52 protein-coding genes and 1 riboswitch (2 of these 53 running past the window's edge) are annotated in these 56,735 nt (G+C 57.4%); of the genes, 33 read left to right on the top strand and 19 right to left on the bottom strand.

Annotated features, from left to right (window positions below; all coding sequences use genetic code 11):
* The 4 genes from galK to modE all read right to left on the bottom strand — a co-directional run.
* On the bottom strand, positions 1 to 292 hold the 5' end (the start) of the coding sequence (gene galK / locus MWH02_RS05390) for a galactokinase (protein ID WP_271460041.1). The gene continues 857 nt to the left of window position 1, outside the view; 292 of the gene's 1,149 nt are visible here — the first part of the coding sequence; its start codon is at positions 290 to 292; its stop codon lies beyond the left edge, outside the window.
* Positions 293 to 1,336: a galactose-1-phosphate uridylyltransferase gene (galT, locus tag MWH02_RS05385; protein ID WP_222233149.1), complete on the bottom strand. Its 1,044-nt coding sequence runs from the start codon at positions 1,334 to 1,336 to the stop codon at positions 293 to 295. It abuts the gene before it with no gap.
* 291 nt (positions 1,337 to 1,627) lie between these two features.
* A complete protein-coding gene (modF, locus tag MWH02_RS05380; RefSeq protein WP_271460040.1) occupies positions 1,628 to 3,100 on the bottom strand; it encodes a molybdate ABC transporter ATP-binding protein ModF in 1,473 nt (490 codons plus the stop codon).
* 76 nt (positions 3,101 to 3,176) lie between these two features.
* A complete protein-coding gene (gene modE, locus MWH02_RS05375; protein WP_210081565.1) occupies positions 3,177 to 3,959 on the bottom strand; it encodes a molybdenum-dependent transcriptional regulator in 783 nt (260 codons plus the stop codon).
* 118 nt (positions 3,960 to 4,077) lie between these two features.
* On the opposite strand from modE, the gene MWH02_RS05370 reads away from it, so the two are divergent.
* From MWH02_RS05370 to modC, 4 genes are all read left to right on the top strand, one after another.
* Complete coding sequence (locus tag MWH02_RS05370; protein ID WP_007890616.1) at positions 4,078 to 4,236, top strand: AcrZ family multidrug efflux pump-associated protein; 159 nt, start codon at positions 4,078 to 4,080, stop codon at positions 4,234 to 4,236.
* Positions 4,237 to 4,364: 128 nt separating this feature from the next.
* Positions 4,365 to 5,138 (top strand): molybdate ABC transporter substrate-binding protein, encoded by a 774-nt coding sequence (gene modA, locus MWH02_RS05365; RefSeq protein WP_271460039.1) that lies wholly within the window; start codon positions 4,365 to 4,367, stop codon positions 5,136 to 5,138.
* Positions 5,135 to 5,827 (top strand): molybdate ABC transporter permease subunit, encoded by a 693-nt coding sequence (gene modB, locus MWH02_RS05360; protein WP_192236612.1) that lies wholly within the window; start codon positions 5,135 to 5,137, stop codon positions 5,825 to 5,827. The genes modA and modB overlap by 4 nt, the downstream gene beginning before the upstream one ends.
* On the top strand, positions 5,827 to 6,885 hold the full coding sequence (gene modC, locus MWH02_RS05355) for a molybdenum ABC transporter ATP-binding protein ModC (RefSeq protein WP_271460038.1): 1,059 nt from the start codon (positions 5,827 to 5,829) through the stop codon (positions 6,883 to 6,885). Before modB ends, modC begins: the two co-directional genes overlap by 1 nt.
* Before the next feature lie 62 nt (positions 6,886 to 6,947).
* Here the strand turns inward: modC and MWH02_RS05350 are convergent, their stop codons facing one another.
* Positions 6,948 to 7,766 (bottom strand): pyridoxal phosphatase, encoded by an 819-nt coding sequence (locus MWH02_RS05350; protein WP_176971421.1) that lies wholly within the window; start codon positions 7,764 to 7,766, stop codon positions 6,948 to 6,950.
* 148 nt (positions 7,767 to 7,914) lie between these two features.
* Between MWH02_RS05350 and pgl the strand changes: the two genes are divergently transcribed.
* A complete protein-coding gene (gene pgl, locus MWH02_RS05345) occupies positions 7,915 to 8,910 on the top strand; it encodes a 6-phosphogluconolactonase (protein WP_192236609.1) in 996 nt (331 codons plus the stop codon).
* A 60-nt stretch (positions 8,911 to 8,970) separates the two neighbouring features.
* Here the strand turns inward: pgl and MWH02_RS05340 are convergent, their stop codons facing one another.
* On the bottom strand, positions 8,971 to 9,447 hold the full coding sequence (locus tag MWH02_RS05340; protein ID WP_101763187.1) for a kinase inhibitor: 477 nt from the start codon (positions 9,445 to 9,447) through the stop codon (positions 8,971 to 8,973).
* Positions 9,448 to 9,477: 30 nt separating this feature from the next.
* Positions 9,478 to 10,773 (bottom strand): adenosylmethionine--8-amino-7-oxononanoate transaminase, encoded by a 1,296-nt coding sequence (gene bioA, locus MWH02_RS05335; protein WP_271460037.1) that lies wholly within the window; start codon positions 10,771 to 10,773, stop codon positions 9,478 to 9,480.
* A gap of 88 nt (positions 10,774 to 10,861) precedes the next feature.
* Between bioA and bioB the strand changes: the two genes are divergently transcribed.
* The 4 genes from bioB to bioD are packed head-to-tail and all read left to right on the top strand — an operon-like array spanning position 10,862 to position 14,452.
* Positions 10,862 to 11,893, top strand: a complete 1,032-nt coding sequence (bioB, locus tag MWH02_RS05330; RefSeq protein ID WP_271460036.1) for a biotin synthase BioB — start codon at positions 10,862 to 10,864, stop codon at positions 11,891 to 11,893.
* Entirely contained in the window at positions 11,894 to 13,045 is a 1,152-nt protein-coding gene (bioF, locus tag MWH02_RS05325; RefSeq protein WP_271460035.1) for an 8-amino-7-oxononanoate synthase, read from the top strand.
* Positions 13,029 to 13,784, top strand: a complete 756-nt coding sequence (bioC, locus tag MWH02_RS05320; protein ID WP_271460034.1) for a malonyl-ACP O-methyltransferase BioC — start codon at positions 13,029 to 13,031, stop codon at positions 13,782 to 13,784. The genes bioF and bioC overlap by 17 nt, the downstream gene beginning before the upstream one ends.
* Complete coding sequence (bioD, locus tag MWH02_RS05315; protein WP_271460033.1) at positions 13,781 to 14,452, top strand: dethiobiotin synthase; 672 nt, start codon at positions 13,781 to 13,783, stop codon at positions 14,450 to 14,452. Before bioC ends, bioD begins: the two co-directional genes overlap by 4 nt.
* 39 nt (positions 14,453 to 14,491) lie before the next feature.
* On the opposite strand, the gene MWH02_RS05310 is transcribed toward bioD, so the two are convergent.
* A complete protein-coding gene (locus tag MWH02_RS05310) occupies positions 14,492 to 15,208 on the bottom strand; it encodes an ABC transporter ATP-binding protein (protein ID WP_110865765.1) in 717 nt (238 codons plus the stop codon).
* 901 nt (positions 15,209 to 16,109) lie between these two features.
* On the opposite strand from MWH02_RS05310, the gene uvrB reads away from it, so the two are divergent.
* The gene (gene uvrB / locus MWH02_RS05305; protein WP_192236602.1) at positions 16,110 to 18,131 is read left to right on the top strand and encodes an excinuclease ABC subunit UvrB; all 2,022 of its coding nucleotides are present in this window, start codon (positions 16,110 to 16,112) and stop codon (positions 18,129 to 18,131) included.
* Positions 18,132 to 18,246: 115 nt separating this feature from the next.
* On the opposite strand, the gene MWH02_RS05300 is transcribed toward uvrB, so the two are convergent.
* Positions 18,247 to 19,149, bottom strand: a complete 903-nt coding sequence (locus MWH02_RS05300) for a gluconeogenesis factor YvcK family protein (protein WP_271460032.1) — start codon at positions 19,147 to 19,149, stop codon at positions 18,247 to 18,249.
* Positions 19,150 to 19,344: 195 nt separating this feature from the next.
* Positions 19,345 to 19,481: riboswitch (molybdenum cofactor riboswitch) on the top strand.
* Between MWH02_RS05300 and moaA the strand changes: the two genes are divergently transcribed.
* The 7 genes from moaA to MWH02_RS05265 all read left to right on the top strand — a co-directional run bounded on the left by moaA (position 19,470) and on the right by MWH02_RS05265 (position 24,116).
* Positions 19,470 to 20,456 (top strand): GTP 3',8-cyclase MoaA, encoded by a 987-nt coding sequence (gene moaA / locus MWH02_RS05295; protein ID WP_271460031.1) that lies wholly within the window; start codon positions 19,470 to 19,472, stop codon positions 20,454 to 20,456. (Overlaps the previous riboswitch by 12 nt.)
* A 17-nt stretch (positions 20,457 to 20,473) precedes the next feature.
* Positions 20,474 to 20,989, top strand: coding sequence for a molybdenum cofactor biosynthesis protein B (gene moaB / locus MWH02_RS05290; protein ID WP_101763177.1), 516 nt, complete (start codon positions 20,474 to 20,476; stop codon positions 20,987 to 20,989).
* A 2-nt stretch (positions 20,990 to 20,991) separates the two neighbouring features.
* Positions 20,992 to 21,477: a cyclic pyranopterin monophosphate synthase MoaC gene (gene moaC / locus MWH02_RS05285; protein WP_271460030.1), complete on the top strand. Its 486-nt coding sequence runs from the start codon at positions 20,992 to 20,994 to the stop codon at positions 21,475 to 21,477.
* A complete protein-coding gene (moaD, locus tag MWH02_RS05280; RefSeq protein ID WP_271460029.1) occupies positions 21,470 to 21,715 on the top strand; it encodes a molybdopterin synthase sulfur carrier subunit in 246 nt (81 codons plus the stop codon). The genes moaC and moaD overlap by 8 nt, the downstream gene beginning before the upstream one ends.
* A gap of 2 nt (positions 21,716 to 21,717) precedes the next feature.
* Positions 21,718 to 22,170 (top strand): molybdopterin synthase catalytic subunit MoaE, encoded by a 453-nt coding sequence (gene moaE / locus MWH02_RS05275; protein ID WP_271460179.1) that lies wholly within the window; start codon positions 21,718 to 21,720, stop codon positions 22,168 to 22,170.
* 80 nt (positions 22,171 to 22,250) lie between these two features.
* Positions 22,251 to 23,345 carry a DUF1615 domain-containing protein gene (locus MWH02_RS05270; protein WP_271460028.1) on the top strand — a complete coding sequence of 365 codons (1,095 nt, stop codon included), beginning with the start codon at positions 22,251 to 22,253 and terminating at the stop codon, positions 23,343 to 23,345.
* A gap of 63 nt (positions 23,346 to 23,408) precedes the next feature.
* Positions 23,409 to 24,116, top strand: a complete 708-nt coding sequence (locus MWH02_RS05265) for a Bax inhibitor-1/YccA family protein (protein ID WP_101763172.1) — start codon at positions 23,409 to 23,411, stop codon at positions 24,114 to 24,116.
* Positions 24,117 to 24,173: 57 nt separating this feature from the next.
* Here MWH02_RS05265 and MWH02_RS05260 read toward each other — a convergent pair whose 3' ends face one another.
* From MWH02_RS05260 to MWH02_RS05250, 3 genes are read right to left on the bottom strand one after another with little or no spacing between them, the layout of a single operon-like run.
* Positions 24,174 to 25,148: a lysylphosphatidylglycerol synthase domain-containing protein gene (locus MWH02_RS05260; RefSeq protein ID WP_101763171.1), complete on the bottom strand. Its 975-nt coding sequence runs from the start codon at positions 25,146 to 25,148 to the stop codon at positions 24,174 to 24,176.
* On the bottom strand, positions 25,148 to 26,392 hold the full coding sequence (clsB, locus tag MWH02_RS05255) for a cardiolipin synthase ClsB (RefSeq protein ID WP_137385413.1): 1,245 nt from the start codon (positions 26,390 to 26,392) through the stop codon (positions 25,148 to 25,150). Before clsB ends, MWH02_RS05260 begins: the two co-directional genes overlap by 1 nt.
* Positions 26,389 to 27,150, bottom strand: a complete 762-nt coding sequence (locus MWH02_RS05250) for an endonuclease/exonuclease/phosphatase family protein (RefSeq protein ID WP_101763169.1) — start codon at positions 27,148 to 27,150, stop codon at positions 26,389 to 26,391. Before MWH02_RS05250 ends, clsB begins: the two co-directional genes overlap by 4 nt.
* A 177-nt stretch (positions 27,151 to 27,327) precedes the next feature.
* Between MWH02_RS05250 and MWH02_RS05245 the strand changes: the two genes are divergently transcribed.
* The 4 genes from MWH02_RS05245 to MWH02_RS05230 all read left to right on the top strand — a co-directional run bounded on the left by MWH02_RS05245 (position 27,328) and on the right by MWH02_RS05230 (position 31,665).
* Positions 27,328 to 27,720: a YbhQ family protein gene (locus MWH02_RS05245; RefSeq protein WP_101763168.1), complete on the top strand. Its 393-nt coding sequence runs from the start codon at positions 27,328 to 27,330 to the stop codon at positions 27,718 to 27,720.
* 215 nt (positions 27,721 to 27,935) lie between these two features.
* On the top strand, positions 27,936 to 29,324 hold the full coding sequence (gene rhlE, locus MWH02_RS05240; RefSeq protein WP_008102680.1) for an ATP-dependent RNA helicase RhlE: 1,389 nt from the start codon (positions 27,936 to 27,938) through the stop codon (positions 29,322 to 29,324).
* A gap of 4 nt (positions 29,325 to 29,328) precedes the next feature.
* The gene (dusC, locus tag MWH02_RS05235) at positions 29,329 to 30,279 is read left to right on the top strand and encodes a tRNA dihydrouridine(16) synthase DusC (protein ID WP_271460027.1); all 951 of its coding nucleotides are present in this window, start codon (positions 29,329 to 29,331) and stop codon (positions 30,277 to 30,279) included.
* Between the two features lie 177 nt (positions 30,280 to 30,456).
* Entirely contained in the window at positions 30,457 to 31,665 is a 1,209-nt protein-coding gene (locus MWH02_RS05230; RefSeq protein ID WP_101763166.1) for an MFS transporter, read from the top strand.
* Between the two features lie 44 nt (positions 31,666 to 31,709).
* Here the strand turns inward: MWH02_RS05230 and MWH02_RS05225 are convergent, their stop codons facing one another.
* Complete coding sequence (locus MWH02_RS05225) at positions 31,710 to 33,320, bottom strand: inorganic phosphate transporter (RefSeq protein WP_271460026.1); 1,611 nt, start codon at positions 33,318 to 33,320, stop codon at positions 31,710 to 31,712.
* A 162-nt stretch (positions 33,321 to 33,482) separates the two neighbouring features.
* On the opposite strand from MWH02_RS05225, the gene MWH02_RS05220 reads away from it, so the two are divergent.
* Positions 33,483 to 34,508 (top strand): transporter, encoded by a 1,026-nt coding sequence (locus MWH02_RS05220; protein WP_271460025.1) that lies wholly within the window; start codon positions 33,483 to 33,485, stop codon positions 34,506 to 34,508.
* Positions 34,509 to 34,591: 83 nt separating this feature from the next.
* Here the strand turns inward: MWH02_RS05220 and MWH02_RS05215 are convergent, their stop codons facing one another.
* Together MWH02_RS05215 and MWH02_RS05210 are read right to left on the bottom strand one after the other, a co-directional pair.
* A complete protein-coding gene (locus MWH02_RS05215) occupies positions 34,592 to 35,644 on the bottom strand; it encodes a L,D-transpeptidase family protein (protein WP_101763163.1) in 1,053 nt (350 codons plus the stop codon).
* Positions 35,645 to 35,840: 196 nt separating this feature from the next.
* Complete coding sequence (locus MWH02_RS05210) at positions 35,841 to 37,655, bottom strand: glycoside hydrolase family 15 protein (protein WP_101763162.1); 1,815 nt, start codon at positions 37,653 to 37,655, stop codon at positions 35,841 to 35,843.
* Positions 37,656 to 37,772: 117 nt separating this feature from the next.
* Here MWH02_RS05210 and MWH02_RS05205 point away from each other — a divergent pair, with 117 nt between their 5' ends.
* Positions 37,773 to 38,549: an SDR family oxidoreductase gene (locus MWH02_RS05205; RefSeq protein WP_110865774.1), complete on the top strand. Its 777-nt coding sequence runs from the start codon at positions 37,773 to 37,775 to the stop codon at positions 38,547 to 38,549.
* Here the strand turns inward: MWH02_RS05205 and MWH02_RS05200 are convergent, their stop codons facing one another.
* Positions 38,550 to 39,125 carry a DedA family protein gene (locus MWH02_RS05200; protein WP_271460024.1) on the bottom strand — a complete coding sequence of 192 codons (576 nt, stop codon included), beginning with the start codon at positions 39,123 to 39,125 and terminating at the stop codon, positions 38,550 to 38,552. It lies immediately after the preceding gene.
* A gap of 166 nt (positions 39,126 to 39,291) precedes the next feature.
* On the opposite strand from MWH02_RS05200, the gene MWH02_RS05195 reads away from it, so the two are divergent.
* The 3 genes from MWH02_RS05195 (at position 39,292) to MWH02_RS05185 (ending at position 43,830) form a co-directional block, all read left to right on the top strand.
* The gene (locus MWH02_RS05195) at positions 39,292 to 39,879 is read left to right on the top strand and encodes a Yip1 family protein (protein ID WP_101763159.1); all 588 of its coding nucleotides are present in this window, start codon (positions 39,292 to 39,294) and stop codon (positions 39,877 to 39,879) included.
* A gap of 325 nt (positions 39,880 to 40,204) precedes the next feature.
* Positions 40,205 to 41,134 carry a D-alanyl-D-alanine endopeptidase gene (gene pbpG / locus MWH02_RS05190; RefSeq protein ID WP_137385419.1) on the top strand — a complete coding sequence of 310 codons (930 nt, stop codon included), beginning with the start codon at positions 40,205 to 40,207 and terminating at the stop codon, positions 41,132 to 41,134.
* A 254-nt stretch (positions 41,135 to 41,388) separates the two neighbouring features.
* Positions 41,389 to 43,830 (top strand): DUF3772 domain-containing protein, encoded by a 2,442-nt coding sequence (locus MWH02_RS05185; protein WP_101763157.1) that lies wholly within the window; start codon positions 41,389 to 41,391, stop codon positions 43,828 to 43,830.
* A 133-nt stretch (positions 43,831 to 43,963) separates the two neighbouring features.
* Here MWH02_RS05185 and dld read toward each other — a convergent pair whose 3' ends face one another.
* Complete coding sequence (gene dld / locus MWH02_RS05180) at positions 43,964 to 45,673, bottom strand: D-lactate dehydrogenase (protein ID WP_271460023.1); 1,710 nt, start codon at positions 45,671 to 45,673, stop codon at positions 43,964 to 43,966.
* A 154-nt stretch (positions 45,674 to 45,827) separates the two neighbouring features.
* On the opposite strand from dld, the gene bglX reads away from it, so the two are divergent.
* On the top strand, positions 45,828 to 48,125 hold the full coding sequence (bglX, locus tag MWH02_RS05175; RefSeq protein ID WP_271460022.1) for a beta-glucosidase BglX: 2,298 nt from the start codon (positions 45,828 to 45,830) through the stop codon (positions 48,123 to 48,125).
* Between the two features lie 115 nt (positions 48,126 to 48,240).
* Entirely contained in the window at positions 48,241 to 49,104 is an 864-nt protein-coding gene (locus MWH02_RS05170; RefSeq protein ID WP_192414235.1) for an oxygenase MpaB family protein, read from the top strand.
* Positions 49,105 to 49,107: 3 nt separating this feature from the next.
* Here MWH02_RS05170 and MWH02_RS05165 read toward each other — a convergent pair whose 3' ends face one another.
* Positions 49,108 to 49,401, bottom strand: coding sequence for a hypothetical protein (locus tag MWH02_RS05165; protein WP_271460021.1), 294 nt, complete (start codon positions 49,399 to 49,401; stop codon positions 49,108 to 49,110).
* Positions 49,402 to 49,626: 225 nt separating this feature from the next.
* Between MWH02_RS05165 and MWH02_RS05160 the strand changes: the two genes are divergently transcribed.
* The 3 genes from MWH02_RS05160 (at position 49,627) to idi (ending at position 53,532) form a co-directional block, all read left to right on the top strand.
* Positions 49,627 to 50,739 carry a suppressor of fused domain protein gene (locus tag MWH02_RS05160; RefSeq protein ID WP_271460020.1) on the top strand — a complete coding sequence of 371 codons (1,113 nt, stop codon included), beginning with the start codon at positions 49,627 to 49,629 and terminating at the stop codon, positions 50,737 to 50,739.
* A 152-nt stretch (positions 50,740 to 50,891) separates the two neighbouring features.
* Entirely contained in the window at positions 50,892 to 52,787 is a 1,896-nt protein-coding gene (locus MWH02_RS05155; protein WP_271460019.1) for a methyl-accepting chemotaxis protein, read from the top strand.
* Positions 52,788 to 52,998: 211 nt separating this feature from the next.
* Positions 52,999 to 53,532, top strand: coding sequence for an isopentenyl-diphosphate Delta-isomerase (gene idi / locus MWH02_RS05150; RefSeq protein ID WP_271460018.1), 534 nt, complete (start codon positions 52,999 to 53,001; stop codon positions 53,530 to 53,532).
* 39 nt (positions 53,533 to 53,571) lie between these two features.
* Here the strand turns inward: idi and MWH02_RS05145 are convergent, their stop codons facing one another.
* Complete coding sequence (locus tag MWH02_RS05145) at positions 53,572 to 55,038, bottom strand: MFS transporter (protein WP_271460017.1); 1,467 nt, start codon at positions 55,036 to 55,038, stop codon at positions 53,572 to 53,574.
* 215 nt (positions 55,039 to 55,253) lie between these two features.
* Here MWH02_RS05145 and osmF point away from each other — a divergent pair, with 215 nt between their 5' ends.
* Both osmF and MWH02_RS05135 read left to right on the top strand, forming a co-directional pair.
* On the top strand, positions 55,254 to 56,162 hold the full coding sequence (osmF, locus tag MWH02_RS05140) for a glycine betaine ABC transporter substrate-binding protein OsmF (protein ID WP_101763148.1): 909 nt from the start codon (positions 55,254 to 55,256) through the stop codon (positions 56,160 to 56,162).
* Between the two features lie 3 nt (positions 56,163 to 56,165).
* On the top strand, positions 56,166 to 56,735 hold the start of the coding sequence (locus tag MWH02_RS05135; RefSeq protein WP_271460016.1) for an ABC transporter permease. Its footprint extends 597 nt past the window's final position; only the first 570 of its 1,167 coding nucleotides appear in the window; it begins with the start codon at positions 56,166 to 56,168; its stop codon lies beyond the right edge, outside the window.

Here is a 56,735-nt window from a genome sequence, read left to right as displayed (position 1 = left end):
CGCGCACGTAGTTGGCCCACATTGGCTCTTTTAGCGGCTCAATCGGCGCATCCAGCGAGAAGCTGTCCTGCTGATTGTCGTAATCGACGGCAATCACGCGCACCTGGCGATCGTCGCGTTTGGCGCAGGCAATCACGGTTTGATAATCGATGGCGCACGGCAGCACAAAGCCATCGTTGTAGTCGGTGTGTTCGCCAATCAGATTGACGCGGCCCGGTGCCTGAATGCTGTGTGTCGCCTGATAGCCGAAAGTGTCAGCGAAAACCTGTTGAGTAATGGATTTTAATGACATTTATTGCGCCTCGCGGAAATGGACATCGCTGACAGAACGCAGACGTTCAGCTGCCTGTTCCGCCGTTAAATCACGTTGGGTTTCGGCCAGCATTTCATAGCCAACCATAAATTTGCGTACCGTGGCTGAACGCAGCAGCGGCGGATAGAAGTGTGCGTGCAGCTGCCAGTGATCGTTGGCTTCGCCGTTGAACGGCGCGCCGTGCCAGCCCATCGAATAGGGGAAAGAGCACTGGAACAGGTTGTCGTAGCGGCTGGTGAGCTGCTTTAGCGCCAGCGCCAAATCGGTGCGCTGCGGCTCGGAGAGATCGGTGATGCGTTTCACATGGGCTTTCGGCAGCAGCAAGGTTTCAAACGGCCACGCCGCCCACCACGGCACCACGGCCAGCCAGTGTTCGGTTTCCACCACCGTACGGCTGCCATCGCTCAACTCGCGCGCAGCGTAATCGACCAGCAGCGGCGTGCCTTTCTCGGCAAAATAGTGACGTTGGTTGTCATCTTCTTTCTGCGCTTCGTTTGGCAGGAAGCTGTTGGCCCAAATCTGGCCATGCGGATGCGGGTTGGAGCAGCCCATCGCCGCACCTTTGTTTTCAAACACCTGCACCCAAGGATAGTGCTGGCCGAGATCGGCAGTCTGTTCCTGCCAGGTCCGCACGATATCTTCCAGCCCGCTCAGCGGCAGTTCCGGCAGCGTTTTGCTGTGATCCGGCGAGAAGCAGATCACCCGGCTGGTACCGCGCGCGCTTTCGCAGCGCATCAACAGATCGTCGCTTTGCGGTGCGTCTGGCGTGTTAGTCATCAGCGCGGCAAAGTCATTGGTGAACACGTAAGTGCTTTTATAGTTGGGGTTTTTGTCACCGGTAATGCGGGTGTTTCCAGCACAAAGGAAGCAGTCAGGATCGTGCGCTGGCAGTTGCTCCAGTGCCGGGGTTTCCTGCGCACCTTGCCACGGGCGCTTAGCGCGATGGGGTGAGACCAGCACCCATTGATCGATCAATGGGTTATAACGGCGATGCGGGTGATCGACCGGGTTAAATTTTTCCATGATGAGTCCTGGTAAACGGCAAACAGATAAAAATGATTTTGATCAAAGTAGCACAAAGACCAGCGTGAAAGCGTGATCCAGTCTGGATAAATGGTATCGTTTACACAAGGTGACGATTCTCATTTTGTGGGGTTGTTGCGTGTGTTTGTTGAATTACCAGGCGATGAAATGGTAACGCTTACATTGCCTTCATACTCCGAACTGCTGCTGCTTGCCGCAGCTCGAATTATTTTGGCAATGGCGCTATGCACGTTAGATGTTTGTAGGATTGCCACTTATGGCAACCGCTATTTAACGCAGCGACTCTTGCAGGAAACCGTAACCCTGTTCCTGCGCGACAAAACTCAGGCGATGGGTGATGCACTGCGGCGCATCTTCGGCGTGGTGGGAGACAAACAGCAGTTGCGTACGGCCTTCGCCAATCAGCACATCAACAAAGCGGCGCACTAGCTGGCGGTTAATCGGATCAAGCCCTTGCAACGGTTCATCGAGAATGAGTAGCGTGGGATGTTTCACCAGCGCGCGCGCAATTAGCACCAGCCGCTGCTGGCCCCACGACAAACTGTGGAACGGCGCATCCGCCAGCTGATTATCCATACCGAGCAGCGCCAGCCACTGACGCGCCAGCGCTTTTTGCCGATCGGACACCGCCTGATACAGACCAATCGAATCGAAGAAGCCGGAGAGCACCACGGTGCGCACATTACAGCTGACGCGATAATCGAGGTGCAGGCTGCTGCTGACGTAACCGATGTGCTGCTTGATGTCCCAGATGGTTTCACCGCTGCCGCGTCGGATGCCAAACAGCGTCAAATCGTTGCTGTAACCCTGCGGATGATCGCCGGTTACCAAACTGAGCAGGGTGGATTTACCCGCGCCGTTCGGCCCCACAATCTGCCAGTGTTCACCGGGTTTAACTTGCCAGTTCAGGCCATCAATCACCGCTTTGTCGTTGTACGACACCACGCCGTTGCGCAGCATCACGCGCGGCGCATCTTCGGCCAGCTGCGGCAGTTGATCGGGTTGATCCGCCTGCGGCAGCGCCATGCCAGCAAGCTTCTCGCTGTGCGCCAGCTGCGCCACCAGCGCTTCGGCCAGAATCGCGCCCCGTTCGCCCACGTGGGTTAACGTGCATTCGGCCAACACGCCGACCTTCTCGACAAAATCGGGAATATCATCAAAGCGATTGAGCACCAGCACTACGCTAAAACCGCTTCGATGCAGATCGTTGAGGGTTTGCGCCAGGCTGGCGCGCGACGCCACATCCAGCCCATCGAAAGGTTCATCGAGGATCAGCAGATCCGGCTGCGCCATTAGCGCCTGGCACAACAGCGTTTTGCGCGTCTCGCCGGTTGAGAGATATTTGAAGCGACGATCGAGCAGATAAGTGATGCCAAACTGCTGCGCCAGCGCCTGACAACGCGCCGCATCTTGCACTTCATCCTGAATGATCTGTGCGGCGGTGCGACCGGTATCGTCTTCGCCTTCACTCAGTAGATCGGTGTTATTACGTTCCCACTCATCGCTGACCAGTTTCTGTAGCTGCTCCAGCGACAGGCGCGTACGACGCTGAAAATCCTGCTGCACGCTGCCTTTACCGGGCTGCAACTCGCCGGAAAGGGCGCGCGCCAGCGATGACTTGCCGCTGCCGTTGGCGCCGACAAACGCCCAGCTTTCGCCGCTGTTGAGGGTTAAATCGTTAAGGGACAGTGCTCGGGTGTCGCTAAGGTGAAACGTACCTTGCGAAATTTGCAATGAAGCCATGATCTATTCCGTTTTATGCATCGTGTTGTCCAGTTTTAGCCAGCGATGCAGGCGAAGTCAAATCATGGCGTGGATTTCAGAGCAGTGTGGCGATGATGGCGTGTTCGGCATTAAAACTGGCGGTGACGCTGGCGCCAACCTGCAGATTCTGCTGTTTCACCGCCTCATTGGTGACGGTCGCGCACAGCGTTTCGCCACTCGGCAACGCCATCAATACTTCGCTAAGCTGATCGCCGGGCTCAATTGCGCTGATCTGCGCAGCCAGTTGATTGTCGCTGCTGGCGGCGGCGTGACTGACGTGAATCCACGGTGCTTTAATCAGCACCAGCACCTCTTTGCCGCTGTCGAGCTGCAAGCGTTCGGCACTGCGTGCGGTGATCGCCACCTGCAGGCGCGTTACGCCATCGGCGAGCAGCACCTCAATGTGTTGCTGCACCTGCTGATGATCGCTGGCCAGCACCGTACCAAACAGCTGATTGCGCGCGCTGGTTTGCAGCGAGAAACGCGCAATCGCCGCCAGCAAACTGTCGAGCGGCAAGCTGTCGTTTTGCAGCACATCGAAGGCCTTTTGTTGAATCTGCTCCATCAACTGGAATAGCTGAATCAGCCGCTCGCCATAACGCGTCAGCTGCGCGCCGCCGCCGCCTTTGCCGCCGGTGGCGCGATCCACCAGCGTTTGGTCGGCCAGCTGATTCATCTCATTGATCGCATCCCAGGCACTTTTATAACTGATGCCCGCCAGTTTCGCGCCCTGGCTGATGGAGCCGGTTTGCTGCACGCGTTTCAGTAATTCGATGCGACGCGGATCGGCAAACAGCTTTTGCTGAAGACGAATATGGAGAGAAAGTTCTGCCTGCATGTCAGCTCCTTAGGTTAATCCGCTCAGTTTACTGCTTAAAAGTAAAAGCACGAAAAGGGCAGTGCGTTTTTTTCGCTAACCGTTACAATCACTTTTTTATTTTCTGCGTGAGGTTTCCATGCTGGAACTGTTAAAAAGCCTGGCTGTGGCTATCATCATGGTGCCGATTGTGATGGCGATTATGCTCGGTTTGATTTACGGCCTGGGTGAAGTTTTCAACGTCATCTCAAAATTTGGCCGCCGCGACGATCGTCCTGCCAACAGCTCACAACACTAATTTCTCAACGCCCGCTTCCTGCGGGCGTTTTGTTTCTGAACTTCCGTAAAATCCTGCCGATATAAAGCTCATGACGCATTTGCGCGTACGTTGTATTATCAAATATATAACGTAACAAGGAGCAACAAATGCGAACCATCAAGTACCGTTGGGCTGCTGCAACCGTTTTAAGCGTTTCATTGGCCGGTCATGCCGCGGCCGCGGAGAAAATCACCGTGTTTGCAGCAGCATCGCTGACCAATGCGCTGCAGGACATTGCGACGCAGTACCAGAAGAAAAGTGGTGTAGAAGTGGTATCCTCTTTTGCCTCTTCTTCGGTGCTGGCGCGCCAGATCGATCAGGGCGCACCGGCCGATCTGTTCATCTCTGCCGATCAGCAGTGGATGGACGATGTGGTGGCAAAAAACAGCGTGGTGAGCAGCACGCGCTATACGCTGCTTGGCAACGATTTAGTGCTGATTGCACCGAAAAGCGACGCGGCTAAAGCGGTCACCCTTGATAGCAAAACCGACTGGAAAAGCCTGCTGAAAGGCGAGCGTCTGGCGGTGGGCGATCCGGATCACGTGCCGGCCGGCATTTATGCCAAAGAAGCATTACAAAAACTCGGCGCGTGGGACGCTTTATCCCCGCAGCTGGCGCCAGCCAACAACGTGCGCGCCGCGCTGGCACTGGTTGAGCGTAACGAAACGCCGTACGGCATCGTGTATGGTTCGGACGCGGTGGCCAGCCAAAAAGTGCAGGTCGTAGGACGATTCCCGGAAGATAGCCACAAGCCAGTGGAATATCCGATGGCGATTGTCAAAGAACATCAGAACGCAACGGTGAACGCCTTCTACAACTATTTGCAGGGGCCGGATGCCGCTGCCGTGTTTAAACAGTATGGATTCACGCCGAAGAAATGATATTGAGCGATCCCGAATGGCAGGCCGTTTTTCTCAGCCTGAAAGTGTCCTGTGTAGCTGTGATATGCAGCTTGCCGTTTGGCATCCTGATGGCCTGGATTCTGGCGCGCTGCCGCTTTCCGGGCAAAACCCTGTTGGACAGCATCGTCCACCTGCCGCTGGTGCTGCCACCGGTGGTGGTCGGCTATCTGCTGCTGATCGCCTTAGGCCGGCGCGGTTTTATTGGCGAATGGCTGTATGACTGGTTCGGTTTCACCTTTGCCTTTAGCTGGCGCGGCGCGGTGATCGCTTCGGCGGTGATGGCGTTTCCGCTGATGGTGCGTGCAATTCGTCTTGCGCTGGAAGCGGTGGATACCAAACTGGAGCTGGCCGCACGCACGCTGGGTGCCGGGCGCTGGCGCGTATTTTTCACCATCACGCTTCCGCTCACCTTGCCGGGCATTATTGTTGGCACGGTGCTGGCCTTTGCCCGTTCGCTGGGTGAATTTGGTGCCACCATCACATTTGTCTCCAACATTCCCGGCGAGACGCGCACCATTCCGTCGGCGATGTTTACCCTGATTGAAACGCCGGGCGCGGAAGGCACCGCCGCGCGCCTCTGTGCGGTGGCGATTGCGCTGGCGCTGATGTCGTTAGTGGCATCGGAAATGCTGGCGCGCTGGGGCCGTAAACGGCTGGGAGCGGCATAATGCTCAATCTGCAACTTTCTCAGCAGTTGGGCGAGCACCTGCTTGACGTTAACCTCAATATTCCCGCCAGCGGCATTACCGCCATTTTCGGCGTGTCGGGCGCGGGCAAAACCTCGTTAATTAACGCGATTGGCGGATTAACCCAGCCGCAGAGCGGGCGCATCGAGTTAAACGATCGCCTGCTGTTCGATTCGGCCACGCGAGTCAATCTGCCGCCGGAAAAGCGCCGCATCGGCTATGTGTTTCAGGATGCGCGGCTATTTCCGCACTATCGCGTGCGCGGCAATCTGCAATATGGCATGGCGGCCTCAATGAAGCCGCAGTTCAACGCGCTGGTGGCGCTGCTGGGTTTAGAATCGCTACTGACGCGTTTTCCTGCGTCGCTTTCGGGCGGTGAAAAACAGCGCGTGGCGATTGGCCGCGCGTTGCTAACAGCACCCGATATTCTGCTGATGGATGAACCGCTGGCGTCGCTCGATCTGCCGCGCAAACGTGAGCTGATGCCCTATCTGCAAAAGCTGGCGAAGCAGGTCGATATTCCCATTCTTTACGTATCGCACAGCCTCGATGAAATCCTGCAGCTGGCGGATAACGTGCTGGTGCTGGATGCCGGCCAGGTGAAAGCCTTTGGTCCGCTGGAAAAAGTGTGGAGCAGTTCGGCGATGCGTCCGTGGCTGCCGCTCGCCGAGCGCACCAGCGTGCTGCGCGTGCAGGTGCTGGAGCAGCATCCTGATTACCCAATGACCGCGCTGTCGCTTGGCGATCAGCATATTTGGGTGAGCCGGGTGAATCAGCCGCTGAAAACGCCGCTGCGTATTCGCATCGCCTCAGCCGATGTGTCGCTGGCATTGCAGCCGCCGCATAACACCTCGATCCGCAATATATTGCCGGCGCAGGTGGTTGAACTGCTGGAGATTGACGATCAGGTGGAAGTGAAGCTGCGCATTGGCATCAGCGAACTGTGGGCGCGCATTTCGCCGTGGGCGCGCGATGAGCTGGGCATCCGACCGGATCAGTGGCTGTATGCGCAGATCAAGAGCGTGTCGATAGCAGCGTAAATGGATTCATTGCGCGGTGTGAGAAAAATCCGCGCCATGAATTGCGCCGCTACATCTTACGGTTACAGAACCTCTTGATAGATCACTTCGGCGATGCCCGGCTCCAGATTGGTGCCAATCACCTTTTTGGCGCGCGCTTTGATGGCGTCATCGGCATTGCCCATCGCCACGCCTAATCCCACCTGTTCCAGCATGCTGAGATCGTTGTAGTTGTCGCCAAACGCCAGCACGTCTTGCATGCTAAAGCCCTGACTCTCAACCCACTGCGCCAGACGCTTGCCTTTGCTGTTGCCGCCTTTGGCGATATCCACCTGATCGTGCCACGACCATTCACATGCCAGACCAAGTTCGGCTTCGGTGCGTTCGGCAAACTGCTGCAGCGCGCGCGTGTCGGGATGCGACAGCGCGAATTTCCAGATCGAATCAGCCTCAATCGCCGCCTGCGCCAGGCTTGGCACCTGCAGGAACAGCGGACGCTGCGCTTCCGGCAACGATTGCGCCCAGTTAAGCGTACGCGTCACATGGCCGGTTGGCGTTTGGTACAGCATCGCATCATCGACATACAGCAGACCGTGAATGTTCTCTTCATCCAGCATCTCAATCACCCGAGCAGCTTTGCTTTTATCCAGCGGATCGGCGGCCAGCACCTGTTTTGCGGGATAATCATACAAATAGGTGCCATTACAGCAAATTGCGGGTGTATCCAGTTTAAGTGCCTGATAAAAAGGGTGGATAGCGCAGTGGTGGCGACCGGTAACGATCAACACTTTCACGCCCGCCTGTTGCGCGCGGGCCAGCGCTTCGATGGATTCTGGCAAGATGGTTTTGTTCGGGGTCAGCAGGGTGCCGTCGAGGTCAAGGGCGATTACGCGGTAGCTCATTACACTTTCCGTCCGGGAGTTGGCAAAGCATTGAGTCTACACCCGGCAGCGGCCCTGAGACAAAAAACAGGGCACAAATGAATCCAGCGCGACAAAATGAAACGCGCTACAGTTATCCCTTTCATCAGGCAGCGAATAAGGAAAACGCATGAAACAAGTCGTGTATACCGCCAGTCCCGAGAGCCAGCAGATTCATGCCTGGCAGTTGCAGGAAGATGGCGCACTGACGTTATTGCAGGTAACAGATGTTGCCGGCCAGGTGCAGCCGATGGTGGTGAGCCCGAAGAAAGATTTTCTCTATGTCGGTGTGCGTCCGAATTTTCGCGTGCTGGCGTTTCGCATTGCGGCCGACGGCACGCTGAGCCTCGCCGGTGAAGCACCGCTGCCGGGCAGCCCAACCCACATCTCCACCGATCGTCAGGGCAATTATCTGTTCTGCGGTTCGTACAACGATGCCTGCGTCAGCATCAGCCCGATTGGCAGCGATGGTTTGCCGCAAGCGCCAGTTCAGGTGATCAGCGGGTTAGACGGTTGCCACTCCGCCAATATCGATCTGAATAACCAAACGCTGTTTGTACCGGCACTGAAGCAGGACCGCATCTGCCTGTATCAACTGAACGCAGACGGCACTCTGGCTCCGCGCGAACAAGCGCAGGTCACCACCGTTGAAGGTGCCGGTCCGCGTCACATGGCCTTCCATCCGAACGGCGCATATGGCTACGTGGTGAACGAGCTGGATAGCACGGTGGATGTATGGGCGCTGAACAATGTGCACGGCCAGGTTGAGCGCGTGCAGAGCCTTGATATGATGCCGAAAGATTTCAGCGACACGCGCTGGGCGGCGGACATCCACATCACGCCGGATGGCCGTTTCCTCTATGCCTGCGACCGTACCAGCAGCACCATTACGGTATTCAGCATCAGTGAAGATGGCTCGGTGCTGGCGATTGAAGGCTACCAGCCAACTGAAACCCAGCCGCGCGGCTTCAATATTGATCACAGCGGTCAATACCTGGTAGCGGCGGGACAGAAATCGCATCACATCGAAGTGTATAAGATTCAGGAACGCGGTCTGCTTAATCCGCTGGCGCGTTACGCGGTAGGACAAGGCCCAATGTGGGTGGTTATCCACCAATTGGGATAAATAAAATGCCTGCCTGATCAAACAGGCAGGCATATTTCCTAACAGCGCGATTCTGTGCTGTTACGCGTACTTCACCGTAATCGACGCACTGGCCAGCGCATGGAAATGCACATTAAAGCCAACCATCGCGCCGCTCGCGCCTTCATCCACGTCAATTTTATCCGTATCCAGCGCATGCACCGTAAAGATGTAGCGATGGGATTCGCCCTGCGGTGGCGCTGCGCCGCCGTAGCCGGTTTGGCCAAAATCGGTACGCGTCTGAATGGCGCTCTCCGGCAAGTCCGCCACGCCGGAACCGGCACCCTGCGGCAACACGGTAACGTCAGCCGGAATGTTCGCTACCACCCAATGCCACCAGCCGGAACCGGTAGGCGCGTCAGGATCGTAGCAGGTGACAACAAAGCTTTTGGTGCCTGCCGGTACATCATCCCACGCCAGATGCGGTGACAGATTGTCGCCCTGGTAACCCATGCCATTGAAAACGTGTCGCTCTGGCATCTTATCGCCGTCGTTAAAATCCTGGCTAACTACGCGCATGATCGCTCCTTTTATGGTTGTGCAGAACCCTCAATCATGGTGGAAATGCGCCGCAACATCCAGTGCCGCACCGACCGCTTGCGTCAGTTTCGTCAGTTCGGCGGCAGAAATCAGATAAGGTGGCATCAGGTAGAGCAAGCGCCCAAATGGACGAATCCACACGCCGCGTTCAACGAAGAAGTGCTGCAGCGCCGCCATGTTCACGGCCTGATGGGTTTCGATCACGCCAATCGCACCCAGCACGCGCGCATCGGCCACCGCGTGATGACGGCGCAGCGGCAGCAGCTCGGTGCGCAGCTGCTGTTCGATGTGCGCCACCTGCGTTGTCCAGCCGCCTTCATTGATCATCTTCAGACTTTCCACCGCCACCGCGCAGGCCAGCGGATTGCCCATAAATGTAGGGCCGTGCATAAAGCAACCCGCTGCGCTGCGGCTGATGGTGTCGGCGACTTCACGCGTGGTCAGCGTGGCGGAGAGCGTCATGGTGCCGCCGGTCAGCGCTTTGCCCAAGCAGAGAATGTCCGGCGTGATACCCGCATGGTCGCAGGCAAACAGCTTGCCGCTGCGACCAAATCCGGTGGCGATCTCATCGGCAATCAGCAGCAAACCGTAGCGATCGCACAGCTCGCGCACCTGCTGCAGATAGCGCGGATGGTAGAAACGCATCCCGCCAGCGCCTTGCACAATCGGCTCCAGAATCACCGCCGCAATCTCCCGATGGTGGATTTCCACCAGCTGCGCAAAATCGGCGAAATCGGCCTCGTTCCACGCGTCATCGAAAGCGCACTGCGGCGCGTTGGCGAACAGATGTTCCGGCAGATAGCCGCGCCACAGGCTGTGCATCGAATTTTCCGGATCGCACACCGACATCGCGGCAAAGGTATCACCGTGATAGCCGCGCTTCAGCGTGAGGAATTTCTGTCGCGTTTGGTTGCGTCCCAGCCAGTATTGCAGCGCCATTTTCATCGACACTTCGACGGCGATCGAACCCGAATCGGCGAGGAACACGCACTCCAGCGCATCAGGCGTCATGGCAACCAGCTGGCGGCTCAGTTCCACCGCCGTCGGATGGGTGATGCCGCCAAACATCACATGCGACATCTGCGTCATTTGCTGCTGCAGCGCCTGATTGAGACGCGGATGGTTGTAGCCGTGTATCGCCGCCCACCACGACGACATGCCGTCCACCAGTTCACGTCCATCGGCCAACTGCAGCTGGCAGCCGTGCGCCGCCACAACCGGATAACAGGGCAGGGGATCGCGCATCGACGTGTAGGGATGCCAGATATGCTGACGGTCAAAGTTGAGGTCATCCTGAGTGAACATGTGAGTTGTAAACCATTTTAAAAAGATTTAGTTTACAAGTATAACCACGTTAATCGTCGGGATGAACCCCCTTTTTCTGGAGTAAGCAATGGCAAACCGCTGGACACTGACACAAGCTCAGGCACTTTTCGATAAACCTTTCCTTGAGTTGATGTTTGAAGCGCAGCAAGTGCATCGTCAACATTTCGATCCACGCCAGGTGCAGGTCAGCACGCTGCTATCAATCAAAACCGGCGCCTGTCCGGAAGACTGTAAATACTGTCCGCAGAGCGCGCGCTACAAAACCGGGCTGGAATCGGAACGTCTGATGGAAGTGGACGCGGTGCTGGAGTCGGCGCGCAAAGCCAAAGCGGCGGGATCGAGCCGTTTCTGTATGGGCGCCGCGTGGAAAAACCCGCACGAGCGCGACATGCCTTACCTTCAGCAGATGGTGCAAGGCGTGAAAGCGATGGGCATGGAAACCTGCATGACGCTTGGCAAGCTGGATGGCGACCAGGCGCAGCGCCTCGCCGAAGCGGGACTGGATTTCTACAACCACAACCTCGACACCTCGCCAGAGTTTTACGGCAACATCATCACCACGCGCAGCTATCAGGAACGTCTGGATACGCTGGATAAAGTGCGCGGCGCGGGCATCAAAGTGTGTTCCGGCGGCATCGTGGGTCTGGGTGAAACGGTGAAAGATCGTGCGGGCTTGCTGGTGCAGCTGGCGAATCTGCCGACGCCGCCCGAAAGCGTACCGATCAACATGCTGGTAAAGGTCAAAGGCACGCCGCTGGCCGATAACGACGATGTTGAACCCTTCGATTTTATTCGCACCATCGCGGTGGCGCGCATCATGATGCCCTCGTCGCATGTGCGTCTTTCTGCCGGACGCGAGCAGATGAGCGAGCAAACGCAGGCAATGTGCTTTATGGCCGGCGCTAACTCGATCTTCTACGGCTGCAAGCTGCTTACCACGCCAAATCCGGAAGAGGATAAGGATCTGATTCTGTTCCGCAAACTGGGCCTGAATCCGGAGCACACCGCGACAACGGCGGGTGACAATGAGCAGCAGCATCAGCTCAGCGAGCAGCTGCTGCACGCGGATACCGAGCAGTTCTACAACGCGGCGGTGTAAATGGGCTGGTCACAACGTATCGACGAGGCGCTGACGGCGCGGCGTGCCGCGGATGGCTGGCGTTTACGGCGTCGCGTTGAGCACAACAGCGTGCGGGAAATTACGCTGGAGGGTCAGCGTTATCGTCACTTCTCCAGCAACGACTATCTTGGCTTGAGCCAGCATCCGGCGGTAATTGCCGCGTGGCAGCAGGGCGCGGCCGAGACGGGTGCTGGCGCGGGTGCATCCGGGCATGTGACCGGCTACAGCCGCCACCATGCGCAGCTCGAAGCGGAGCTGGCGGACTGGCTGGGCTATTCGCGCGCGCTGCTGTTTATTTCGGGGTTTGCCGCCAATCAGGCGGTGATCCATCTGCTGGCGGAAAAGCAGGATCGCATCTTCGCCGATAAGCTGGCGCACGCTTCACTGCTGGATGCCGCCAGCCACAGCCCGGCGAGCCTGCGCCGTTTTGCCCATAATCAGCCGGAAAGCCTGGCGAAGCTGCTGGCAACGCCGTCGCAAGGCGGCACGCTGGTGGTGACCGAAGGCGTGTTCAGCATGGACGGCGACAGCGCTCCGCTAACACAGATCGCCGCAGAGACGCGGCGCGGCAACGGCTGGCTGCTGGTGGATGATGCGCACGGTATCGGCATGACCGGCGCGCAAGGGCGCGGCAGCTGCTGGCATCAGCAGGTCAAACCGGAACTGCTGATCGTTACCTTCGGCAAAGGGTTTGGCGTCAGCGGCGCGGCGCTGCTGTGCGATGACGCCACCGCTGATTACGTCGAGCAGTTTTCCCGCCATCTGATCTACTCCACCGCGATGCCACCGGCGCAGTGCTATGCGCTGCTGGCGGCACTGAGGCAGATTCAGCAAGGTGATGCGCTGCGCGAAAAACTGCACAGCCACATTGCGCGTTTCCGCGCCGCTGCGGCGGATTTGCCGTGGCAGCTGGTCGATTCTGCGAGCGCCATCCAGCCGCTGATCGTTGGCGAAAACAGCGCGGCTATGGCGTTGTCGCAGCGGCTGGCGCAGGCCGGCTGTTGGGTCAGTGCGATTCGGCCACCAACCGTGCCGCCGGGCACCGCTCGGCTACGCATCACGCTTACCGCTGCACATCACACCGATGACATTGATCGTCTGCTGGAGGCGCTGTATGACGCTGCAGGTTAACAAACAGGCCGTGGCGCAGGCATTTGGTCGTGCGGCTGCCCATTACGAGCAGCACGCGCAGTTACAGCGGCTGAGCGGCGATGTGCTGCTGGCGCTGGCGCCCGCTGGTTTTGGTCCGCACCTGCTGGATGCCGGGTGCGGTACCGGCTGGTATAGCCGCTACTGGCGCGATCGCGGGCGCACGCTGACGGCGCTCGATCTGTCGCCCAACATGCTGCAAACCGCGCGCGATCAGCAATCGGCGCAGCACTATCTGTTGGGCGATATCGATGCGGTGCCGCTGCCGGACGCCAGTGTTGACGGCGTGTGGAGCAATCTGGCGGTGCAGTGGAGCAGCGACTTGCATACTGCGCTGCAGCAGTTTTTGCGCGTCACGCGGCCGGGCGGCACGGTGCTGTTTTCCACGCTGCTCGACGGTTCGCTGCACGAAGTGCATCACGCGTGGGCGCAGCTGGATGGTCGCCGGCACGCCAACCGTTTCCTCAGCGCTGCCCAGTTTCATGCGGCCACCGCGACGCTGCCGATCGCCGTGCAGCAGCAGGTTATCACGCTGCATTTTCCCAGCGCGCTCAGCGCTATGCGATCGCTGAAAGGCATTGGGGCCACGCACCTGCACGATGGTCGCGGTGCCAGCGTGCTAACGCGTTCCCAACTGGCACAACTTGAGCAGCGCTGGCCGCAGGACGAGTTCGGTTATCGCCTGAGTTATCACCTGATGTATGGAGTTTTAAGCAAATGACACGCTGGTTTATTACCGGAACCGATACCGAAGTGGGCAAAACCGTGGCCAGCGGCGCGCTGCTGCAGGCGGCAAGCGCCGCCGGTTTACGCACCGCAGGCTATAAGCCGGTGGCATCCGGCTGCGAAATCACGCCGCAAGGCATTCGCAACAGCGACGCGCTGGCGTTGCAGCGCTACAGCACCTTGTCGTTAAGCTACGAGCAGGTGAACCCGCTGGCGTTTGTCGAGCCGACCTCGCCGCATATCATTAGCGCGGAAGAGGGCAGGCCGATTAGCTTTACCACGCTGTCAGCGGGCTTGCGCGCGCTGGAGCAGCAGGCAGAATGGGTGTTAGTCGAAGGCGCAGGCGGGTGGTTTACGCCGCTGTCGGAGACGCAAACTTACGCCGATTGGGTGGAAGCCGAGCAGCTGCCGGTGATTCTGGTGGTGGGTGTGAAGTTAGGCTGCATCAATCATGCCATGCTGACCGCCGAAGCGGTTAAAGCGCGCGGATTGCGCCTTGCGGGCTGGATTGCCAATGATATTCAGCCACCCGGCAAACGCCATCAGGAGTATATGGATACGCTGCGTCAGCGCATTGATGCGCCGTTCCTCGGTGAGATTCCGCACCTACGCGACCAGGCGCAGCAGGCCGAGTGCGGGCGTTATTTGACGTTGCCGCAATAAATAACCCAGGTCGCCATTCACGGCGACCTGGCTACATCTTCACCTTGCGGTCAGCCACTTATTCACCGTCAAATCATCCAACTGCGCCACTTTGCCGTGCGCCACATTGCGTCCGCGATGCAGCAGCAGGAAATAATCGGCGACGCGGCGGACAAACGAGACGTGCTGCTCAAGCAGCAAAATGGTTAAACCATACTCACGGTTTAACCGACGAATCAGATTGCCCATCTCCTCTTCCAGCCACGGCGACATCCCTTCCGTCGGCTCATCCAGAATCACCAGCTTGGGTTGCAGCACCAGCGCACGCGCCAGGGCCAAATGTTGTTGCTGTTCCATTGGCAACTCGCCGCTGCGCTGATGGCGCAATGAATAGAGTGCCGGGAACAGGTCGAACACCATTTCCGGAATGGCACGGCTACGATCGTCCTGTGCCGCCATCAGGGCGATCAGCAGGTTATCCTCCACGCTCATTTGCGAGAAAATATGCCGTCCTTGCGGCACATAACCAATGCCGGTGCGCGCGCGCAGTTCGGCCGGTTGCAACAGTAAATCTTCCGGCGGCGCGCCATCTTCCTGCCAGGTCATTGAGCCACTGTTAATTGGCAGGCGGCCCATAATGCAGTTCACCAACGTGGTTTTGCCCATGCCGGGACTGCCCAGCACGCCGGTACAGGTGCCCGGCGGCAGATCGAGATCGACATCCCACAGAATGTGATTTTGACCGTAAAACTGATTCACCGAACGTAAACTCAGCATCTGACATACTCCTTCCAGATTATTAGCCTGAATGCTCCCGCTCTGTGTCGTCTGGCATACAGTCGTGCACGATTGATGGACACCGCTGTCGTCGGCAAGCGCCGATATGGACTCGTCACTCCATAGTGCTAACACTGCAATTCCCAGGCCAGGTTAGGAATTCAGGCGCATCTACGGCGGAAACCTGCCAAATCAGCGGCTAAAAGTTGAGAAACGCTTAACAATTGCCAGCAGTGATAAACCGACTGCACTTTGACGGTGCTGACTGCTTAACGTTTCTGGTGCATTTGATCGTTCGTAAGGCAATAACCGGAGAAATAAATGGCCTTAACGCCTGACTTTTCGCCGGGCACGGGAAGGTAAAGCCGGAAAAAGGGGGGTAATGCGACACGCACGGCGGGAAAAATAAATGCGAAAAAATTTTTTTTCACGCTTAAGAATGGGCGGGAGAAAATTATACACAGCTGATGGGCTCGGGGCTGGATTCACTTATCCACCATTACTGTGGATAACCTTGTGCATTAGCGACTGAAAACCGTGTGGAAGCGAGTAAATTCGCGGCCTTCCTACATTATGATGAGAAACTGGGCTTTTGAGTCAAAGTGAATTAAAACAGCAGGTTAGTTAAAATCAAGCATGCGAATTATCTGCCTTGTCATCGGACTGCAATTTAATGACACTCTATTGACAAATGTTAAAAGCATCCTCCGCCTGGGGATAACATTGCGCAACAACAACTTGCCGCCTGCCGCTTAAATTGCACTGAAGAGAATCGCCGTCAGGTGCCATTATCGTGCAAGGTTACTGTGATTATGTCCAGTGTTTTTTTCTGGCAAATTCGCCATAGCAGAGTAGAATTAGCAGCCTGCCCGCCGACTTCATCTGCTGGAACCGCTAAAACATGAGCAAAGTCTTTAAACTTAACTCCGCTTTCAAGCCTTCAGGGGATCAACCTGAGGCGATTCGCCGTCTCGAAGAGGGACTGGAAGATGGACTCGCGCATCAAACGCTGTTGGGCGTGACCGGCTCAGGTAAAACCTTTACCGTGGCGAATGTGATTGCCGACCTCAACCGCCCGACGATGGTGCTGGCGCCAAATAAAACCCTGGCGGCGCAGCTCTACGGGGAGATGAAGGAGTTCTTCCCGGATAACGCGGTGGAGTTTTTCGTCTCATATTACGATTACTATCAGCCTGAAGCCTATGTGCCGAGTTCTGACACCTTTATCGAAAAAGATGCCTCGGTGAATGAGCACATTGAGCAGATGCGTCTGTCGGCGACCAAAGCGCTGCTGGAGCGCCGTGATGTCATCGTCGTGGCCTCGGTTTCGGCGATCTACGGTTTGGGCGATCCCGATCTCTACCTGAAAATGATGCTGCATCTGACGCGCGGCATGATCATTGATCAGCGCAGCATTTTGCGTCGTCTGGCGGAGCTGCAATACACTCGCAACGATCAGGCCTTCCAGCGCGGCACCTTCCGCGTGCGCGGCGAAGTGATTGATGTGTTCCCGGCGGAATCGGACGACATTGCGCTGCGTATTGAGCTGTTTGATGAAGAAGTTGAGCGGCTGTCGCTGTTTGATCCGCTCACCGGGCAGATTGATTCGGTGATCCCGCGCTTTACCGTCTATCCGAAAACGCACTATGTGACGCCGCGTGAGCGCATTCTTAAGGCGATGGAAGAGATCAAAGATGAGCTGGTGGTGCGCCGCAAAGTGCTGCTGGAGAACAATAAGCTGCTGGAAGAGCAGCGTATTTCCCAGCGGACGCAGTTCGATCTCGAGATGATGAACGAGTTGGGTTACTGCTCCGGCATCGAAAACTACTCGCGCTATCTCTCCGGGCGCGGACCGGGCGAGCCGCCGCCGACCTTGTTCGACTATTTACCGGCGGATGGCTTGCTGGTGGTCGACGAATCGCATGTCACCATTCCGCAGATTGGCGGCATGTATCGTGGTGACCGCGCGCGTAAAGAGACGCTGGTGGAGTACGGTTTCCGCCTGCCGTCGGCGCTGGATAACCGTCCGATGAAGTTTGAAGAGTTTGAAGCAGCCGCTCCGCAAACCATTTACGTGTCGGCCACGCCGGGCAATTACGAGCTGGAAAAATCGGGTGGCGAAGTGATCGATCAGCTGGTGCGTCCAACCGGCCTGCTGGATCCGATTCTGGAAGTACGGCCGGTGGCGACGCAGGTTGACGATTTGCTGTCGGAAATCCGCAAGCGTGTTGAGATTAACGAGCGCGTACTGGTGACTGTGCTGACCAAGCGTATGGCGGAAGATCTTACCGAATACCTGGTGGAGCACGGCGAGAAGGTGCGCTATCTGCACTCGGATATCGATACTGTGGAACGTATGGAGATCATCCGCGATTTACGTCTTGGCGAATTTGATGTGCTGGTTGGCATCAACTTGCTGCGAGAAGGTCTGGATATGCCGGAAGTGTCGCTGGTGGCGATTCTCGATGCCGATAAAGAGGGCTTCCTGCGTTCGGAGCGTTCGCTGATACAGACCATTGGTCGCGCCGCGCGTAACATCAATGGCCGGGCGATTCTCTACGCCGATAAAATCACGCCGTCGATGGAGCGCGCGATGGGCGAAACCGAGCGTCGTCGTGAGAAGCAGCAGAAATACAACGAAGAGAATGGCATTACGCCGCAAGGGCTCAACAAGAAGATCACCGATATTCTTGAGCTCGGCAAAAACGTAGTGAAAACGCGTGGTAAAGGCAAAACCGCCTCACGCACCGCAGCAGAAGCGGAAGCCAACTATATGGCGCTTACGCCGCAAGCGATGCAGAAGAAGATTCACGAGCTGGAAGGGCAGATGCAGCAGCACGCGCAGAATCTGGAGTTTGAAGAGGCTGCCAGCGTGCGCGATCAGTTGCATCAATTGCGCGAGCTGTTTATTGCGGCTTCGTGATGGTGGTATCCAGGTCGCCATAATCGTGATGGTTGTAACCAGGTCGCCATAAATGGCGATCCTACGGGAATTCAGCGTGGTTTTCATAGGGTGCGCATTCATGCGCACCTGGAAATTAAACGGCCTGAATCGCGTGTTCCAGCGCGATGCGCAGCAGCTGGCGGTCATGGCGATATTTGATGTCGGCGGCCTCCAGCGGTTCGCGAATAATTAAACGCTCTTCCACGCCGCGAATATCGGCGGCCGGACTCACCACCACCGCACCAATCACCCGCTTGCCAATCGCTTTCTCCATAATCGCCAACTTGTCGGCCACATTCAGGCTAGCTGCCGCTGGGCTCAGTTCGCGGCCCAGATTGCCGATAAACACCATGGTGGCAGGCGTACGGCGCAGCGCGCGCGCCATCTCTTCCATCAGCAGAATCGGCATCAGGCTGGTGTAGAAGCTGCCGGGGCCAATCAGAATCAAATCCGCTTCGCCAATCGCCTCGATGGCTTCACGGGTTGGCAACACATTCGGATGTAACATCAACTCTTGGGGCGGCTGCTTCATCTCATCAATTGCCGTTTCGCCGTACACCATATTGCCTTCGCCATCCTGCGCCACCAGATCGACCGGCTGTTCCGACATCGGGATCAGAAACGCATCGACCTTGAGCAGATTGCGGATGATGTTGATGGCTTCGAGCGGGCGCACGCTGAGATGATCAAGCGCCTTCAGCATCAGGTTGCCCAGATTATGCCCGGCCAGCTCGCCATTACCGGTGAAGCGATACTCAAACATCGCGGTGGCGACACTCGGTTCGGTGATCAGCTGATTGATGCAATTACGCATATCGCCCCACGCAATGCCGCCTTCCGAGCGGCGAATGCGGCCGGTGGATCCGCCGTTATCGGTGGTGGTGACGATGCCGGTCAGGCGCGAACCTAACGGTGCCAGCGCCGACATCACGCGGCCCAAACCGTGTCCGCCACCTAATGCCACTACGCGATCCAAATCTGCCAGGGTTCGATTCATGTTTCTCCTTTGTCACTGACGTCCTCGCGTTGAGGCGTAGTTGAACTGATGTGCATCAATATCTGTGGTGCATTTTACCGTATCCTGTCGCGAAAATGCGGTGAAAAAACGTTATGCATCAAGATATATAGCGAAAATCACTCATGGATGCTAACCGTTAATCGCGCTACCATTCGTTTTAACCGTGTTGTCCATAATGACAACAAACTCCCAAGCCTGGTTTCCTAAGTCGTTATCGATATGGAAGCCAGGCCGCAGCCTTGAGCTGCCAGGGTGCAGAAAGAAATGACTGCATCTCCCGACTTTGGAAAGGTGTTCAGGTGCCACAATTTATAGATGCCTATGCGCGCAGCTTTTACTATCTGCGCCTGTCGGTCACGGATGTGTGTAACTTCCGTTGTACCTACTGTTTGCCGAACGGCTATAAGCCGAACGGTACGCACAATAAAAGTTTTCTCTCGCTGGATGAGATTCGTCGCGTGACGCGTGCCTTTGCGGCGGCGGGCACGGAAAAAGTGCGCCTGACGGGCGGCGAACCCTCCATGCGGCGTGATTTCACCGACATCATCGCTGCAGTGCGTGAAAACGCCGCCATTCGCCAGATCGCGATGACCACCAACGGTTATCGCATGGCGCGTGACGTAGGTGCCTGGCGCGCTGCCGGTCTCACCCATATCAACGTCAGCGTCGATAGCCTCGACGCACGCCAGTTTCACGCCATTACTGGCCAGGACAAATTTGCCGAGGTGATGGCGGGAATCGACGCCGCCTTTGATGCCGGTTTCGAGAAAGTGAAAGTCAACAGCGTGCTGATGCGCGATGTGAACAGCCACAGTCTCAGTACCTACCTTGAGTGGCTGCGCCTGCGACCGATTCAACTGCGCTTTATCGAACTGATGGAAACCGGCGAAGGCAGCGATCTGTTCCGCCGTCATCACATCTCCGGTGAAGTGATCCGCGACCAGCTGATCCTGCAAGGCTGGCAACGCCAGCCGCGCGGCCGCAGCGACGGTCCGGCGCAGGTGTTCCGACATCCCGATTATCAGGGCGAAGTCGGCCTGATCATGCCGTACGAGAAAGATTTCTGTGCCAGCTGCAACCGCCTGCGCGTCTCGGCGCTGGGCAATCTGCATCTGTGCCTGTTTGGTGACGGCGGCGTGTCGCTGCGCGATCTGCTGGCCTCTGACGATCAGCAAGACGAGTTGCAGGCGCGCATTGCGCACAGCCTTGGACAGAAAAAGCAGACGCATTTCCTGCATCAGGGCAACACCGGCATCACGCAAAATCTCTCCTTTATTGGTGGCTAAACACAGGAGTTACGGCCATGGGTAAACCTTCCGGCGAATTTGTCGCCTTAAATGTGGCGGTGATGACCGTCTCGGATAGCCGCGATGCCAGCAATGACACATCGGGCGATTATCTGCGTGAAGCGCTGGCGGAAGCCGGGCATCAGGTGGTTGATCGCGCGATTGTGCCAGATAACCGCTATCGCATTCGCGCCACGGTATCGCGCTGGATTGCCAGCGACGATGTGCAAGTGGTGATCGTTAACGGCGGCACCGGTTTCAATAGCAAAAACAGCACGCCAGAAGCGTTGCTGCCGCTGCTGGACCGCGAAATCGAAGGCTTTGGCGAGCTGTTCCGCATGATCTCCTATGAAGAGATCGGCAGCTCGACGCTGCAGTCGCGCGCGGTGGCTGGATTAGCCAATCAGACGCTGATTTTTGCCGTGCCGGGATCAACCAACGCCTGCCGCAGCGCCTGGGAACGCATTATCGAAGATCAGCTGGATGCGCGTACGCGTCCGTGTAATTTCGTCTCACATTTGAAGAAGTTGTAAGCATGTCATCGTTAACTCATATCAATGCCGCTGGCGAAGCCCACATGGTAGATGTCTCTGGCAAAACCGAAACGGTGCGCGAAGCGCAGGCCGAAGCACTGGTGCTGATGAGCGCCGAAACGCTGCAGATGATTATTGAAGGCAGCCATCACAAAGGCGACGTGTTCGCCACCGCACGCATCGCCGGTATTCAGGCGGCGAAACGCACCTGGGAACTGATTCCGCTCTGTCATCCGCTGATGCTGAGCAAAGTGGAGGTTACCTTGCTGGCGGAACCGCAGCATAATCGCGTGCGCGTCACCTCACTCTGTCGTCTCACCGGCAAAACCGGCGTTGAGATGGAAGCGTTGACGGCGGCGTCCGTTGCAGCGCTCACCATCTATGACATGTGCAAAGCGGTGCAAAAAGACATCGTCATCGACCAGCTGCGTTTGCTGACTAAAAGCGGCGGCAAATCCGGCGACTTCAAGGCGGTGAGCCATGATTAAGGTGCTGTTTTTTGCTCAAGTGCGGGAATTAACCGGCACCGCTTCACTGGATTTGCAGCTTGACTACGCCGATGTCGCCACGCTGCGCGCGGCGTTAGCAGAGAAGGGCGATCGCTGGGCGCTGGCGCTGGAATCCGGCAAGCTGCTGGCGGCGGTAAATCAAACGCTGGTGCCGATGAGTCATCCGCTGCGTGCGGGTGATGAAGTGGCCTTTTTCCCGCCGGTCACGGGAGGCTGATGATGGAAACGCGGATTCGTGTGGGTTCAGAGCCGTTCAACGTCGGCGAAGAGTACGAAAAACTCGCCACCCATGACAGCGATGGCGCGGTCGTCACCTTCACCGGCAAAGTGCGCAATCACAATCTCGGTGCCAGCGTGGCGGCCTTGACGCTGGAGCACTATCCCGGCATGACGGAAAAAGCGCTGGAGGAGATCGTGGAAGACGCGCGTCAGCGCTGGGCGCTGCAGCAGGTCACGGTGATCCATCGCGTTGGCGAACTGTTTCCTGGCGATGAGATCGTGTTTGTTGGCGTCAGCAGCGCGCATCGCGGCAGCGCATTCGCCGCCACCGAATTCATCATGGATTACCTGAAAACCCGCGCGCCGTTCTGGAAGCGTGAAGCCACCGCCGCAGGCGATCGCTGGGTTGATGCCCGAGATAGCGATCATCAGGCCGCTGAGCGCTGGAGCTAGCGCGCAAAATCCTCCGGCTCCGATAGCGGCAGGCCACTGAAAACGTTAAGGTACGGTTTTTGTTGGCGTCAGGGAGCAGGATGAACACGAGCAAGATGATGAAAGGCGCAGCTTTGCTGGCTGCGCTGGTGCTGGCCGGTTGTAGCACGAAAAAAGAGCCGCAGGCGCCCGCGCGTCAGCCCGCCGATGTAAAAAGCCAAATCCAGCAGTTGTTGCCCAGCGACGTTAAACAGAAATCCGCCTGGGCCGACGATATCTATACCGCGTTCCGCGTGCAGCAAATTGATGCCAGCGTCAGCAACCTCTGCGCGGTGATTGCCGTTACCGATCAGGAGTCTAACTTCAGCGCCGATGCGGTGGTGCCGGGCTTACCGAAAATCGCCTGGGGCGAGATTGATCGCCGCGCCGCCAAAGTGCATGTGCCGGCATTTCTGGTGCGCACCGCACTGCTGATCAAATCACCGAATGGCGAAAGCTATGCCGCACGTCTGGATAAGGTGCGCAGCGAGAAAGAGCTGAGCGCCATTTTTGATGATTTCATCGATATGGTGCCGATGGGGCAAAAGCTGTTTGGCAACCTCAACCCAATTCATACCGGCGGGCCGATGCAGGTCAGCATTGCGTTTGCGGAAGCGCACGCCAAAGGCTATCCGTATGCGGTTGACGGCTCGATTCGTCGTGAAGTCTTCACTCGTCGCGGTGGTATCTACTTCGGCACGCTGCATCTGCTTGGCTACCCGGCCGATTACAGCCAGCCGCTGTATCGCTTCGCCGACTTCAACGCCGGTTGGTACGCCAGCCGCAACGCCGCATTTCAGGCGGCCATCGCGCGCGCCAGCGGCATCAAGCTGGCACTGGACGGCGACCTCATCGCCTATGGCAGCGATCAGGCCGGTTCCACCGAACTGGCGGTGCGCAGCCTGAGCAAGCAGCTGGATATGAGCAATCGTGAAATCCGCCGCGATCTGGAGAAGGGCGACACTGAAGATTTTGCCAAAAGCACGTTGTGGAAGCAGACCTTTATCCTCGCCGATAAGATGGCCGGAAAACGTCTGCCGCGCGAAATGCTGCCGGGCATCAAGCTGGAGAGCCCGAAAATCACCCGCAATCTCACTACCGCGTGGTTTGCTCAGCGCGTAAATGGCCGCTATCAACAGTGCTTGACGCGCCGTTGACGCAAACGGGTGTACACTCCACACTTACAGAGTTTGTTAACGTAACCGCTAATGAGGCGCTTCATGGATCGATATCCACGTAATGATTCAATTGTGCAGCAGGCATCCACCTCGCTGCAGACCTACATGGCGCAGGTGTATGGCTGGATGACCTGCGGCTTGCTGCTCACCGCGTTTGTTTCGTGGTTTGCTGCCCGCACACCTGCAGTAATGGAACTGGTGTTTGCTAACCGCATCACTTTCTTTGGCTTGATCATCGCGCAGTTAGCGCTGGTGTTTGTGTTGTCTGGCATGGTGCATCGCCTGAGCGGCGCGGTCGCCACCGCACTGTTTATGCTCTATTCGGCGCTAACCGGATTAACCATGGCGAGTATTTTCCTCGTTTACACCTACTCATCCATCGCCAGCACCTTCTTCGTGACGGCCGGGATGTTCGGTGCCATGAGCTTCTACGGTTACACCACTAAGCGCGACCTGAGCCGTTTTGGCAGCCTGCTGTTTATGGCGCTGATCGGTATTTTGCTGGCGTCACTGGTGAACTTCTGGCTGAAAAGCCCGGCGCTGATGTGGGCTATTACCTATATCGGCGTGGTGGTGTTTGTTGGCTTAACCGCCTATGACACGCAGAGGCTGAAGGCGATTGGCGAGAATATCAACGTCAATGACAAAGAGAACCTGCGTCGCGCCTCAATCATGGGTGCGTTAACGCTGTATCTCGACTTCATCAACCTGTTCCTGATGCTGCTGCGCATCTTCGGCAACCGCCGCTAAACCCCGCACCAGACTGTCCCCTTTCCCGCCTGCGGGAGAGGGGAACTCCGCACAAACTCACCGCGATACCGATTTCTCCATCTTCTGCTCATTCTTCTGCCGTAAATGCTTCGCGCGGCTCTCCAGCCACAAATAGAGCACCAGCGCCACCAACAGCGGCAGAATAAAATAGAGCACGCGGTAAGCCAGCAGCGCTGCAATAATGGTGCCGTGCGAGGCGTGTTGCCCACTGAGCAGCGCCAAAAATACCGCTTCCAGCACGCCAATCCCGGCCGGGATGTGAATGATCACACCGGCGATACTGCTGATCAGCAACACGCCTAACACAATCGGATAATCCACCTGACGCGCCAGCAGCAGCCAGATAATCATGCCCATCACCATCCAGTTGGCGCAGGAGACCGCAAACTGGAACAGCGCCATGCGCAGCGAAGGCAACTGCAGATGCTGGCCTTTAACCGTCCAGCGGCGCTTCTTCGCGAAGGCGCAAGCCCACAAATAGACCGCCACCATCACCAGCAGCACCGCGCCAATGATGCGCAGCGTGGTTTCACCAATGAACCAACCGGAGGGAATCGGCACCATGCCCGCCGCAAACACCACGCCGGCCAGCAGAATATAGCCGAGCCAGTTGGTGGCGATGCTCAGCGAGAAAATGCGCGTAATGGTGTTGCCCGGCAAACCCAGTCGTGAGTAGAGCCGATAGCGCATCGCCACGCCGCCAACCCAGGTGCTGAGCGTCAGGTTGAAGGCATAACAGATAAACGACACCAGCATCACCTGGCGCTTCGCCAGCTTATGGCCGCAGTAGGCTCGTCCAATCAGGTCGTACAAGCCATAGGTCAGATAACTCACCACCACCAGTGCAGCAGCGCTTAGCACCACATAGCGGTTATAGCCGACGATCACCGTATAGACGTCTTCCCAGTTCACCTTGCGCGCATACACCACCAGCAGCACAATCACCGCAATAAAAAACAGCCAGGTGAGGATTTTCTTCGCCAGTTGCCAGCGCGGATTCTTTTTCGACATTAGGATTTTGCTCCTGAATTATCGGCTTCAACCCGATCCTGAGTTTCCATTTCGGGTTGTACGGGGGGAGCAACTTGCGACAAGTGTGGCGTGTGCGCAGGCAACCATCCGGCAATAGCCGGGAAGTGACGTAAAAAGTGGAACACAATTACGCCCTTGGTGAGCTGCCACCAGTTGCGCGGCGGCAGCTTGTCATCCTCCACGCGCACGCAGTCCTGCTGAATCAGCAGTTCCAGATTGTCGCGCAGCGTCTGGTTGAAAGCGCGATCGTGCACCATCAAATTGGCTTCCAGATTGAGAGATAAACTCAGCGGATCGAGGTTGCTGGAGCCGACGGTGGACCACTGCTGATCCTGCACCGCAATTTTGCCGTGCAGCGGGCGGCGGCAATATTCATACACTTCCACACCGCCATCGACCAGATAGTTGTACAGCAACTCGGCACCGACTTTGACGATCGGCATATCGGGCTCGCCCTGCACAATCAGCCTGACGCGCACGCCGCGCTGTGCCGCGCTGCGCATTTCGCGCAGCAGACGATAGCCGGGAAAGAAGTAGGCGTTGGCAATAATCACATCCTTCTGGGCCTTGCGCAGCATGGCGAGATAGTGCTGTTCGATGTCGTCGCGGTGTTCGTCGTTATCGCGGTAGACAAACAACACCTGCGCTTCACCGGGCATGGCGTTGACCGCCGGGCGATGGGAACGCGCACCCCACCAGCGCCGCGTGTGCTGTTCGCTGCCCATTTGTTGCTGCACGTATTGGGCAATATCCAGCACCACCGGGCCTTTCACCTCCACGGCATAATCCTGTTTGGCCTCTGCACCGAAATCGATGTTATGTTCAGCGGAGAAGTTGATGCCGCCGACAAAGGCGATCTGTTCATCGATCACCACAATCTTGCGGTGCAGGCGACGAAACACATTGGTGCGCATGCCGAGCACTAGCGGACGCGGATCGTAATAGATAAAGCGCACGCCCGCGGCCGTCAGGCTATCCACAAATCGGTCGGAGAGGTCTGGCGAGCCGTAGCCATCGACCATCACCTCGACTTTGACCCCGCGCTGCGCCGCCTTGAGCAGCTGTTCGTGCAGATCGTTGCCGACTTCGTCCTCAAACAGGATGAAGGTTTCCAGCAGTAGCGTGCGCTCGGCGCGTTGGATCGCGCCTGATACGCGCGGGAAAAACTGGTCACCATTTTCTAACAGACGGAGCTGATTACCGTCGCGCCAATTGAAACTCATAGGAAAATCTCCACCGCTAACGGCGCATGATCGGACAGGTGAGACCAGGGTTTAACCGGCAGCGCCCACGGCTTACTCACCGTAGCGTTGCGGATGTAGATACGATCTAGTCGTAACAGCGGAAAACGCGCCGGGAAGGTGCGGGCAGGGCGGCCGGTTTTGATGCTGAACACTTCCTCTAAGCCCACCGCGCGTTTGAGAAAGCGATTGGCGCTGACCTGCCAGTCATTAAAATCACCGGCCACCACCAAAGGCGCATCGGGCGGCAGCGTATCGATAAAGTCGCACATCATCTTCATCTGCGCCTGGCGATGTTTCTCCTTCAGACCGAGATGTACGCAGAACACATGCAGCGGTTCCGCCCGATCCGGCAGGCGGATTTGGCAGTGCAACATGCCGCGTTTTTCACTTCCGGCGACGGAAATATCGCGGTTTTCATATTCAACGATGGGAAAGCGTGACAATATCGCGTTCCCATGATGTCCCTCGGGATAAACCGCGTTACGGCCATAGGCAAAATCGTTCCACATGGTATCGGCCAGAAATTCGTAATGGGAGGTTTCCGGCCAGTTTTCAATGTGCAGCGAATGGATGGCGTGGGTACCCATTACCTCTTGCAGGAAGACGATATCCGCCGACGTGGCGCGAACAGCGTCACGCAATTCCGGCAGGATAAAGCGGCGATTAAAGCTGGTAAAACCCTTGTGGGTATTGATCGTCAGGACTTTAAATGAAAATCCTTGCGTATTTTGTGGCATACTTCGACGCGCTCCTTTTCATCATCAACAGCACAAAGTGTAGTCTTTGTCACAAATGGATGGTGTTAAGGGCAGAAAATTAGGGCGTAATCCGAAATTTGCTTTACATTGAGGACGTTCGTCTGGCCTCCAGCCAGATACACTTGGGCGACCTGTTGGGTCTGCCAGGAGAAGAGAATGAAATGGTCTAATCGTGTTCAGATTGTTACCGGACAAACTTGTTTGCACATTGCAATGCACCTGCTGGTGATTGCCGCACTGGTTTGGGGCTGGAAACATAGGGCGCTGGTTGAAGTGAGCAGTACCCTGGTGGCAGCTTATGCGGTGGTATTCATTACCATGCTGGTCATGCAGCGTAGTGCCCGTTTACGTAGAATGGGTGATTCCCTTGAAGAGGTGACCACCACTTACTACTTTGGTGCAGCGATGTTAACGCTGTTCCTGATCTCCCGCTTTATCCACAACAACCTGCTGATTGGTCTCCTCGGCGTGGTGATGTTGGTGGGACCGGCGCTGGTTTCACTGCTGGCGAAAGAGCCGGTTCAGCGCATCGAGAAGAAGCGCAGTTGATCGATTAGGGACCGCAACCCTGCGGACCTGACAAAAAGGAGCCCAATGCGGCTCCTTTTTTTATGGATGCTGTCTGCGCGGAAAGCTGCTAAACTCGCGCCCTTACGCATGGTAGTTTGTGCCCTTTTCACACGTGAGCCCCGCGCTTGCGTCATATCCCTCCTGAAAACTACATCGCCTACGGCGGTCAGGACGGTTCGGAGTAATACACCTGCATGTCATTTGACTCTCTCGGCTTAAGTGCCGATATTTTGCGTGCGGTAGCAGAACAAGGCTACCAAGAGCCGACGCCGATTCAGCGTCAGGCCATTCCTGTGGTGCTGGCTGGTCGTGACCTGCTGGCGAGCGCCCAAACCGGCACCGGTAAAACCGCCGGCTTTACGCTGCCGTTGCTGCAGCGTCTGACTGCAAAACCGTCCACGGCGCGTGGCCGCCGTCCGGTGCGTGCGTTGATCCTGACCCCGACCCGCGAACTGGCGGCTCAGGTTGGCGAGAACGTGCGTGAGTACAGCCAATATCTCGATATCCGTTCGCTGGTGGTATTTGGCGGCGTGAGCATCAACCCGCAGATGATGAAACTGCGCGGCGGCGTTGACGTGCTGGTGGCGACACCGGGCCGTCTGCTCGATCTGGCGCACCAGAACGCGGTTGATCTGTCACAGGTTGAAATCCTCGTGCTGGATGAAGCGGATCGTATGCTCGATATGGGCTTCATCCACGACATCCGTCGCGTGCTGGCGCGTCTGCCTGCTAAGCGTCAGAACCTGCTGTTCTCTGCCACCTTCTCTGACGAGATCAAAACGCTGGCGGAAAAACTGCTGACCAACCCAGAACAGGTTGAAGTTGCGCGTCGTAACACCGCCTCTGAGCAAGTTTCACAGCAAGTGCATTTCGTGGATAAGAAGCGCAAGCGGGAACTGCTGTCGCTGATGATTGGTCGTGATAACTGGCAGCAAGTGCTGGTATTCACCCGTACCAAACACGGCGCCAATCATCTGGCTGAGCAGCTGAACAAAGATGGCATCACCGCCGCCGCGATCCACGGCAACAAGAGCCAGGGCGCGCGTACCCGTGCATTGGCTGACTTCAAATCCGGCGGCATTCGCGTGCTGGTCGCGACCGACATCGCGGCGCGTGGTCTGGATATCGAAGAGCTGCCACACGTAGTGAACTACGAGCTGCCAAACGTGGCGGAAGATTACGTGCACCGTATCGGTCGTACCGGCCGTGCGGCTGCTACCGGCGCGGCACTGTCGCTGGTGTGTGTTGATGAACACAAACTGCTGCGTGACATTGAGCGTCTGCTGAAGCGTGAAATCCCGCGCATCGAGCTGCCTGGTTTCGAAGTCGATCCCAGCATCAAAGCCGAGCCAATCCAGAACGGTCGTCAGCAGCAGGGCGGCGGTCGCGGTCAAGGTGGACGTGGTCAAGGCCAGGGTCGCGGTCAGGGCGGCAACGTTTCTCGCCCGCACAGCGGCAATGCGCCACGTCCGCAGGGTGAAGCGCGTTCCGCGCGTCGTCCAGCGCAGGGCGCAAGCCAGGCTGCGCCAGCCGCTAACAGCGGTCGTCGTCGTCCGGCGCCGAAGAAAACCGGGAACGCCTAACGTCATGAGGGTGTTGCTGGCGCCGATGGAGGGCGTGCTTGATTCGCTGGTGCGTGAGCTGCTCTCCGGGGTGAATGATTATGACTTGTGCGTGACCGAGTTTTTGCGCGTGGTCGATCAGCTGCTGCCGGTAAAATCCTTCTATCGTTTGTGTCCTGAGCTGCATAATCACAGCCGCACGCCGTCAGGCACGCGCGTTCGCATGCAGCTGCTCGGGCAATACCCCGAGTGGCTGGCCGAGAACGCCGCGCGCGCGGTAGAACTCGGTTCCTGGGGCGTTGATCTCAACTGCGGCTGTCCGTCAAAGCTGGTCAACGGCAGCGGCGGCGGTGCCACCTTGCTGAAAGATCCCGAACTGATCTATCGCGGCGCGAAAGCGATGCGTGAAGCGGTGCCGGATCATCTGCCGGTGACGGTGAAAGTGCGGTTGGGCTGGGATTCTGGCGATCGTCGTTTTGAGATCGCCGATGCGGTGCAGCAAGCCGGTGCCAGCGAGCTGGTGGTGCACGGTCGTACTAAAGAAGACGGTTATCGCGCCGACAGCATTAACTGGCAGGCGATTGGCGAAATCCGCCAGCGTCTGCGCATTCCGGTGATCGCCAACGGTGAGATCTGGAACTGGCAGGACGCGCAGGATTGCATGCGCATTACCGGCTGCGATGCGGTGATGATAGGGCGCGGTGCGCTCAACGTGCCGAATCTGGCGCGCGTGGTGAAGTACAACGAAGCGCCGATGGCGTGGCCCGACGTGGTTGCCTTGTTGCTGAAGTACACTCAGCTGGAAAAGCAGGGCGATACCGGCATGTATCACGTGGCGCGCATCAAGCAGTGGCTTGGCTACCTGCGCAAGGCGTATCACCAAGCCGACGGCTTGTTCAGCGAAGTGCGCACCTTGCGCGTTTCCGCCGATATTGCTGATGCAATTGACCGACATGCAACACGTATCATCGCATAATCACCAATACGCACATTTCGTAGCAGCGCGATTTATTGCGCCATATGAAAGACCGGATGTGTGCTCATTATTTCCTCCAATCTGTTAGTACTTTATAACTAAAAAAGTCGCGATCTCTTAGCAGGCTAAGGTTATAGTTATTGTCCATTTTCATCACCGTTCCCGACGCCACTTTCCATGTCTGACGCCGCTGTACTGAGTAACGCTCAGTTGAATAAACGTATTCTCTCCGTCATTGTTTTCACCTTCTTTTGCTACCTTTCGGTGGGTTTGCCGCTCGCGGTGCTGCCGGGATTCGTACATAACCAGCTTGGATTCAGCTCGTTCATCGCCGGATTAATCATCAGCCTGCAATATTTCGCTACGCTATTAAGCCGCCCGCACTCCGGTCGTCTGGCGGATCGCTTTGGTCCGAAGCGCGTGGTGATGATGGGATTGGTGTTCTGCGGCATGAGCGGCGTGTTATCGATTATCGCCGCGCTGTGCAGCGACATGCCGCTGCTGAGCCTGGCGCTGCTGGCGGCGGGGCGATTGTTCCTCGGCGTAGGTGAAAGCTTTAGTAGCACCGGATCGACGCTGTGGGGCATGAACATTGTCGGTCCGCTGCAAACCGCGCGGGTGATCTCGTGGAACGGCGTAGCCACCTATTTCGCCATGGCGATTGGTGCACCGCTCGGCGTGCTGCTGAATCAGTGGTTTGGCATCAGCGGCTTTGCTGGTTTAGTGGCGATCATGGGCGTTGCCGGATTCTGGATGGCGAGTCGCAAAGCGGGCGTCAGCGTCTCCGCCGGCGTGCGCATTCCGTTTCATCGCGTGGTCAGCCGCGTGTGGATGTTTGGTTTGGCGCTTGGCTTTGGCACCATTGGTTTCGGCGTAATTTCCACCTTTATCACGCTCTATTTCGCCAGCCGCGACTGGAGCGGTGCGGCGTTCGCGCTGACGCTGTTCAGCCTCGGCTTTGTGATTGTGCGCCTCGGTTTTGGTCGCTACATCACGCGTTTCGGTGGCCTGAAAGTGTCGCTGGTGTCATTCGTGCTGGAGTGTGCCGGACTGCTGCTGATTTGGCAGGCCGACAGCATCTGGCTGGTGGATTTGGGCGCGTTCCTCACCGGCGGCGGTTTCTCGCTGGTGTTCCCGGCGCTGGGCGTGGAAGCGGTGAAGCGCGTACAGCAGCAGGATCAGGGTTCGGCACTCGGCACCTATTCGGCGTTTCTCGATTTAGGACTGGGATTAACCGGTCCGGTGGCGGGCTTGCTGATAGGGCATTGGGGCATGCAATCGGTCTATCTGGCGGCGGCGCTGATGGTGCTGGGGGCGTTTGCTATCACGCTGCGTCTGCACCAGCAACACGGCCGGCAGACGGCCGCGCAAGCGCTGAGCGAATAACGCTTCATCGGCAAACCCCCGTGCGCCGCCGTTGTTTACCGCAGTTAAAAGTGGATAAACAGGGCGTAAAGCAGTCCCGAAAGTAACACGGACACCGGCAGCGTCAGCACCCACGCCATCGCCAGATTGCGGATGGTGGCAAGTTGCAGACCTGAACGGTTGGCGGCCATCGTACCGGCGACGCCTGATGAGAGCACATGGGTAGTAGAAACCGGCAGGCCAAACGCGTCGGCCGCGCCGATGGTCGCCATCGCTACCAGCTCCGCGCTGGCACCTTGCGCGTAGGTCAGATGGGTTTTGCCGATGCGTTCGCCCACCGTCACCACAATGCGACGCCAGCCAACCAGGGTGCCGAGGCCCAGCGCTATTGCCACCACCACTTTCACCCACATCGGGATAAAGCGCGTGGCGGCATCCAGCTCTTTCTTCACCGCCGCCAGGTTGCGCGCGGTCTCTTCCGGCAGCGCTACTTTGGCGCTTTGCAGATGCTTAATGGTTTCGGAGGCCAGATACATGTCGTTTCGCGTGTTGGTCACCGCCTGCGCCGGGATATTCTCCACTGCGCCGTAGCGACGAATCTGGTCGCCGATATCGCCCAGCATCATGCCGAGCGCCGGCAACACCTGTGGACGAGTCTGGCTGGTGCGCACGAATTCGGTCAGCACCTCGCGCGGCGCGGGCATGGCGGCGGGCGCCGGTTGCAGCGTCAGCAGCTGCTGTTCCGTCACCTGAGTTAAGGCGGCGACGCGCGGAATCTGCTCCGGCGGCAGCGAGCGGTTCAACGCGTAGGCAATCGGCATGGTGCCGACCAGAATCAGCATGATTAGGCCCATGCCTTTCTGCCCGTCATTCGAGCCGTGCGCGAAAGAGACGCCGGTGCAGGTGAGGATCAGCAAGCCGCGAATCCACACCGGTGGCGGCTGGTTGCCCTTCGGCGCTTCATACAGCTGGCGATTGCGGATAAAGGCTTTCATCACCAGCAGCAGCAGCGCGGCGCAGACGAAGCCAACAATCGGCGATAGCAGCAATGCGTAACCGACTTTAATTGCCTGATCCCAATCCACGCCGCTGGTACCGCTGCGGCCATGCAGCAAGGCGTTCGCCACGCCAACGCCGATAATCGAACCGATCAGCGTATGCGAAGAGGAGGCCGGCAAACCAAAATACCAGGTGCCGAGGTTCCAGATAATCGCCGAGAACAGCAGCGCATAGACCATGGCAAAGCCGTGGCCGCTGCCCGCTTGCAGAATTAACTCCACCGGCAGCAGCGAGATGATGCCGAACGCCACCACGCCGCTGGAGAGCAGCACGCCCAAAAAGTTACAGAAACCGGACCACATCACCGCCACGCCCGGCGACAGTGAATGGGTGTAGATCACCGTGGCGACGGCGTTGGCGGTATCGTGGAAACCGTTCACAAATTCAAAACCGAGCGCAATGATCAGCGCCACGCCGAGCAGCAGGAACGGTATGTAGCTGGTGACCGGCGCGCCGGTCTCTTCAACGTCATTAAACAGGTTGATGCCGGCATACAGCAGGCCAGCAATCAGCAACAGCACGAAGATCAGGCGTGAGGCAGGGCCGTTGCCGCGGTTAAGGTTCGGGCGTCCGCTGTGGGACGAGGAGGTCGATGCAGGTAAACTGTTTTCAGCCATAAAACACCTCAGTGTTAACTCACGATGCTCGAACGGCACCCGTTAATGGCAGTGTGATACGTGGTTTGTATGACAGAATGATGATGGCGCACGCCCGGTGTCATCTTGCTGCAACATCCCTGTCGCACGCTGTGGATCTGACCGCTCGGGAATGACCTGCTAATGCTCCAGCCCGTACTACCGCTCGCCTCGCTGCCGGACTTCAATAACGACGTCGCCGGACTGATTCATGGTTATCTTTTTACGCCCGCGTCGCTGCCACAGCGGCTCAATGCACGCGAAGCGGCCCAGCTATCGCAGCAGCAGCTGCCGGAGTCGACCTTTATCTGGCTGCACATCAACCTTAATCACGCGCGTGCTGAACGCTGGGTTCAGGACCACTTTGGCGTAGACCACGATTTTTTCGACGAGATACATTCTGCTTCGCCGCGCACCCGTTTAGCCCAGCAAAACGATGCGCTGCTGGCGGTACTCAATGACGTCACCTTCAGTAAAGAGGAGCGCAGCACGCAGAACGCCACGTTGTGGATGTGGTGCTGCCCGCGTGTGGTGGTCACCGCGCGTTTTCGCCCGGTTGGCATGATCGAACGCATGCATCAGCAGATGAATGAACTGAAGTTCGCCGAGCCGGATGCGATGCTGCTGTGGCTGCTTGGCGAGCAGGAAGCGCAGCTGGAGCAAGTGGTGCGGCGTTCCAGTCAGGCGGTGGATGCGATTGAAGAGCGCTTGCTGAGTGCGGCGATCAAAACCAATCGCAGTGAGCTGGGACAACTGCGTCGTATGCTGCTGCGCGTGCAGCGTTTGCTGGCACCGGAACCAGCGGCGCTGTTCCGCTTGCTGAATCGTCCGCCCAAATGGCTAAAGCGTGAACCCCTGGGCGAGCTGCGAATTTTCACCGAAGAGTTCAGCGTGGCGCTGAATGATTTGGCGAGTTTGATGGAGCGGATTCGTTTGCTGCAGGAAGAGATTGCCGCACGACTGATGGAGCAGAGCAACCGCACGCTGTTTTTGCTGACGGTGATCACCGTGCTGGCGCTGCCGATCAATATCGTGGCGGGATTTTTTGGCATGAACGTCGGCGGGATTCCGCTGGCGAATAATCCGCACGGCTTTTTGCTGCTGGTGTTGGTAGTGCTGGCGTTTACCCTGGTGGCGGGTTGGCTGGCGTTTCGACGACCGCGTGATTGATTGACGTTGCGCGATGAATCGCGCCGCTACGGTAGGTGCATGTATCTGTAGCGGCGCAATTTGTTGCGCGTCTTAACGCGCGATTACAGGCTGGTGGCCGGCTGCGCTGCTGGCGCTGCGCCGTTGATACCTTGCGGTGTCATTGGCTCTTCTTTCGGCAATGCGTCAGAAGACTCCTGAACCGGCACCGGTGCTGGCTGCACTTCGCCAGCTGGACCGTTGATTTTGATCGGCATACCGTTACGTGCCTGGATAGCGTTGTTGACCGCATCCTGGTTGGTGCTGGCATCGGCAATCACTTTGGTCACAGCGGAAGTCAGGTTGATCGGCACCACTTCGCGTGAATTGAACTGCTCTTCGGTGGTCGACAGCGGATTGTGTACTTCCACGTAGCGCGAACCATCTGGCTCAACGGTGGCTTTCACCGGCTGATCGATGAACTGTACGCGCGTACCAACCGGCACGTTGTCGAACAGCCATTTGATGTCGTCAGCACGCAGACGCACACAGCCGTGGCTTACGCGCAGGCCGATACCGAAGTTGGCGTTGGTGCCGTGAATCGCATACAGGCGGCCGATATAGAGCGCGTGCAGGCCCATCGGGTTATCCGGACCCGCCGGGAACACCGCAGGAATGCTCTCGCCGCGTGCCGCATATTCTGCGTGCATCGCTTTGGTTGGCGTCCAGGTTGGGCCATCTTTCTTACGCTCAACCTTGGTCGTCCAGTTGACCGGCGTATCTTTACCCAGCTCGCCGATACCGATTGGCAGCACGACCACGGTCTTGGTGCCTTTCGGGTAGTAGTAAAGACGCATCTCAGCGCTGTTGATCACGATGCCTTCACGCGGCGCGTCAGGCAGAATCAGCTGCTGTGGGATGATCATTTTAGTGCCAGCTTTTGGCAGATAAACGTCAACGCCCGGATTGGCTTCCAGCATATTGCTGAGGCCCATCTGATACTGTGCAGCAAAGGCTTCCAGCGGAAGTTTGCTGTCATCAGGGACAGTGATTTCAATGTTTTCGCCGATCAGACGGCTGTTAGCCGGCGGCAGCGGATAGACTACTGCAAATGCCGACTGGCTGAACGCCGCCAGTGCGAGGGCGAGTGAAGCGAACGCGCGAATGCTCATTTTCATGTTTTTCAAGTCGTTATGGCCATGTTTCAGGCTTGTCAGTGTGTCGAATCCATCGTGGTCAGTATGACCCGCTGCGCATTATATGTGCATTGGCGCATTGATGGAAATCAGGATTTTTACTGGCTGCACATACTTTACGCAATTCCTTGTCTTTACCCGACAAATCCCTTCGATCCGCAGCCCAAAATGTGAATTTTTACGGCTGCCACAGCGTCACTTCATTACTCAATTTACGATTGAGGAAAAAAGCGGCACTGATTAACGCCAGATGCGTCAACGCCTGCGGCATGTTACCCAACGCTTCGCCGTGTGAGGTGAACTCTTCGGCGTACAAACCAAGCGGATTGGCGTAACTCAGCAGCTTTTCAAACTCAAAATGCGCCTCATGTACGCGACCCGCTCGCGCCAGACACTCCACATACCAGAATGAGCAGGCACCGAAAGATCCTTCTCCGCCGGTTAAAGCATCGGCAGGCGTCTCGTGAATGTTATAGCGTCGGACTAAACCGTCGCTCACCAGATGCGTTTTAATTGCGTCCAGCGTCGAAATCCAGTCGGGATCGGTGGAGCTGACAAAGCGCACCAGCGGCATCAGCAGCATCGAAGCATCCAGGAAATTGCCGCCGCGCGTCGCGGTGAAATGGCCCAGCTCCGGGTTCCAGAAGTTCTGCCAGATATCGTCGCGGATCTCGCTGCGCACCTTATCCCAGCGGTCGTACGGCATCGGCAGCGAACGTTTCAGGCCAAGGCGCAGTGCGCGATCGAGCGCGACCCAACACATCAGGCGTGAATGCAGGAAATGTTCCGGCTCGCCGCGCATCTCCCAGATTCCGGCATCGGGCTGATTCCAGTTCACGCAGACGTAATCGATCATATCGGAGACGTACTTCCAGCCGCGATGCGAAATCGCTTCGCCATATTTGTTGGCGAGATAAATGGCATCCATCAGTTCGCCGTAAATATCGAGCTGCGTCTGGCGCCAGGCATCATTGCCGATGCGCACCGGACGTGAATTGGCGTAGCCGGAAAGATTGAGCAGCTCGGTTTCGTGTAGCTCGGTGCCGCTGTCGAGGCGATACATCACTTGCAGGTGCGGCGTGTCGTCGTGGCTGTGCTCGACGCAGCGGCCGACCCATTTGGTAAAGTCGCGCGCTTCTTCGGTGTAGCCGAGGCGCATCAGCGCGTACATGCTGAATGAGGCATCGCGGATCCACGAGGCGCGATAATCCCAGTTGCGCTCGCCGCCCAACTCTTCGGGTAAGCCGAAAGTAGCGGCGGCGGCGATGGAACCGTGCTGATGCGAAGTGAGTAACTTCAGCGCCAGCGCCGAACGCGTCACCATCTCCTGCCAGCGGCCGCGATAGGAACTGTGGCTGCTCCAGCGTCGCCAGTACTCCAGCGTGTCGTGGAAACAGTGCTCGGTGGCGATGGTGGCCACGTTAGGATCGTCATCGTTACCAAAGACAAATTCAGCGGTTTCCCCGGCTTTCAGAGTGAATTCCGCCACCGCGCTGTGATTCTCGCGCGTCATCACCACCGAAGCGCTGAGGCGCAACGCCGGTTGTCCCGACGCAAGGAAGGCGATACCGCCGGGCCGCAGTTCGGTGGTGGTTTCGGCGCGCGCGTAGTCGTGACGTGGCGCACACAGCAGATGAAAGGTGGCGGTGCCGCGTACCATCTTTACGCGGCGCACGATACGCGGCACTTTGCTCTGCTCATCGCAGATCGGCATGTAATCGGTGATCTCTGCCACGCCGGCGTCATCCAGCCAGCGGGTTTGCAGAATATTGGTATCCGGTAAATAGAGCTGTTGCTGGCGGGCATTTTTCCAGTCCGGCGCGAGGGAGAACAGGCCGGCCTCATCGCTGTCCAGTAGCGCGGCGAAAACCGATGGGCTATCGAGCGCCGGCCAGCAGAGATAATCGATGGTGCCATCGTTAGCAATCAGTGCGCAGGTGCGTAAATCACCAATCACGCCATGGTCGTCTATTCTGCGTTTAATCTCGCTCATCGTGCCCCCTTTGCCGTAGGTAATTGTTAACTATAGACGAAACGGCAGATTCGGCGGCCCCGAGGCACAGAAGGATAACTTCTATACTGTAAAGACACCCTCAATCAGGAGAATGTTATGAGCTTAGGAAAACAGAAAGTCGCTGTGGTTACCGGATCCAGTTCAGGCATTGGCCGCAGCTGTGCGGTGATGCTGGCCGAAGCGGGTTATACGCTGGGCATCACCTGGAGTTCGGATGAAGAGGGCGCCCAGGAAACCGCGCGCATGGTGGAGAGCCGTGGACAGCAGGCGCAGGTGCGGCAGGTTGATCTCTCCGATCCACAAGCCGGCGCACAGCAACTGACGCAGCTGATCAACTCGCTGGGGCGCATTGACGTATTGGTGTGTAATGCCGGCGTGATGACCAAAGCCGACTTTCTCGATGTCACCTTTGAGGATTGGCGCAAAGTGTTCAACGTGGATGTCGATGGCGCGTTTCTTTGCGGGCAGATTGCCGCGCGCCATATGGTTGATCAGGGCGACGGCGGACGCATCATCAATATTACGTCGGTGCATGAACACACGCCGCTGCCGGATGCCACCGCCTATACCGCTGCCAAACATGCGCTCGGCGGCTTGACCAAATCGATGGCGTTGAGTCTTTTACCGCACCACATTCTGGTGAACGCGGTCGCACCGGGCGCAATTGCCACGGCGATGAACGATATGAAAGATGACCAGCAAGGACGACGTATGCCGGAAATCCCGATTGGGCGTCCCGGCGATACGCGTGAAGTGGCGAGTTTAGTGGCATGGCTCTGTTCGGAGTGGGCAACTTATACCACCGGACAATCGTTTATTGTCGACGGTGGTTTTATGTTGGCCAATCCGCAGTTTAAGGGGTACCACTCGTAATCAACCGGCGCGGCGGTGATTCCAGTGGCGAATGATGTAACGCAAGACGATGCCAAAAATCACCGCCGCCGCCAGCCACAACAGCGGCTTGAGGTGCTGATCGATCTTGTGCAGCCACGGCGCGACAATCTGTCCGGCAAAGTAGCCAAGCGAGACAAAGATCAGCGCCCACAGCGCCGCACCAATCACGTTCAGAATGAAGAAACGCAGCGGCTTGAGGCGGCTGGTGCCAATAATGATCGGCCCGACAATGCGGAAGCCGTACATAAAGCGCACGCCAATCACGAACAGGCTCGGGTGTTTTTGAATCAGGCGCTTAGCCTTACCAATTGTTTCCTGATGTTTACTGAAACGGCGCAAAATGCGCGTGCCATAACGGCGTCCCAGCCAGAACAGCAGCTGATCGCCAATAATGCCGCCGACCATCGCCGCCAGCACCACGCCGCTGAAGTGCAATAAGCCTTCATGCGCCGCCACACCGCCCAACAACGTGAACGTTTCCCCTTCGGCAATACAACCAATCAGCAGCGCCAGATAACCGTATTGGGTGATTAATCCATTGATATCGAGATGCAAATTATCCTCCCTGCAAAGTGTGAAATCGCTATTAGTGTATACCAGCGGCTTAATTTGTGTGGCGCCCCGCAAAAACGGCGCCGACGATTATACTTGAGCTAACGCTGCCTCCGTTGATCAGGCCGTTGGCTGTAAGGGCAGCCCATCGCAGCAAAGGAGTAAATGTATGAATCATGTCTGGGGTTTACTGGCGCATCCAGGTCAGGAAATGCGCGATATTAAACAGGAAAATGAGAGCGTTTCGCACCATTACACCCATCATGTTCTGCTAATGGCGGCGATCCCGGTGATCTGCGCCTTTATCGGTACCACGCAGCTGGGCTGGAATCTGGGCGAAGGGCAGTTCGTACAACTCAATCTACTGACCGGTATCGGTCTCGGCATTCTGTTCTATCTGATTATCCTCGGCGGCGTGGCGGTAATGGGCCGCGTGATCCACTGGATGGCGCGTAACTATCCGCAGCGTCCCAGCTTGCAGCGCTGTACGGTGTTTGCCGGCTATGTGGCCACGCCGCTATTCCTCAGCGGGCTGGTGGCGCTCTATCCGCTGGTGTGGCTGTGCGTGCTGGTGGGCGCGATGGCGCTGGTTTACACCGGTTATCTGCTTTACGTCGGCATCCCGGTGTTCCTGAGCATCGACCGTGATGAGAGCTTGCGCTTCTCCGGATCGACATTGGCGATTGGTGTGCTGGTGTTTGAAGTGCTGCTGGCGCTGACGGTGGTTTTGTGGGGTTACGGGCCACGATTGTTCTGAGGAAAGCCTGGTCGGCATCAATGGCGTAATGCCGATCAGGTAAGCGCCGTATCAAATCACCGCACCTTCCGTAGCGGCGCGATTTATCGCGCAATGAATTGCGCCGCTACAAGCTGTGCTTTCGGTAATCAGGGATTTTCATATCTTAATGGACGAGCATCACGTCATCCATGGCGACCTTTTTAACGCCCGGAAACAATCTCAATAAGAAATTTCTCAGGTAAGTGCGTATGATACTGCTGCCAGCCCGCATCCCGTCTGGATTGTTGCGGGCGGCCTGTGTCTCAACACAGCGCAAAACTCCTGACCGGATTTTTTTGACACGATGTCTGCAAAAATGCGTATTTCCTTGCTGTCGCTGGCGCTGTTTGTCGCCGCGCCAGCCGCTATAACGCCCGCGCTCGCTGCGCCGGCGGCACTCGCAAACCTGGCGCCGATTGCCCAACCGCAAATCGCCTCCGGCAGTGCCATGATTGTCGATCTGGAAAACAACAAAGTGCTGTTTTCCAGCCATCCTAACCGCGTACGTCCGATCGCCTCACTCACCAAAGTGATGACGGCGATGGTGGTGTTGGATGCCAAACTGCCGATGGATGAAATGCTGTCGGTGGATATCAGCCATACCGCTGAGATGCGCGGCGTGTTCTCCCGCGTCAAACTGAACAGCGAAATTAGCCGCCGCAACATGCTGCTACTGGCGCTGATGTCCTCGGAAAACCGCGCTGCCGCCAGCCTGGCGCATCACTATCCGGGCGGTTACGATGCGTTTATTCGCGCCATGAACGCCAAAGCACGCTCACTTGGCATGACGCACACGCGCTATGTCGAGCCGACGGGCCTGTCGATTCAGAACGTTTCCAGCGCGGAAGATCTGGTCAAGCTGTTGAAAGCCACGCGACAGTACCCGCTGATTGGCGAACTGAGCACCACCAAAGAAGACACCGCCGTATTCAAACATCCGAGCTACGCGCTGCCGTTCCGTAACACCAATCATCTGGTGTACAAAAACGACTGGCGCATCCAGCTGACCAAAACCGGTTATACCGATGAAGCCGGGCACTGTCTGGTGATGCGCACGGTGATCAACAACCGTCCGGTGGCGCTGGTGGTGCTGGATGCCTTTGGTAAATACACCCATTTTGCCGATGCTAACCGTCTGCGCGACTGGCTGGAAACCGGCAAAGCCGCACCGGTTCCGGCCGCTGCGCTGGCGTATAAGAAGCAGAAGTCAGGTTTGACCGCGAATAATGAATAACTGGATTTAAAGCACGCACATACCGTAGCGGCGCAATCTATTGCCCATTGCAGATTCTGCAGGATGCGCAATAGATTGCGCCGCTACAGATTGTGCGTTGTGTTGTTACGCTCATCTGCAAAAACGCTTATCGTTAGCGCCAAAGTTTTACACCTTCATTCCTATAGTTTCAGTGTCGGCAACGTCTTAAACTAGCCGCCATTCACGATCGCACTTGCGTTTATCGGCTGTTATTACGCTGGAATCTCATTCATATGTTCAAGTTTCGTCATCTGTTTACCCCGTTTTTACTGCTGCTTGTGCTGTTAGCTCCCACGCTGAGCGTGGCCGCAGATACGCCGCCCAACGATCAGGCAGAGGACGCCGCACCCAAGGTGAATGCCTCGGTCGAGCTGCCTAAGATGCAGAAAATTCTCGACAAAATTAAAGGCCAGGTCTCGGGCGATACCAATGAAAGCCAGCTCAACCAGCTTAATGAGATGGCGCTGGAGCTTTCCGGTAATGCCGAAACCCTCGGCCAGGCGTTGATCCCGCAGGGCCAGCAATTGGATGCACAATTGGCGGTTCTTGGCCCGGCACCGAAAGCCGATAGCGGCGTGAAAGAGACGCCTGAAGTGACGCGCAAACGTGCGGCGCTGGAGAGCCAGAAAGCCAAGCTGGACGATCAGATCAAACAAGCCGATGGCATCAAAAACGGTGCGCTGGTGCTGTCATCGCAGATCGTCAACCTGCGTCGTGACCAGCTGAAAAGCCAGCTGGCGCTGAACTCTGGCAGTATCCTTGGCCCGCGCTTCTGGGCGCCGCTGGTTAGCAGTCAGGATCTTGATGGCGAGAAGATCAGCGAGTTCATTACTGAATTGCAGGACACCGCCGCGCTGTCGTGGGAATCTGGCTGGCGTTTCGGCACCGTGGCCTGGCTGTTTGCCGCGATGCTGGTGATGACGCTGGGCCGTCGCTACAGCGAAGAGTTCTTTGCCTGGGTCAGCATTCATAAGATGCCGGAAGGGCGCTTACGTCGCAGCTTCCTCGCCGCCACCACCGCGCTCACCACGCTGGCCGCGGTGGTGATCACCTTTAACTTCATCGCGCTGGCCTTTACGCGCCGTGATGAAGTCTCGGGTGATGTGCAGGATTTTGTTGATCGGCTGGTGCAGCTCAGCGTCTATTGCGGCTTGATTGCCGGTTTAGGCCGCGCGTTCCTCTCCACACGTCGCCCAAGCTGGCGTTTGCCGGCCATCTCCAACGAAGTCGCGCAAGCCCTGAAGCCGTTCCCGCCGTTCACTGCGGCGCTGGTGTTTATTTTCCAGACGGTGGAAGCCTTCAACTACAGCGTCGGCACCAGCCTGAATACCACCATTTTTGCTAACGGCTTGACCGCGCTGCTGATTGGCAGTACCGGACTGGCGATCGGCATGCGCATCAACCGCGTACGCCGCCGCATGGTGCAGGAAGGTCAGCAGCCTGAAGCGCGTTCAACGTTGGTGGGATTGGTGCAGCTGGCGCTGATGCTGACGGCGCTCGGCATCCTGATTTCACTGATCATCGGTTACGTCACGCTGGCGCGCTTCCTTAGCTATGAAGTGATTTGGTGCGGCATTTTGTTTGGTTCGTTCTACTTCCTCAGCCATCTGGTGAATGACGGCTGCGAAAGCCTGTTCTCCACCAGCAATGCCACCGGCAAGCGCCTGCAAACCACGCTGAATATTGATGAGCGTTACCTGCAACAGGCGGCGACGCTGCTCAGCGCGCTGGGTAAAACCGTGCTGATTGCCATTCTGGCGCTGGCACTGCTGAACGGCACCTTTGCCTCATCAACGCCGATTGAGCTGATCCAGAAGGTGATTGAGTTCTGGGGCGGCAAAGGGCTGGAGTCGCTGAACATTGTGCCGGCACACATGGTGAACGCGATTCTCTGTCTGGTGGTGGGCATTTACGTGCTGCGTTCGGTGCGTCGCTGGCTGGATAAAGATTTCCTGCCCAAAACCACCATGGACGTCGGCATGCGTGTGTCGCTGGTGACGCTGTTCAGCAATATCGGTTACGTGCTGATTATCCTGCTGACGCTGTCGATTATGGGCCTGCAGTGGAACAAACTGGCGTGGATTGTGAGCGCCTTGTCGGTCGGTATCGGTTTCGGCTTACAGGAGATTGTGAAGAACTTTATTTCCGGCCTGATTCTGTTAACCGAGCGTCCGGTGAAAGTGGGCGATCTGGTGAGCATCAGCGGCATTGAAGGGGATATCCGTCGTATTAACGTGCGCGCCACCGAAATTCAGCTCGGCGACAAATCGACGGTGATTGTGCCGAACTCGCAATTTATTTCGCAGAACGTGCGTAACGCCACCATGGGTAACGCGCAGGGCGTGGTCACCATCTTGCTGACGTTCCCGCTGGATATCGATCCGGTGCGGGTGCGTGAAATTCTGCTGGAAGTGTATCAGGAGAACGAACGTATTCTGGAGACGCCGGAGCCGTCCGTGTCGTTCAAAGATTTGACGCCAGCGGGTATCGTGTTGAGCGTCACCGGCAACGTTGCCGGTCAACGCCAGATTTCCGGTGCCAAGAGCGATCTGCTGTTCGATATTCTGACGCGTCTGCGCAAAGAGGGCATTATGCTATCGACGCCGCAGACCATGATCATCGAGCGCCGCGCCGTGGCCGCAGCACAAGATCAGCAAAGCGATCCGTTGCCATAATGACGTGATTGCACCACTGTAGCGGCGCGATTTATCGCGCAATTTGACTGCGATGAAAAGGTCAAAACAACGCAATTAATTGCGCCGCTACGGATCGGAAAAGATGGGGCCTAACACACGGCCACATCGTTGTTTATTTTATGACCGCCCAACCTTTCTGCTTACTGGTTTTCCCAATTCCTGGATTAAAACTGTTGGTGGGATCGAGCTGTTGATAAAACGCCTGCAGCTGCGGTTTCGCCTGATACAGATGGCCCACGTTATGCTCGGCCGGATACTCGGCGCCGCGCGCGGCTAAAATCGCCAGCATCTTCTCTTTTAACGCATGCGCATCCACGCCTTTTTTCACGATGTAATCCTGATGGAAGACGTGGCAGAAAAAGTGGCCGTAGTAGAGACGATGGCTCAGATCGTTATCGAACTCGGGCGGCAGGCGTTCAAACCACGCTTCATCATTACGACGCAGCGCGATATCCAGCGCCAGAATGTCTTCCACTTCATCGGCATGCACCGCGTGATAGCGCACCGCAGCACCGGCGGCGGCAAAGCGATGCAGGAACGCGTGCGCACCCTCTTTGGCGTCACAGGCGAAGAACGCGCCGCCGCCTTCGCGGAAATATTCGGTCAGATAGGCCTGCGCTTCGGCGACGCCGTCGCCGGACATCTTCAGCATCAGGTGATGCTCATATTTGTCGCGATACTGCTTCAGGCGTTTAGGCAGATGCGCCGGTAGCCAGCTGCTGACGCGCTGCAATAAACGATCGGTGAGATGCGGTTTCACCCAGTTCAGCTTGCCTAGCCAGGCATCCACGCGGCCTTTCAGGGTGAAAAACAGCGGCATTTTGTCGGTGCCAAGTTTATCAATCATCACGAAAGTATCTTTGCCGTACACCTCGGCGATGTCGAAAATGTCGCGGTGCATATATTCGCCCGCCACCGGCAGATGGGTAAATTCCGCCAGTATATGGCGGCGAATATCGCCCAGTTCCGCCGGATTATTGGTGCCGATGTAGAACACCTGTTGCTGCGGTTCGGTGGGGAAGGTATCCAGACGCACGGCAAACACCGCCAACTTACCGGCGCAGCCGGAGGCTTCAAACAGGCGACGCTCATCGGCGTTAAAGCGCGCTGGCGTCTCTGCATGGATATCGCGCACGCGTTCGGCGTATTCATGATCCGAGGCGTGGCGTTCATCCCAGCGCACATCGCTCTGCTGCCAGCGATCGTCATCCAGCCGACCCAACATCTCTTCCGGCGAATGGCCGAGATCGATGCCGAGATGGTTCACCAGCTTGAGTTTGCCGCTGGCATCAATCTGCGCAAACAGCGCCATTTCGCTGTAGGCCGGACCGCGTTTGATCAGCGAACCGCCCGAGTTATTGCAAATCCCGCCCATTACCGAGGCGCCAATGCAGGAGGAACCGATCACCGAATGCGGCTCGCGGCCAAGCGGCTTCAGCGCTTTTTCCAGCTGATACAGCGTGCTGCCGGGGAAGGCGAGGATCTGTTTGCCGTTGTCGATCAGCTGCAACTTATCCAGACGCAAGGTGCTGATGATCACCACTGGACGATCGTAATCGTTGCCGTTTGGCGTGGAACCTTCGGTCAGGCCGGTGTTGGCGGCCTGCATCAAAATGATCGCATCGGCGCTCACCAGCGCCTGCAACGCACGCCACAGCTCAAGCAGCGAACCGGGGAAAATCACCGCCAGTGCTTCGCCTTCGCCCGAGCGAAAACCTTTACGGTAGCGCGCGGTCTGTTCCGCGTCGGTTAACAGGTTCGACGATCCGACCAGACGACGCAGTTCGGCGAGCAGAGTAGGGTGCGAAGTGTTGTTATTCATTGGCCTATCCTTGTCTTTAACATGGCGCTTTTACTGTAGCATGCGCCAGCGACAGGAGCGCGGTGTGACATGGTGGCTACCTGCTATCCTCATCTTGTGGCAAACTGCCCCGGTTATTTCGATATTGCGCAGTCACTTAAGAGAACCCGACCTGATGAAATGGATTTACTCTGTTAGCCTCGCTGTCTCCTTAGCCATGCAACCCGCTTTCGCGGACGATCTGTTTGGCCCACATCCGATGACTGAACAGGCGCGCGACGCCTTTGTGAATCAGCTGCTCAGCAAAATGACCCTTGATGAAAAAATCGGGCAGATGCGTTTGATCAGCGTAGGACCGGATACGCCAAAATCGGCGATTCGCGACATGATTCAGCACGGTCAGGTCGGGGCAATTTTTAACACCGTGACGCGTCAGGATATCCGCGCCATGCAGGATCAGGTGATGCAGCTCAGCCGCCTGAAAATTCCGCTGTTCTTCGCCTATGACGTGGTGCACGGTCAGCGCACCATTTTCCCGATTCCACTTGGCCTGGCGGCAAGCTGGGATCTGGATGCCATCGCTGAGGTGGGACGCGTCTCTGCTTATGAAGCCGCGGATGACGGCCTCAACATGACGTGGGCGCCGATGGTTGATGTGTCCCGCGAACCTCGTTGGGGACGCGGCTCGGAAGGCTTTGGTGAAGACACCTTCCTCAGCGCGCAAATGGGCAGCAGCATGGTGAAAGCCATGCAGGGCAAAAGCGCGGCGGATCGCTACTCGATCATGACCAGCGTGAAGCACTTCGCGGCCTACGGCGCAGTGGAAGGTGGACGAGATTACAACACCGTCGACATGAGCCCGCAGCGCCTGTTCCAGGATTATCTGCCGCCGTATAAAGCCTCATTGGATGCCGGCAGCGGTGGCGTGATGGTGGCGCTTAACTCATTGAATGGCACGCCGGCTACGGCAGACAGTTGGCTGCTGAAAGACATCCTGCGCGGCGACTGGAAGTTCAAAGGCATCACCATTAGCGATCACGGTGCGATTAAAGAACTGATTAAACACGGCGTAGCCAGCGATCCACAGGATGCGGTGCGCATTGCGATGAAATCAGGCATCGACATGAGCATGAGCGACGAGTACTACAGCAAATATCTGCCGGGCCTGGTGAAGAGCGGCGCGGTGAGCATGGCGGAAGTGGACGATGCCGCGCGCCATGTGCTGAACGTCAAATATGAGATGGGCTTGTTTAACGATCCTTACAGTCATTTAGGGCCGAAAGAGGGCGATCCGCAGGACACCAATGCGGAAAGCCGTTTGCATCGCGCCGAAGCGCGTGACGTGGCGCGTAAAAGCATTGTGCTGCTGAAAAACTGGCGCGAAACGCTGCCGCTGAAGAAAGACGCCACCATTGCGTTGGTGGGTCCGCTAGCGGATAGCCAGCGCGACATCATGGGCAGCTGGTCGGCCGCCGGCGTGGCGAAACAGTCGATTCCGCTGCTGCAAGGCGTGCGCAATGCGATGGCGGGCAAAGGTACGGTGCTGTACGCCAAAGGCGCTAACATCACCGACAACAAAGGCATTCAGGACTTCCTCAATCTGTATGAGCAGGCGGTCAGCGTGGACAAGCGTTCACCGCAGGAGCTGATTGACGAAGCGGTAGCGCAGGCGAAAAAAGCTGATGTGGTGGTGGCTGCCGTGGGTGAAGCGCAGGGCATGGCGCATGAAGCCTCCAGCCGCAGCGATTTGGTGATCCCGGAAAGTCAGCAGAAGCTGCTGGCCGCACTGAAGGCCACCGGCAAACCGCTGGTGATCGTGCTGATGAACGGCCGTCCGCTGACGGTGGTGAAGGAAGATCAGCAAGCCGATGCGATGCTGGAAACCTGGTTTAGCGGTACTGAAGGCGGCAACGCGATCGCCGATGTGCTGTTCGGCGATTACAACCCGTCGGGCAAGCTGCCGGTCTCCTTCCCGCGTTCGGTGGGCCAGATTCCGATTTACTACAACCACTTGCCAACCGGTCGTCCCTACAACTTCGCCAAGCCGAACAAGTACACCTCGCACTACTACGATGCGGTGAACGGTCCGCTTTATCCGTTTGGTTACGGCCTGAGCTACACCAGCTTCACGGTGTCGCCGGTGAAGATGTCGTCACGCACTATGCCGCGTAACGGCTCGGTGGAAGCGTCAGTGACCGTGACCAATAGCGGTAAACGCGATGGTGCAACCGTGGTGCAGCTCTATCTCAACGATCCGGTCGCCAGCATTAGCCGTCCGGTGCAAGAGCTGCGCGGCTTCCAGCGCATCATGCTGAAAGCCGGTGAATCGCAGACCGTGAAGTTTAAGATCGACGTTGATGCGCTGAAATTCTGGAACCAGAAGATGCAGCAGGTTGCCGAGCCAGGCAAATTCAACGTGATGATTGGACTGGATTCAGTGCGCACGCAGGATGCGCAGTTTGATTATCTGTAAGTAAGATTGTTGCGCTCTTTCGCTCGGTCAGCATGAATGCTGACCCTACATGTTATGCTTCGGTGATTTGTAGGGTCGGCATTCATGTCGACCAGGCCAATGAGCGCACAAACCCATGAACATCCGCGAACGCATCCAACAGCAAGTCTTCCGCCTCAACGGCCTGTCACTCAACGAATTCGACATCTCGCAACCGCCTGGCGATCCCGGCTTATTTGGCCCGGACCACGTTATCTGGCGCGTCCATGGCGACTTCCCCTCCATGCTGTGCGGCGGTATCAGCGCCTTGATGCTGCAGATGCTGCATCCGGCGGCGCTGGCGGGCGTGTGGGATCACTCCAATTTCCGGCAGGACATGATGGGCCGCCTGCGTCGCACCAGCCAGTTTATCGCCGTCACCACCTTCGGTAACACCGCCGATGCCAACATCCTCATCGACCGCGTCAAACGGATTCATCTGCGCGTCACCGGTGTCGATAACGCGGGCAAGCCGTATGCCGCCAGCGATCCGCATCTGCTCACCTGGGTACACGTCGCGGAAACCAGCCGTTTTCTGGCGGCGCATCTGCGCTACAAAAATCCGCAGCTCAGCCTGGCCGATCAGGATCGTTACTATCAGGAAGCGGCGTTAGTTGCCGAAGCGCTTGGCGCACAGCGGGTGCCGAAAAGCGTGCAGGCGGTTGAGGCGTATCTACAGATGATGCGGCCCGAGTTGCTCTGTGATGCGCGCACGCTGGAGGTGATGCAGTTGCTGATTAACGCGCCTGCACCTAGCTGGCAGGCGAAACCGGCAATGCGCGTGATGCTGAAAGCGGGAATGGGATTGTTGCCTGACTGGGCACAACAGCAGATTCAGCAGCCGGTTGGGCCGCTGACGCAGTGGCGCGTGGATCGGGAAATGGCGGTGATTGCCGGGCTGCTGCGCTGGTCGATTCAGCGCGGCGCTTATACCCGCGCCATGCAGCGCATGGGCCGCTAAGCGTTACAAATGCAGCTCATCCTCTTTCTGCGTGTAAGTGCGCGGTGTGCGTGCTTCACGTTTTAGTGCCAGCTGACGTTGCTGATAATGGTGCAGCATCATGCCAAGTCCGAGGCCAATCAGCGCCAGCGGCAGCAGGCTGTAATAGATATCAAGCGGTAATAACACCAGCAACGCCACGCCGCTCAGCAACAGCGTCAGCGACGTCATCACCCATGTATAACGAATAAACAGCCACACCAACATCGCGAAAATAACCACGTCACGCAGGTTCAGATCGAGGTTTTGCAGCACCATGATGGCAGCTCCAAAGAGGTGAATGCGCAAACCATATCACGCGAAATGGTAAAAGAATCGCAAATTAATCTGAAGCTTGTCAGCGTGTTAAGCGGCAATTGATAAGCCGCACTCATCTTTCCCTTCTGGCACTTTGAGAGTTTTACCCTTGTGTCACATGGCACGAGTGCCGATCCTGCTCTATTCTCGGGGAAAATGGATTCCTCCAGGTAATATCGAGGCGTTATGACCCACCAACCTCTGATTGCTGAGGTGCCGAATCAGCAACACACACTAACCGCGATCGTCGAGCAGGATGCGCGTACGGCCTATTTTTATATCTGGCCGAATGACCTGTTTCGCAGCCAATACGCGGTGCGCGGCTGCTGGCTGCGTAACCTGCTGCCTGCGCCCGCGCAGGAAGATCGTGAAGCGATGGAGCAGGGCATCGCGCCGCTGCTGAGTGCCGAGTATTGCCGCACGCTGGAAGCCGAGCCGATGCTCGATCCCGCCGGCTTACAGGTGCTGTGGGAGCCCAGCGACGACGGCGCCGCGCTGTGGTATTACGGCCAGCTGCTGGCGGTGATCCCCGGCTGGAGCCTGTATCAGGATAAGCAGGTGAGTTTTTCTGCTGCCTGCATCAAAGAGAATCGCCTGACCGCACCGCTGGGATCGGCCTCCACCAACGATTACTACGCGCGCGCTGAACAGCAGCGTCACTTCTGGCGTGACTGGCACGACGGACACTTGTGGGATGTGGTGCAGCGCGAGCTGATGCAGTGTTATCAGGCGCAGTTTGGCGAATCGGTAAAATATTACTCCATCGATCAAGGCAACTGGCCGCCAATGGCGATTTCGCAGCACTTGCACAATGGCGTTTGGTATTTCCTGACGCTGGGCATGGGGATCCGTCCGATGCCGCAGGTGGATCACCTGTTTGACGAGCTGGCGCCGCAGTATCGCCGCGTCGAGCTGGCGATGGCGGTAAACGGTGAAGTGATGACCGAAGCCAATGCAGTGCAGATGGCGAGCGCGCTGGCTGAGTTTGCCCATCTGCCGTGGGCGCGCCTGACCTGGATTGGCGAAGGGCATACGCTGGCGTCGGAAGTGGCGCCGGTTGGCTTTGAAAGCTTCCTGCTGGCCAACGATCTCGCTCCCGAAGCGGCGCAATTCCGCCTGCCGAAACGCGATGGCGACCGCGTGAATCTGCTGTGGTCCACGCCAATTACCGAAGCCGAACGCCAGTTTGCGCAGGCTGACGATCGCGGTGGGCAGCAGCTGCTGCAACGTTTGCTGGCGGACGGCAATAATCATGTGTTCCGGCCGCGCCAGGAAGTGGTTGAAACTCCCGCTCCGTAAATCAGGTCGGCATCGATGCCGACCCTACGATTTTAAATTATCACCCAAATCAACTATTTCACTGCTTTGTGATCGTGCTCACCTCAAGTTCCCCATTAACACGCCGTTAACCTCGATCAGGCAACTCGCCAACCAGGGTAAGGGCACACATAATGTTCAAAACAACACAATCCCGTTTCACCGCGACGCTGGTCGCCTTTTTTGCCGGTCTGATGCTGATTACCGTGCTGGTAATTAATCAGTTTATCGCTCCGCAACTCTCCGAAAATGAAAGTCGTCTGGTGCGTTACGAAGTAGACGGTCTGGCCGGACGCATCGTCGAGCAGATGAACCGCGTACAGGCACAGCAGCGCGCCATTACCGAAGCCGCAGGCGTGATGGATAGCGCAGCCATTGATACCTTGCTGCCCGCCTTAGTTAACCAATATCAGGACAGCAACGTGTTCGGCGGTGGCATCTGGCCGTTACCGAACCGTCGCGATCCGGCCAAAGAGAAAGACAGTTCGTTCTTTGCGCGCAACGCCAGTAACCAGCTGCAGGTCAACACTTACTGGAACTCGGACGCCGCCGACAAATACTGGGAGCAATCCTGGTACAAAGATGGTTTGAGCGCGCCGAAGGGCCAGTGCGCATGGGCAAAAGCCTATCAGGATGCTGCCAGCCCGCAGCCACGTACCAACTGCGCGATGGCGATCTATCGCGATGGCACCGTATGGGGCGTGGCGACCATTGACGTGACGCTCGGCTTCTTCAACCAGCTGGCAAAACAGATGGGTGAGGCGATTCAGGGCCGCGTACTGATCGTTGAAGCCGACGGTAAAGTGGTGGGTAACGCCGCGCTGGTGGATGGTGCGCCGAAGCTGGAAAACCTCGCCGATACCCAGCTGCCGATGGCGTCCGCGTTAAAAGGTCTGTTAGCGCAGGCGGGCAGCCAGCCCGCACAAACCACCTTTACAGGTGAAGATGGCGAACACACGCTGTTTGTGCAGGCGATTGCCGGTAGCCCGTGGTATCTCGCCAGCGATGTGCCGTCGAGCTTGCTGGATGCGCAAACTCACAGCATGTTGACGCGTCTGGGTCTGGTGCAGATTCCGCTGGCGGTGATCCTGCTGTTGGTGCTGCTGGGCTTTGTGCGCGCCATGATGAAACGCCTCGCGGTGCTGAACAGCAACATTGAAGCCTTATCGACCGGCGGTGCCGATTTGACGCAGCGTCTGCCCGCCAGTAATAGCCCGGAATTCAACGCCGTGGCGCAGAGCTTCAACCAGTTCATCGCCTATCTGCAAGGCCTGATGCGTCAGGTGGGCGATAGCGCGCTGGCGATTACGGCGGCTTCGCGTGAAATTGCCAGCGGCAACGCCGATCTCTCGGCGCGTACCGAATCGCAGGCCAGTTCGATTGTTGAAACGGCAGCATCAATGGAAGAGCTGACCGGCACGGTGCGTCAGAACGCCGATAACGCCACGCATGCGAATCAGCTGGCGGATGGCGCGTCGCAGGTTGCGGCACGCGGCACCGAAGTGGTGCGTCAGGTGGTCACCACCATGGGCGCGATTAATCACTCTTCTCGCAAAGTGGTTGATATCATCAGCGTCATCGACAGCATCGCCTTCCAGACCAACATCCTGGCGCTGAACGCCGCGGTAGAGGCGGCGCGCGCCGGTGAACAGGGGCGCGGTTTTGCCGTGGTGGCCTCGGAAGTGCGCAACCTGGCACAGCGCTCGGCTAACTCGGCGCGTGAAATTAAGAAGCTGATTGAGGAGTCGGTGGCGAATATTGATACCGGCAGCCAACTGGTGGAGCAGGCCGGGCAAACCATGGATGAGCTGATGCAGGGCGTCAGCAGCGTGACTACGCTGATGAGCGAAATCATGTCAGCGAGCCGCGAGCAGAGCATGGGCATCGATCAGGTTAACGTGGCGATTACCCAGCTGGACGGCAGCACTCAGCAGAACGCCGCGCTCGTCGAGCAGGTTTCAGCCGCCGCGCAGTCGATGCAGCAGCAAAGCGTGCAGCTGGAGCAGGTGGTACAAAGCTTTAAGCTGTAAGTTTTGTGGAGTTGGTCGCCATGCATGGCGACCTTCTCACACACCGCACACATCTTCTCTATTAACGCCATTCCCCGCTTTTTTATGCTGAATTCTCCGCAGGCTGCTACGCTTTAATGTGCCCACGTTAACGCACGGAATGTGCGCTATTTCCTCCATCAACCCTTTGGAGGTTGTGTACAATAGCTGCGAATTTTCCGAAGGAGTTGTCATGCCCGCCATTGAAGTTATTCTCGTTGACCACCTCGATCGCCCTATCGGCAAAATGGAAAAGCTGGAAGTGCATGAAAAAGGATTGCTGCATCGCGCGGTGACGGTTTACGTGTTCAATTCGCGCCATGAAGTGCTGCTGCAACGCCGTGCCAGCACTAAATATCACTGTGGTGGATTGTGGAGTAACACCTGCTGCAGTCATCCCTATCCGCAGGAATCCACGCGCGATGCCGCCGAGCGCCGTTTGCGTGAAGAGATGGGCATGAATGTTGCGTTAACGCCGGTGTTTGAGCTGAGCTACAACCTGCCGCTGAGTAACGGCTTGACCGAGCATGAATATGGGCACGTGTTCTTCGCCATCAGCGATGAGCAGCCGGTCCTCAACCCGGAGGAGACGGATGCATGGTGCTATCGCTCGATTGCGCAGATTCAGCAGGAGATGCAGGAGAATCCGGCGCAGTTCACGCCGTGGTTTTTGCATACCTTCCCGCGCATTCCCAATACGCTGGGCGAGTTTCGCCTGACGGCTTAAAGACGAAGGTCGCCATTTATGGCGACCTCTGTTAATCCATCACTGAAAATCTTCCGCATCCACGTCGTAACCCGACGGCTCCCAGCGAATCGCCAATAGCGCCAGTAAGCCAATCAGCGGCGCAAGGAAAATCACCCAGAACACGCCGGTACCAAACGCCGCCACCAGCAGCGGGAAGGCGAACAGCGACACGGTGGAACTGCCGCGCATCAGCGTCTGGTTGAAGCCAACGCCTACGCCGCGCAGCGAAGCCGGATAGCTTAGCGAGGCAAATGTCATGGTGTGCGAGCCGGGACCAAACCCCTGACCAAACAGGAACAGCGCCAGCATGGCAATCGCCACCGCCGCCTGTTCGCCGCCTTCCGGACGACCAATCAACGCCAATCCCAGCAGCGCCACGCACTGACAAGCGTAACCGGCCACCGACATCTTCCACGCGCCCAGACGCGGCACCAGCCGCACCGCCAGCAAGCCGCCGACAAAAGCAAACAGCAGATTCAGCGCCAGCGACACCAGAATGGTGGTCAGCATCGATTGCGCAAAGAAGCTGGAGATAATCACCGGCAGGCCAAACGCCACCGCGTTATAGGCAAATGACGAGGCGATGGAGGTGACGGTTGCCAGAATGGTACGACGACGATAGACGCCCTGCAGCAGCGCGCCGTAGTTGCGCCAGCTGGCTTTACGTACCGCTTTCTGCGGCGTCAGATCGGCGTCATCCGCCACCTGCGCGTTGATGTTGTAAGAGTTGCGCAGAATCTCCGCCGCGCCTGTGAGGTTGCCCTGATTGGCTGCCCAAATCGGCGACTCACTCATGTAACGGCTGCGAATGGCGATGATCAGCAGCGCAGGCACCGCACCAAAACCCAGAATCAAACGCCACAGCCAATCGGTGTGGCTTTCGGGCAACACCGCATACAGCAGCAGGACCAGCAGGTAGGAAATACTGATCGCCGCGTACCATGTCGGACACCACATCGCCACGCTGGCGGCCTTATTGCCTTGCCCGCGCAGCTTCGAAAACTCGGCGAGAAACGCCATCGCCACCGGTAAGTCGATCCCGACGCCGAGGCCCATCACAAAGCGCGCACCGGCCAGCACATATTCGTTTGGCGCGAACGCACAGGCTAACGCTGCCACCACGAAGAAAAACATGTCGGCCATAAACACACGATAGCGACCGATTTTGTCGGTGAGGTAGCCGCCAATCAGCGCCCCGACAATCGCACCAAAGGTAATCGCCGATGCCACCATGCCGGTGCCTGCGGGCGTCAGCTGGAACTCGCGCGTCACGTCTTTGATGCCAAACGCCAATGCGCCGAGATCGTAGGCGTCAAGGAACACGCCGCCCAGCGCAATCGCGATCACGATGCGCGCGTTGCTGCGCGATTCGTTGCTGTTGTTCACCAGCCCGGAGACATCGGCCGCGCTGCGGATCCATTTGGTCTCACCGGTGGGGACATTCCCTGCCTGCGCGACGTGCGCCGGAGAAGCTAAGTCGGTCATGATGTTTTGTAATTTATTGTAATGAGTGGGACTGTGAGCATAAGCCGCCGTCTTAACATCGAAAATTCCAATTGGTTATATGTGCTGCGTTTTGGTTATAACCGATAGGCAATTGATAGCAAAAAAAGCACGAAGTAAGCCGCTTGACCGCGCCTATCCCCTTTCGCCAGGCTACGCTTGATAGTCACACAATGAAAACAAATGAGGGAAGCGGGATGATAAAGCAGGGTTTATTGGGAATGATGGCATTGGCAATGAGCATGGGTGCAGCGCAGGCGGCGGATCCGGTGAAAGTTGGTTCCAAAATTGATACCGAAGGCTCGCTGCTCGGCAACATTATTCTGCAGGTGCTGGACAAACATGGGGTAAAAACCGTCAATAAAATCCAGCTCGGTACCACGCAAGTGGTGCGCGGCGCGATCACCGCCGGTGAGCTGGATATCTACCCGGAATACACCGGCAACGGCGCATTTTTCTTCAACGATGAGAAAGACACGGCGTGGAAGAACGCCCAGCAGGGCTACGAGAAGGTGAAAAAACTCGACGCCGAGAAAAATCATCTGGTATGGCTGACGCCCGCGCCAGCTAACAATACCTGGACGATTGCGGTGCGCGGCGACGTGGCGCAGAAGAACAACCTCAACACGCTGGACGATCTCAGCGCTTACCTGAAAAAAGGCGGCACTTTCAAACTGGCTGCCTCGGCGGAATTTATCGAACGCAGCGATGCGTTACCGGCGTTTGAAAAAGCCTACAACTTCAAACTGGAGCAGGCGCAGCTGCTGTCGCTGGCCGGTGGCGACACCGCCGTGACCATCAAAGCGGCGGCGCAGCAAACCTCTGGCGTGAACGCGGCGATGGCCTACGGCACCGACGGTCCGGTAGCGGCGCTGGGCCTGCAAACGCTGAGCGATCCGAAAGGCGTGCAGCCGATTTATGCCCCTGCGCCGGTGATCCGCGAAAGCGTGCTCAAGCAATATCCGGACATCGGCAACTGGCTGCAGCCGGTCTTCAGCAAGCTGGATGAGAAAACCCTGCAGCAGCTGAATGCGCAGATCGCGGTGGATGGTCAGGATGCCAGCCAGGTCGCGAAACAGTGGCTACAGACCAATAAGTTGCTGTAAGCAGTGTCGTCGTTGTTATTCCGACCGCGCCAGCAGCCGGTGCTGCTGGTGTTAATCGCGCTTATCACGCTGGCGCTGTTTGCCTTGCCGCTATTGAGCTTTGCCGCCAATCGGCTGGTCTCTGGCCAGCCGCTGACGTTATGGCAGGTGACCAACAGCATACTGCTGTTCATCCCGTTGCTGTGGCTGTGGCAGAGCTTGTGGTGGCCGCCGCGCCGCATTCACGCGATATCGGTGCTGCTGGCGGCGGAAGTGCTGCTGGCCTTACTCATCTGGCTGGCCGGACAACAGGCCACGCAACTGGCGAACAGCGGGAGCCCGCTGGCGCGCACCGCGTTTGGCAGCGGCTTGTGGTGTGCGGCGGCGCTGGCGCTGCTGCTGGCGGCGGAAGCGGTCCGGCAAATCACCCGCAGTACCCCTTGGCGCATCGTACTTAACCTGCAAATCTGGCTGCTGCCGCTGGCGCTGTTACTCAGCGGTCATCTTGATCGTCTCTCGCTTTTGAAAGAGTACGCCAACCGCACGGCGGTGTTTGATGCGGCCTTCACGCAGCATTTGTGGCTGCTGGGCGGC

This window comes from Pantoea leporis, from assembly GCF_028048155.1.
GTDB lineage: Bacteria > Pseudomonadota > Gammaproteobacteria > Enterobacterales > Enterobacteriaceae > Pantoea > Pantoea leporis.
The sequence above is the reverse complement of the archived record's forward strand: the minus strand, read 5'-3'. Positions and strand labels throughout refer to the sequence as shown.

What these genes read in the sequence shown, in the direction of transcription:
- galT (WP_222233149.1), bottom strand. Translation starts at nt 1,336, where the DNA reads ATGGAAAAATTTAACCCGGTCGATCACCCGCATCGCCGTTATAACCCA.
- modF (WP_271460040.1), bottom strand. Translation starts at nt 3,100, where the DNA reads ATGGCTTCATTGCAAATTTCGCAAGGTACGTTTCACCTTAGCGACACC.
- modE (WP_210081565.1), bottom strand. Translation starts at nt 3,959, where the DNA reads ATGCAGGCAGAACTTTCTCTCCATATTCGTCTTCAGCAAAAGCTGTTT.
- MWH02_RS05370 (WP_007890616.1), top strand. Translation starts at nt 4,078, where the DNA reads ATGCTGGAACTGTTAAAAAGCCTGGCTGTGGCTATCATCATGGTGCCG.
- modA (WP_271460039.1), top strand. Translation starts at nt 4,365, where the DNA reads ATGCGAACCATCAAGTACCGTTGGGCTGCTGCAACCGTTTTAAGCGTT.
- modB (WP_192236612.1), top strand. Translation starts at nt 5,135, where the DNA reads ATGATATTGAGCGATCCCGAATGGCAGGCCGTTTTTCTCAGCCTGAAA.
- modC (WP_271460038.1), top strand. Translation starts at nt 5,827, where the DNA reads ATGCTCAATCTGCAACTTTCTCAGCAGTTGGGCGAGCACCTGCTTGAC.
- MWH02_RS05350 (WP_176971421.1), bottom strand. Translation starts at nt 7,766, where the DNA reads ATGAGCTACCGCGTAATCGCCCTTGACCTCGACGGCACCCTGCTGACC.
- pgl (WP_192236609.1), top strand. Translation starts at nt 7,915, where the DNA reads ATGAAACAAGTCGTGTATACCGCCAGTCCCGAGAGCCAGCAGATTCAT.
- MWH02_RS05340 (WP_101763187.1), bottom strand. Translation starts at nt 9,447, where the DNA reads ATGCGCGTAGTTAGCCAGGATTTTAACGACGGCGATAAGATGCCAGAG.
- bioA (WP_271460037.1), bottom strand. Translation starts at nt 10,773, where the DNA reads ATGTTCACTCAGGATGACCTCAACTTTGACCGTCAGCATATCTGGCAT.
- bioB (WP_271460036.1), top strand. Translation starts at nt 10,862, where the DNA reads ATGGCAAACCGCTGGACACTGACACAAGCTCAGGCACTTTTCGATAAA.
- bioF (WP_271460035.1), top strand. Translation starts at nt 11,894, where the DNA reads ATGGGCTGGTCACAACGTATCGACGAGGCGCTGACGGCGCGGCGTGCC.
- bioC (WP_271460034.1), top strand. Translation starts at nt 13,029, where the DNA reads ATGACGCTGCAGGTTAACAAACAGGCCGTGGCGCAGGCATTTGGTCGT.
- bioD (WP_271460033.1), top strand. Translation starts at nt 13,781, where the DNA reads ATGACACGCTGGTTTATTACCGGAACCGATACCGAAGTGGGCAAAACC.
- MWH02_RS05310 (WP_110865765.1), bottom strand. Translation starts at nt 15,208, where the DNA reads ATGCTGAGTTTACGTTCGGTGAATCAGTTTTACGGTCAAAATCACATT.
- uvrB (WP_192236602.1), top strand. Translation starts at nt 16,110, where the DNA reads ATGAGCAAAGTCTTTAAACTTAACTCCGCTTTCAAGCCTTCAGGGGAT.
- MWH02_RS05300 (WP_271460032.1), bottom strand. Translation starts at nt 19,149, where the DNA reads ATGAATCGAACCCTGGCAGATTTGGATCGCGTAGTGGCATTAGGTGGC.
- moaB (WP_101763177.1), top strand. Translation starts at nt 20,474, where the DNA reads ATGGGTAAACCTTCCGGCGAATTTGTCGCCTTAAATGTGGCGGTGATG.
- moaC (WP_271460030.1), top strand. Translation starts at nt 20,992, where the DNA reads ATGTCATCGTTAACTCATATCAATGCCGCTGGCGAAGCCCACATGGTA.
- moaD (WP_271460029.1), top strand. Translation starts at nt 21,470, where the DNA reads ATGATTAAGGTGCTGTTTTTTGCTCAAGTGCGGGAATTAACCGGCACC.
- moaE (WP_271460179.1), top strand. Translation starts at nt 21,718, where the DNA reads ATGGAAACGCGGATTCGTGTGGGTTCAGAGCCGTTCAACGTCGGCGAA.
- MWH02_RS05270 (WP_271460028.1), top strand. Translation starts at nt 22,251, where the DNA reads ATGAACACGAGCAAGATGATGAAAGGCGCAGCTTTGCTGGCTGCGCTG.
- MWH02_RS05265 (WP_101763172.1), top strand. Translation starts at nt 23,409, where the DNA reads ATGGATCGATATCCACGTAATGATTCAATTGTGCAGCAGGCATCCACC.
- MWH02_RS05260 (WP_101763171.1), bottom strand. Translation starts at nt 25,148, where the DNA reads ATGTCGAAAAAGAATCCGCGCTGGCAACTGGCGAAGAAAATCCTCACC.
- clsB (WP_137385413.1), bottom strand. Translation starts at nt 26,392, where the DNA reads ATGAGTTTCAATTGGCGCGACGGTAATCAGCTCCGTCTGTTAGAAAAT.
- MWH02_RS05250 (WP_101763169.1), bottom strand. Translation starts at nt 27,150, where the DNA reads ATGCCACAAAATACGCAAGGATTTTCATTTAAAGTCCTGACGATCAAT.
- MWH02_RS05245 (WP_101763168.1), top strand. Translation starts at nt 27,328, where the DNA reads ATGAAATGGTCTAATCGTGTTCAGATTGTTACCGGACAAACTTGTTTG.
- rhlE (WP_008102680.1), top strand. Translation starts at nt 27,936, where the DNA reads ATGTCATTTGACTCTCTCGGCTTAAGTGCCGATATTTTGCGTGCGGTA.
- dusC (WP_271460027.1), top strand. Translation starts at nt 29,329, where the DNA reads ATGAGGGTGTTGCTGGCGCCGATGGAGGGCGTGCTTGATTCGCTGGTG.
- MWH02_RS05230 (WP_101763166.1), top strand. Translation starts at nt 30,457, where the DNA reads ATGTCTGACGCCGCTGTACTGAGTAACGCTCAGTTGAATAAACGTATT.
- MWH02_RS05225 (WP_271460026.1), bottom strand. Translation starts at nt 33,320, where the DNA reads ATGGCTGAAAACAGTTTACCTGCATCGACCTCCTCGTCCCACAGCGGA.
- MWH02_RS05220 (WP_271460025.1), top strand. Translation starts at nt 33,483, where the DNA reads ATGCTCCAGCCCGTACTACCGCTCGCCTCGCTGCCGGACTTCAATAAC.
- MWH02_RS05215 (WP_101763163.1), bottom strand. Translation starts at nt 35,644, where the DNA reads ATGAAAATGAGCATTCGCGCGTTCGCTTCACTCGCCCTCGCACTGGCG.
- MWH02_RS05210 (WP_101763162.1), bottom strand. Translation starts at nt 37,655, where the DNA reads ATGAGCGAGATTAAACGCAGAATAGACGACCATGGCGTGATTGGTGAT.
- MWH02_RS05205 (WP_110865774.1), top strand. Translation starts at nt 37,773, where the DNA reads ATGAGCTTAGGAAAACAGAAAGTCGCTGTGGTTACCGGATCCAGTTCA.
- MWH02_RS05195 (WP_101763159.1), top strand. Translation starts at nt 39,292, where the DNA reads ATGAATCATGTCTGGGGTTTACTGGCGCATCCAGGTCAGGAAATGCGC.
- pbpG (WP_137385419.1), top strand. Translation starts at nt 40,205, where the DNA reads ATGTCTGCAAAAATGCGTATTTCCTTGCTGTCGCTGGCGCTGTTTGTC.
- MWH02_RS05185 (WP_101763157.1), top strand. Translation starts at nt 41,389, where the DNA reads ATGTTCAAGTTTCGTCATCTGTTTACCCCGTTTTTACTGCTGCTTGTG.
- dld (WP_271460023.1), bottom strand. Translation starts at nt 45,673, where the DNA reads ATGAATAACAACACTTCGCACCCTACTCTGCTCGCCGAACTGCGTCGT.
- bglX (WP_271460022.1), top strand. Translation starts at nt 45,828, where the DNA reads ATGAAATGGATTTACTCTGTTAGCCTCGCTGTCTCCTTAGCCATGCAA.
- MWH02_RS05170 (WP_192414235.1), top strand. Translation starts at nt 48,241, where the DNA reads ATGAACATCCGCGAACGCATCCAACAGCAAGTCTTCCGCCTCAACGGC.
- MWH02_RS05165 (WP_271460021.1), bottom strand. Translation starts at nt 49,401, where the DNA reads ATGGTGCTGCAAAACCTCGATCTGAACCTGCGTGACGTGGTTATTTTC.
- MWH02_RS05160 (WP_271460020.1), top strand. Translation starts at nt 49,627, where the DNA reads ATGACCCACCAACCTCTGATTGCTGAGGTGCCGAATCAGCAACACACA.
- MWH02_RS05155 (WP_271460019.1), top strand. Translation starts at nt 50,892, where the DNA reads ATGTTCAAAACAACACAATCCCGTTTCACCGCGACGCTGGTCGCCTTT.
- idi (WP_271460018.1), top strand. Translation starts at nt 52,999, where the DNA reads ATGCCCGCCATTGAAGTTATTCTCGTTGACCACCTCGATCGCCCTATC.
- MWH02_RS05145 (WP_271460017.1), bottom strand. Translation starts at nt 55,038, where the DNA reads ATGACCGACTTAGCTTCTCCGGCGCACGTCGCGCAGGCAGGGAATGTC.
- osmF (WP_101763148.1), top strand. Translation starts at nt 55,254, where the DNA reads ATGATAAAGCAGGGTTTATTGGGAATGATGGCATTGGCAATGAGCATG.